Genomic DNA, 57,671 nt, shown 5'->3' on the forward strand with positions numbered 1-57,671 from the left:
TAGTGGATGCTGGTGTAAATAAAGAGGGCAAATGGGACCTTGCGCTTGAGCCGGGTAAACTGCTTGCCGCAGTAAACCAGTCTATTGTACCGCTAGACGCTGAAGTGAAGTCAGGTGACGAAGTTGCCTTCTTCCCACCAGTAACAGGGGGCTAAAATGGATCCTCGCGTTTCAGTGCAAGCTGAAGACTTCTCTGTTGATCAAGAATACCAGCGTCTATCAGAAGGGACAGCCTCTGGTGCTGTGGTCACTTTCATCGGTAAAGTTCGTGATATGAACTTAGGTGATAATGTCATTGGCCTTCATTTAGAACATTATCCTGGCATGACAGAGAAAAGCCTGATCGATATCTGTGACGAAGCCGAATCGCGTTGGCCGTTATTGGGCATCCGTGTAATTCACCGTGTTGGCGATCTCGACACTGGTGACCAAATCGTTTTTGTTGGTGTTTCTAGTGCCCATCGAGGTGCTGCCTTTGATGCTTGTGAGTTTGTTATGGACTATTTAAAGACCAAAGCACCTTTCTGGAAAAAAGAACGCACGACCAGTGAAAATCGCTGGATCGAGTCACGTGATACGGACCATCAAGCAGCGCAACGCTGGGAGAAGTAGAGCTCTCATTTGTTTTACCATTCAAATTACAAAGGCCAGATGTGATTGAGCATCTGGCCTTTTTCTTTTTACGTAGCCAAGTAAGCTCAATCCTACTACTCACCGTCCTTAGAAGCCGGAAACTCCTTCATATCTACTCTCGGTGACCTTGTTCACAATAAAAAATATCAAACAAGATATATGCAATTATTAATTAGACTCAATGTGTTATAAATGTTAATTTTTGTTCATATATCTAGCATAAGATGCTATCAAAGAGTTTTAATTTAGAGTTATCGAAAGTTTAAGCTGCCAAATGGATGCTTGAATCCTCATTTCGCTAGGCAATACTTTTTGTTTGGTATTTATTGCTAAATATGAGCACTACTTACAGAATTATTAGTTTTTTTGCTACATTTTTATGGCAAATTACTTTGAGGGTTGCTAATGTGTGCCGCAGTCTTTGTAAGGTTTTAGACGTTTGTGCTCAAAAAGCGCACTAAAAAGTTCTAAAATGCTGACCGTTCCAGTCCCTTACAAAGAAGTCATGGATGCTAATGAAAAACTTGGAGTTTTACGCATGTATAAGAACAAAATCACCAAAGCCCTTCTTCTAGGTGCTGGTCTGGCAGTGGCTGCCTCTTCTACTACCGCTTTCGCTGCTGATGTTCCAGCAGGTACTAAACTTGCCGATAAACAAGAACTCGTTCGTGGTAACGGTACTGAAGTTGCGACAATTGACCCGCATAAATCTCAAGGTGTTCCTGAATCTCATGTGATTCGTGATCTTCTTGAAGGCTTAGTGAATCAAAATGCAGACGGCGATACTATCCCAGGTGTTGCAGAAAGTTGGGAAACCACAGACAACAAAACGTTTACTTTCCACCTACGCAAAGATGCAAAATGGTCTAACGGTGATCCAGTAACCGCTCAAGATTTCGTATACAGCTGGCAGCGTGCTGTCGATCCAGCAACGGCTTCGCCATACTCTTGGTACATGGAATACACCAAGATGAAAAACGCGAAAGACATCGTTGCAGGTAAAAAAGACAAGAGCGAATTAGGTGTTAAAGCGACAGATGACCATACATTAGTGGTTGAGCTAGATTCGGCTGTACCGTACTTCGTAATGATGATGGGTCACACAACAACTAAGCCTGTACATAAAGCGACTATTGAAAAATATGGCGATCAGTGGACTAAGCCAGAACATTTTGTGGGTAACGGTGCGTATGTTGTCGACAAATGGGTAGTAAACGAGCGTTTAGTTCTTAAGCGCAACGAACTGTACTGGGATAACGACAAGACCGTTCTGAACAAAGTGACTTTCCTGCCAATCGAAAACCAAGTTTCGGAAATGAATCGTTTCCTTGCAGGGGAAATTGACTTTACTAACGAACTACCTTTAGAACACTACAAGCGTCTGAAGAAAGAGCACCCTGAATCAGTGTCAGTGGTGGGTAACCTATGTACATACTACTACCTGTTTAACACTAAGAAAGCTCCATTTGATGATGTTCGTGTTCGTACAGCAGTCTCATATGCGATCGACCGCAACATCGTTGCAAACGCGATTATGGGACAAGGTCAAAAACCAGCTTATTTCTTAACGCCTGAAATCACGGCAGGCTTTGAACCAGAGATGCCTGCTTATGGTAAAATGACGCAAAAAGAGCGTGATGCAGAAGCAGCCCGTCTACTGGCTGAAGCGGGCTACGGCAAAGACAATCCACTTAAGTTCTCCCTTCTTTACAATACATCTGAGAATCACAAGAAAGTAGCGGTAGCGCTAGGCTCTATGTGGAAGAAAGCTTTGGGAGTGAACGTAACACTAGAAAACCAAGAGTGGAAAACTTACCTATCAACAAAAGACTCTGGTAACTTCGAAGTTGCTCGAGCAGGTTGGTGTGGTGACTACAATGAAGCTTCATCGTTCCTTACGCTGATGAAGAGTGGCAATACTACGGGTGGTATCCACTATGACAGCAAAGCATACGATGAGCTAATGGAGAAAGCGATCACATCTAAATCTGAAGCAGAGCGTTCTGCGCTGTATGCTGAAGCAGAGAAGTTGATGGCTAAAGATATGCCAATTGCACCTATCTACCAGTATGTTAAATCACGTCTACTTTCTCCAAAGGTTGGAGGTTTCCCTGCTAATAACCCAGAAGAAAAGATCTACTCAAAAGATCTTTACATCAAAGCAGACTAATAAAGTCGCTTCAAGACTATAAGAAAAAGGCCCACACGTCCTAATCACTGGACGTGCGGTGCCTATTATCAAATTTTTAACTGTCACAGACTGAAAGAGTGAGTTTATGCTTAAATTCATCGCAAAAAGGATATTTGAGGCGATCCCAACTATGTTGGTTTTGATCACCGTATCTTTCTTTCTCATGCGTTTCGCACCGGGTAACCCATTCTCGAGCGAACGTCCATTACCACCAGAAGTTATGGCGAACATTGAAGCCAAATACGGTCTAGATAAGCCTGTATTTGAGCAATACACCACATATTTGACCAATGTTATCCAAGGTGACTTCGGACCATCATTCAAATACTTAGACTATACGGTAAACGAGTTGATCTCGGTTGCACTGCCAGTATCGGCGAAGGTTGGTTTTATCGCCTTTATCTTCACTGTTATTCTAGGAGTCACGATCGGGACCATAGCCGCACTCAAGCAGAACTCTTGGGTTGACTATGTAATCATGTCGACGGCAATGCTAGGTGTTGTTTTACCATCTTTTGTTTTAGCACCTGCGCTAATTTATGTCTTCTCTTTGAATCTTAAATGGCTACCCGCGGGTGGCTGGCTTGATGGTTCATGGCAGTATTTGATTTTACCGGTTATTGCTATGTCATTGCTTTATGTCGCGACGTTTGCTCGTATCACTCGTGGTTCAATGATTGAAACATTAAACAGTAACTTTATCCGTACTGCTCGTGCGAAAGGTCTTAGCTACCGTTACATCATCCTGAAGCACGCATTAAAACCAGCTCTACTTCCTGTTGTGTCCTACATGGGACCAGCATTTGTCGGCATTATTACTGGCTCGGTGGTTGTTGAGACCATCTTTGGTCTACCTGGTATCGGTAAGCTATTCGTCAATGCTGCCTTCAACCGTGACTACTCGCTAGTAATGGGTGTAACCATCTTGATTGGTTTCCTATTTATTCTATTCAACGCCATCGTTGATATTCTACTAGCAATGATTGACCCGAAAATTCGCTACTAACAGGGAAGTATGGTTATGTTAACGAAAAAAGAGAATCTTGAAGCGGTCGAGAAATTTGCAGAGAACCTGGAAGTTGAAGGCCGTAGTTTGTGGCAAGACGCCCGTATCCGCTTTATGCGTAACAAAGCGGCAATGGTGAGCTTGTTCATTCTTACATTGATGACGCTGGCGGTAATCTTTTTGCCAATGATTGCCCCATACGCATTTGATGATACTGACTGGTATGCGATGCACGTCGGTCCGAGTGCTGAACACTGGTTTGGCACGGACAGCTTAGGCCGTGACCTTTACGTGCGTACGCTGATTGGCGGTCGTATCTCTCTAATGGTTGGTGTTCTAGGTGCATTGGTTGCGGTTGTGATTGGTACGCTTTACGGTGCGGCTTCTGGTTTCATCGGCGGTAAAGTTGACCGTATCATGATGCGTATTCTTGAAATCCTATACGCGGTTCCGTTCATGTTCCTAGTTATCGTTCTGGTAACATTCTTCGGCCGTAACATCGTTCTTATCTTCGTCGCTATCGGTGCTATTGCGTGGCTAGATATGGCTCGTATCGTACGTGGTCAAACGCTAAGTCTACGTAGTAAAGAGTTTATTGAAGCGGCACACGTTTGTGGTGTGAGTAATTGGAAAATCATCACTCGCCATATCGTTCCAAACGTACTGGGTATTGTCGCGGTTTACTCGACACTGCTTATCCCAAGCATGATTCTGACAGAATCATTCCTTTCATTCCTTGGTCTTGGTGTTCAAGAACCGATGACAAGTTGGGGCGCACTTCTACAAGAAGGTTCGCAAACAATGGAAGTAGCAATCTGGCAGCTGGCGTTCCCAGCAGCGTTCATGGTTGTGACTCTATTCTGCTTCAACTACGTCGGTGATGGCCTGCGCGATGCGCTGGATCCAAAAGACAGATAATTAAAAATAGAAAGAATAAAGGAAGCAATGATGAGTTTATTAGATGTCAAAGATCTGCGCGTAGAATTTACCACTCAAGATGGTATCGTGACCGCAGTAAACGATTTGAACTTCTCTCTAAACCAAGGTGAAACCCTAGGTATCGTAGGTGAGTCGGGTTCAGGTAAATCACAAACCGTATTCGCTATCATGGGTTTGCTAGCGAAGAACGGTATCATTTCTGGTAGCGCGAAGTTTGAAGGAAACGAGATCCTTAATCTGCCAGAAAAAGCACTGAACAAGGTTCGTGCGGAACAGATCGCTATGATCTTCCAAGACCCGATGACGTCCCTTAACCCATACATGAAAGTCAGTGATCAGCTGATGGAAGTACTGATGCTGCACAAAGGTATGGGCAAAGCAGAAGCGTTCGAAGAATCTGTTCGTATGCTTGAAGCGGTTAAAATCCCAGAAGCTCGTAAGCGTATCACTATGTACCCACACGAGTTCTCAGGCGGTATGCGTCAGCGTGTAATGATCGCAATGGCACTACTGTGTCGTCCAAAACTGCTTATTGCGGATGAGCCAACAACGGCATTGGACGTTACGGTTCAAGCGCAGATCATGGATCTGCTGAACGAACTGAAATCTGAGTTCAACACTGCAATCATCATGATCACGCACGATCTTGGTGTTGTTGCAGGTTCATGTGACAAAGTACTGGTGATGTACGCAGGTCGTACCATGGAGTACGGCACTGTGAACGAAATCTTCTACAACCCAAGCCACCCTTACGCGGAAGGTCTATTGAAGGCAATCCCTCGTTTGGATACAGAAGGCGAGATCCTGCCAACAATTCCAGGTAACCCGCCAAACTTACTGCGTCTGCCACCTGGTTGCCCTTACCAAGAGCGTTGCCACCGCGTGATGGATCGTTGTAAACGCGAAGCACCAATCTTGACACCATTTGGTGATGGTCGTCAGCGTGCATGTTTTTCTGAATGGGAGGCTTGGAGCAAATGAGTACAGATAAAAAACTAATTCTGGATGTGTCTGATCTGAAAGTCCACTTCAGCATTGCATCGAAATCAGCGTGGCCGTGGTCAAAGCCTTCGAGCCTAAAAGCGGTAGACGGCGTAAATGTTCGTCTGTACGAAGGCGAGACTCTTGGTGTAGTAGGTGAGTCTGGTTGTGGTAAGTCTACGTTTGCTCGCGCGATCATTGGTCTTGTTGAAGCTACCGACGGTGAAGTGGTTTGGTTGGGTCAAGACCTGACGAAAATGAAAGACGTTCAACGCCGCGAAACGCGTAAAGAAATCCAAATGATTTTCCAAGATCCTTTGGCTTCTTTGAACCCGCGTATGACAGTGGGCGACATCATCGCTGAGCCGCTAGAGACATTCTACCCAGAACTGACTAAGCAAGAAGTGAAAGACCGCGTTAAAGAGATGATGGCGAAGGTAGGTCTATTACCTAACGTGATCAACCGTTACCCACACGAATTCTCAGGCGGTCAGTGTCAGCGTATCGGTATTGCTCGTGCTCTTATCCTAAAGCCTAAGATGATCATTTGTGACGAGCCAGTATCGGCGCTTGATGTATCGATTCAGGCTCAGGTAGTTAACCTACTGAAAGAGCTACAAAAAGAGCTTGGTCTTTCTTTGGTATTTATCGCGCACGATTTGTCCGTTGTAAAGCACATCTCTGATCGTGTACTGGTTATGTATCTTGGTAATGCGGTTGAGCTCGGTGAATCAGACGCTTTATTTGCCGATCCAAAGCACCCATACACTCGTGCCTTGATGTCAGCGGTTCCAATTCCTGATCCGGAGTTAGAGCGCAACAAAAAGATTCAAATGCTAGAAGGGGACTTACCGTCACCTATTAGCCCACCATCGGGTTGTGTTTTCCGCACTCGTTGCCCACAAGCGACGGATGAGTGCTCGAAGACTAAACCAAATATCCAAGGCTCTGATGTTCACGCAGTTTCCTGTTTGAACGTAGCGATATAATCTAATTCAGCCTGTGACGGGCTTAAGCGCGGCTCCTTTTATAGGGTCGCGCTTTTTTTATGCCTACGATTTTTGTTGGTTTAAGTTCATTCGAAATTCTTGAACAAGATGGACTAAGCGAACGGATTCCAAGTTCAGTGTGAATCGCTAATATAGTAGAAAATAAAAGATGAGGAGAGCAGTCATGGGTAAGTTAGTTGAAGGCGTTTGGCAAGACGTATGGTATGACACCAAATCAAGCAATGGTAAATTCGTTCGTGAAGACGCGGGTTTTCGTCATTGGGTGAAAAACAAACCGGGGGCGGCATTCCAGCCTGAGTCTGGCCGTTACCACTTATACGTTTCGCTTGCTTGTCCGTGGGCGCATCGCACTCTTGTCTTTCGTAAATTAAAAGGTTTGGAAAATCACATTGATGTGACGGTTGTTTGTCCCGATATGCTGAGCGAAGGCTGGCAGATGGGATTGCCAGAGCCACTGTTTGGCCATACTCGAATGCACCAAATCTACACTCAAGCCAAGTCCGATTACACAGGTCGCGTTACCGTTCCGGTTCTATGGGACAAAAAGAGCAATACCATTGTGTCGAATGAGTCTTCAGAAATCATCCGTATGTTTAACTCTGAGTTTAACGAGCTAACGGGCAATCACGATGACTATTATCCAGAGCAACTGCAAAGTGTGATCGATGAGTGGAACGACTACATTTATCCGAACGTGAATAACGGTGTATACCGTTGTGGGTTTGCCACGACTCAAGAGGCGTATGAAGAGGCTTTTGACTCACTATTCGCTGCGTTGGATAAGATTGACGCACATCTTGCGACACATCGTTACTTAGCAGGCAGTACAATCACGGAAGCCGATTGGCGTTTATTCACTACGCTAGTGCGCTTTGATGCGGTTTATGTGGGGCACTTTAAGTGTAATAAACAACGCATTGCGGATTACACAAACATTCAAGGCTACTTGAAAGAGTTATACCAAGTAGAAGGTGTGGCAGAGACCACCGATTTCTACCATATCAAGCGTCACTACTATTTTAGCCACACTGGGATTAATCCAACTCAAGTGGTGCCAAAAGGTCCGGATTTGGATATAGAATCACCGCATGGCCGTGAGTCAATTTAAGTTAATACTTCCCAAGAAAAGCGTCATTCACTATGACGCTTTTTCTATTGGAGGAGGATAAATCCAACAAACGACATCCTACGTAACCCGCTCTGTTTTTCGGTGTAGTGTTGGCTGTCATCATGTTGCTATCCCATGTGCTTTCAGATTGTTTTGGAAGTGCGGGTATCTTGGTTTTAACTGCCGTGTCGAGGATTACAGATGTTACTTACTTTAGGACGACAAAGTAGTCAGTCTCTGGCTATTGATGCTGCTGTAGTCGGCAGCCTTGCATATTAGGTGCTCTAGAACAAAGAACAGAATGATGCAAAACCAATTTATTATGCCGCGAGCTAGGTTCCAATCTATAACCATTTTCGAATAAAACTCATTTCGTTTTCTATACTGCTTTACCAAGTGCTGAGCTTTTTTCGCACTCAAGGCTAGGAATCAAAACAAGGATAGACGAGATGATTACTGTATTTCCAGGAGTGGTAGCGGGGACAGGGTTTAAATGGAAAACCGTGGAACAACCTATCACTAAATATAACGACGCTGTGACCTATTTGCGTCAATCCAGTGCCGCGGCAGCACTATTAAATTTTCTGGCGGGAGGCGAAGAGGTCACGTTGCTTTGTACAACTGATACGACAAGCAGTTTTTTCCCAGCTGAAATTGTGAAACAAGCAGGCTGCAACGTCCGTGGCAGTTTAGTGACTTGGAATCCTTTTGATAGCTTGAATGTAAACGACATCAAGCGCAATAAACCCGTTGGACGCAGTCGTGTGCCAAATAACAATGTATCTAGAGGGACGCAGTCACCAGCGGTTGGACTTATTCATGAGTTTGGCCACGCGCGTCAATACATGTTGAAACGAGATTGGTTCATGACGCACTATCGCGCTGCCTCAAGTGGTAGCGATAGCGATCGACTCATCATAGAAAATGATAACTTGCTTACCGTAGAGTCCGTCGTTGCTCGCCAGCTCAATGAAGGTGTGCGTTGGAAGTATAGGGACATCGGATCGAGTAATACGAATTTGAACGTTCAGTATCAATTGAATCGTCCAATGGACCCGATTCTTGTATAGCAACATGAAATAAAAAACCTCGCCGTGGCGAGGTTTTTTATTCAGAAAGGTGCGGTTAATTAGTTAACTGCTTTTTCTTTTGCTTGGTCAGCTTGATCTGCCTGAATCGCAGTTAGAGCAACTGTGTACACGATATCGTCTACTAGTGCACCGCGAGATAGATCGTTTACAGGCTTACGCATACCTTGCAGCATTGGACCGATAGAAACTAGGTCTGCTGAACGTTGTACCGCTTTGTAAGTCGTGTTACCAGTGTTTAGGTCTGGGAATACGAATACTGTCGCTTTACCTGCTACTGGAGAGTTTGGTGCTTTAGAAGCAGCAACGTTTTCCATGATAGCTGCGTCGTACTGTAGAGGACCGTCGATCACTAGATCAGGACGTTTCTCTTGAGCAAGCTTAGTTGCTTCACGTACTTTATCTACGTCTGCACCTTTACCAGATTCACCAGTAGAGTAAGAGATCATAGCAACGCGAGGGTCGATACCGAATGCCGCCGCAGAGTCAGCAGATTGGATAGCGATTTCAGCAAGCTGTTCCGCTGTTGGATCTGGGTTGATCGCACAGTCACCGTAAACCAGTACTTGGTCAGGTAGCAGCATGAAGAATACAGAAGATACGATAGACGCATCAGGTGCAGTCTTGATGATTTGGAACGGAGGAACGATAGTGTTCGCCGTAGTGTGAACTGCACCAGAAACTAGGCCGTCCACTTCGTCGTTCTCAAGCATCATAGTGCCTAGGAATACTGAATCTTGTAGCTTCTCACGAGCAACAACTTCAGTCATGCCTTTCGCGCCACGTAGCTCAACTAGACGAGCAACGTAGTTTTCACGAACTTCATCAGAGTTGATGATCGTTACGCCAGCACCTAGTGTTACACCTTGCTGTTCAGCAACGCGACGGATTTCGTCTGGGTTACCTAGAAGCACACATTCTGCAATGCCGCGCTCAGCACAGATAGCCGCAGCTTTCACTGTACGTGGCTCGTCACCTTCAGGAAGAACGATACGCTTACCAGCTTTACGAGCGAACTCAGTTAGCTGGTAACGGAATGCTGGTGGGCTTAGACGACGAGACTTCTGAGTACCCTCAGTCATAGACTCGATCCAGTTACCGTCGATGTGACCCGCAACGTGTTCGTTGATGAACTCGATACGCTCTTTATCGTCAGCAGGAACTTCGATGCTGAAGCTCTGTAGGTTTAGAGAAGTCTGCCAAGTGTTACCTTGTGCTTTGAAGATCGGTAGACCGGTTTCGAATGCTGGCTTACATAGACCTGAAATCTCTTCAGGGATATCGTAACCACCAGTCAATAGAATGGCACCGATATCAACGCCGTTCATTGCTGCAAGCGCTGCTGCAACGATAACGTCTGGACGGTCTGCTGAAGTAACAAGTAGAGAACCTGGTTTGAAGTGCTCAATCATGTTTGGCAGAGAACGTGCACAGAAAGTGATGCTCTTAATACGACGAGTCGCAATGTCACCTTCGTTGATGATGTCAGCATTTAGGTGCTGAGCCATATCGATAGCACGAGTAGCGATTAGATCGATGCTCCATGGCACACAACCTAGTACACGAATTGGAGAAGTGTTGAAGATTTCCATCACTTTCATTTCGTTTTGCTTCGCGCTGTCTGCATCGTCAAAGATTTCAGATAGGTCAGGGCGCGTACGGCCAGCTTCGTCAACAGGTGCGTTTAGCTTGTTGATGATAACGCCAGAGATGTTCTTGTTCTTAGTACCACCGAAGTTAGAACATGCTACTTCGATGCGCTCTTTAAGTTGCGCTGGGTTATCGGTACCTGGAGTTGCAACAAGAACGATTTCCGCACCTAGAGTTGCTGCGATTTCCGCGTTCACTTGGTTAGCGAATGGGTGCTTACGAGTTGGTACTAGACCTTCGATAAGCGTCACGTCTGCGTCTTTGTTGATTTGGTTGTAACGTTCAACAACAGTTTCTAGCAGCTCGTCCATGTTGTCGTTACCGATTAGGCTTTCTGCAACAGACATCGCTAGAGGTTGACCGATCTTCATATCGCTGTTGTAACCAACGATTGTTGAAGTTAGATCAGGTTGATCGCCGCCAGAACGTGGCTGTGAAATTGGTTTGTAGAAAGAAACCTTAACGCCTTTGCGCTCCATAGCGCGAAGAACACCCATGCTTACGCTAGTTAGACCAACACCAGCACTTGCAGGGATAAGCATAATAGTACGAGACATTCGTAGAGTACCTTTAGCTATTGGGGGATAAAAGCTCAACTCTTATTCCATGAGGTTCAGAGAATAGGAGTTGAGCCCCTAAGAAATTCGTTTGGAAGAAAAACTGGCTAGCCGATGGCTAGCCAGTTCATTCTATTAAAGACCTGTTAGGCGTGCAGTGTCTTCAGCAATTACTAGCTCTTCGTTAGTAGAGATAACCATTGCTGGGATACGGCTGTTTGCTGTAGTGATAGTACCTTCGCCGCCGAAACGAGCTTTAAGGTTAGCTTCACCATCAACTTCGATACCGAAGATACCTAGACGGTTTAGAACCATTTCACGGATAGGGCCAGAGTTCTCGCCGATACCGCCAGTGAAAGTGATTGCGTCTAGACGACCTTCCATAGAAGCCGTGTAACCCGCTACGTACTTAGCTAGACGGTGACAGAACACGTCCATTGCACGAGTTGCTTCTTCTTTCTCACCGTAGTTGTCTTCAACGAAACGACAGTCAGAAGTCACTTCAGTTAGACCTTGTAGACCAGACTCTTTAGTTAGCATGTTGTTGATTTCTTCAACAGAGTAACCTAGAGCGTCGTGTAGGTGGAATACGATAGCTGGGTCGATGTCACCACAACGAGTACCCATTACTAGACCTTCAAGAGGAGTAAGACCCATAGAAGTATCTACAGATTGACCGTTCTTGATCGCACAAACAGATGCACCGTTACCTAGGTGACAGTTGATGATGTTAACTTCTTCAACTGGCTTGTTTAGTAGACCTGCAACTTCACGAGTGATGAATAGGTGTGAAGTACCGTGCATGCCGTAACGACGGATACCGTGTTCTTTGTATAGTTTGTAAGGAAGAGCGTATAGGAAAGACTCTTCAGGCATAGTTTGGTGGAACGCAGTGTCAAATACAGCAACGTTTTGAAGCTCAGGGAAGTTGTGCTTAGCAGCTTCGATACCGATGATGTGCGCTGGGTTGTGAAGCGGTGCGAAAGTCGCAGCGTCTTGAATACCCTTAAGTACTTCGTCAGTGATCAGTGCAGATTGAGTGAACTGCTCGCCACCGTGAACGATACGGTGACCGATAGCGCCTAGGTTAGCTTTAAGCTCTGGCTTAGAAGCAAGAATAGTTTCAACCATGAACGCTAGCGCTTCTTCGTGTGCTGCACCGTTGCCTAGTTGAGCTTCGTGTTTACCATCAAGTTTCCACTTGATACGTGCTTCAGGAAGGTGAAGACATTCAGCAAGACCTGATAGGTGCTCTGCACCTGTTTCTGCATCAACAACAGCAAATTTAAGAGAAGAACTACCGCAGTTTAAAACTAAAACTAGCTTAGACATGTGTGACTACCTGTTATTCGTCTGATCAAAATCAGTTAAAGGATGAAAAATTAATCACAAGAATAGACGATACCATCGAGGGTGCGTACTAATCTTGGTCAAAAATCGTTCTAATTCCGTATAAAAGAATAGTGATGAACCCATCCATCACTATGATGCGATCCGTGCAGATAGGAATCTCAAGTTGCTTAAATTGTAAATAACGGCAACAATGAGATTGAGGGTCTGCAAAGGATAGCGATAATAGGCAATGATAACAAAAAAATTTTGAAAGAATATTAACTTTCATCAATTTTTTTGCGCCTTCAGTTGAAATGTTCAACTATTTTTTAGTGAGAGAGTGGTATGAGTAATAAAGTCGGATTGTTCCATAGCCTGAAAGATGGCCAAAACTACATGGAGATCTGGCCGGTTCGTAAAGAGCTGACCGCCATTTTTCCCGAACAACGCATTATCAAAGCAACGCGTTTCGGCATTAAAGTGATGCCGGCAGTAGCTGCGATCAGTGTTCTCACTCAAATGGCTTTTAACAATTACAATGCGTTACCACAAGCCATTGTCGTCGCATTGTTTGCTATCAGTATGCCTTTACAAGGGATGTGGTGGTTAGGCAGTCGTTCTAATACCATATTGCCGCCAGCGCTGGCGTCTTGGTATCGTGAACTGCACCAAAAGATCACTGAGACTGGCTTTGCACTTGAGCCAGCAAAAGCAAAACCAAGATATAAAGAGTTGGCGATGATCTTGAACAGAGCTTTCCGTCAGTTAGATAAAACAGCGCTGGAGCGTTGGTTCTAATCTCGACGACAACAACCCTCAAATCAATGTTATGAAAATGGAGTGAGCCTTTGCCACTCCATTTTTGTCTGTTCTACATTTCTCCATCCCACCGTTTTCTGTGCTGTCAAAACTATCTTTATAGCGGCGTCGCGATCACAAATGTTACTTTGTTGTTAAATCTTACTTTTATTTACCGAGAGTTAGCGTTAATAATGAAATCGAGATGCACAAAAAGTGCACAGCAAACACGACATCCCATCTTCTGAATAACCATGCTGGCATCATGATTTTTACGAACGCTCGTGGTACAAGGATGAAGAGACATCAAGGAGTAATGATGAGAACGAAACGTTTACTAGCCACCGCCATTTTAGCTGCTACGGCGACTTTTTCTTCCGCCAGCGTCTTTGCCAACACCGCAACCGTAGCGGTGTCCCAAATCGTTGAGCATCCAGCGCTAGATGCTACCCGACAAGGCTTATTAGACGGTCTAAAAGCCAAAGGTTACGAAGAGGGCAAAAACCTCGAGTTTGATTATAAAACGGCCCAAGGTAACCCTGCGATTGCCGTACAGATCGCTCGCCAATACGTCGGTGAGAATCCAGACGTTTTAGTCGGTATTGCAACGCCCTCTGCTCAAGCTCTGGTTTCAGCGACACGTTCAATTCCTGTGGTATTTACTGCTGTGACAGATCCGGTCGGCGCTAAGTTGGTTAAGTCTATGCACAAGCCGGGTAAAAACGTCACTGGTCTTTCTGATTTATCACCTGTGGCACAACATGTTGCTTTGATTCAAGAAATACTGCCAGCTGCGAAAACCATTGGTGTGGTTTACAATCCAGGAGAAGCAAATGCGGTGACACTGGTGCAACTACTAAAGGAAAGTGCAGCAGCAAATGGATTAGAAGTCGTGGAAGCGACAGCATTGAAGAGTGCGGATGTTCAATCGGCAACGCAAGCCATTGCCGCTAAGTCGGATGTGCTTTATGCGCCGACAGATAACACCGTTGCGAGTGCAATTGAAGGGATGATTGTTGCGGCAAATCAGGCTAAGAAACCTGTGTTTGGTGGTGCAACGTCTTACGTTGAAAAAGGCGCGATTGCCAGTCTAGGGTTTGATTACTATCAGGTTGGCGTGCAAACCGCGGATTATGTTGCCGCGATATTAGAAGGCAAAGAGCCGGGTGAGTTAGATGTCAAAGTCGCGACGGGCTCTGACTTAGTGGTGAATGAAGGTGCGGCGACCAAACTCGGTATCCAGTTACCTAGCGCTGTTGTGAAACGTGCAACTAGCATGCAATAAGAGTCCTTATTAGGTCGGTAAAATGCCGACCTGATTTATGCAGAGGGAGCAGTTATGTCTGCATTTGCTTTTTTTGGTGCGCTTGAGATCGGCCTGATTTATGGTTTGGTCGCGTTGGGCGTTTACCTTACTTTTCGTGTTCTCGATTTTCCCGATTTAAGTGTTGATGGCAGCTTTCCAATGGGAGCAGCTGTTGCGGCAACAGCCATTGTTGCGGGTATCAATCCTTGGATTGCGACTGGAATGGCCATCATTGCTGGTGGTATGACAGGGTGGGTTACCGCCTTCCTTGCCGTTCGCTGTGGCATTCTTCATCTACTCGCTTCTATCCTAACCATGATTGCGGCGTTTTCTATTAATATTCGCATTATGGGTAAGCCCAATATGGCCCTGCTAGGGGAGGAAACTATCCTGACGCCGTTTGAAGCCTTGGGGGATTCTATGTTCATTCGACCTCTGGTGGTTGGTGTACTTGTCCTTATTTCTGCTTGGTTTGTGGTGCGTTTACTGAACAGTGATTTTGGCCTTGGTTTAAGAGCCACTGGCGTTAACGCTCGTATGGTTGCAGCACAAGGTGCCAGTACAGGCTTCTACACCTACTTTGGCTTGGCGCTATCTAACGGTTTTGTTGGGTTTGCTGGTGCTCTATTTGCACAAACAAACAGTTTTGCTGATGTGACATCCGGGGTTGGTACGATTGTAGTTGGCTTGGCCGCAGTGATTCTTGGCCAGACACTCATTCCAGGTCGCAAAATCTGGGTAGCGGTGTGTGCGGTCATTATTGGCTCGGTTTTATACCGACTTGCTGTCGCGTTTGCTCTGAGCTCTGGCATGTTTGGCTTACAGGCTTCCGATCTGAATCTCGTTACCGCGGTGCTTGTAGCTGTAGCTCTAATTGCACCAAAGCTAAAACAAAAAATGCGAGCCAAGCAACGCGTTAATGACGCCAAACAAACGGCATCAAAAAATGGTTCAGGGGAGGCGCTATGATTGAGTTAAGTAATATCCAAGTAACCTTTAACCCCGGAACGATTTTGGAAAACCGAGCGTTAAAAGGCGTATCTCTGGAAGTGCCTGAGCACCAATTCCTAACGGTGATTGGATCTAACGGCGCAGGTAAATCGACTCTGCTTGGTGCGGTGACGGGTGAAACGCCGATGATTGGTGGGCAAGTCATTATCAACGGGCAAGACGTAACACGAAAAAGCGTGGACCAGCGTGCTACGCAGTGCGCGAGAGTTTTCCAGGATCCTTTAGCAGGGACTTGTGGGGACTTATCCATCGAGGAGAATATGGCTCTAGCGTATATGCGCGGTAAGCGTCGTGGTTGGGGGATGGCGATTTCTTCCAAACGACGTAAACTTTTCCAGGAGAGAATCAGTATTCTTGGTTTGGGTTTAGAGGACCGGCTAGGAGACAGCATTGGCCTATTGTCAGGCGGCCAACGTCAAGCCGTGAGTTTGGTGATGGCCACATTGTCAGACAGTAAGCTGTTGTTGCTTGATGAGCACACGGCCGCGCTGGACCCGCGTATGGCAGCTTTTGTTATCGACTTGACCAAACGTATCGTTAACGAATTCGATCTGACTGTGATGATGGTGACACACTCAATGAAAGACGCATTGGCGTGCGGAGATCGCACCGTCATGCTTCATCAAGGTGAAATTGTTTTAGATGTCGCAGGAGAGCAGCGTGCCAACATGCAAGTTCCAGATCTACTGAAGATGTTCTCAAAGGTACGAGGAGAGGAATTAGCGGACGACAGTTTATTGTTGAACTAGTCTAAGCAAACAACAGAACTACGCCTACCAAACGTGATCCTCCTTGAGAAATTACCTACATGGTCGTTTTAAAAGGAGGATTTTTCGGTAAATACTCTTAATTAAAATAGTGGAATATTCCAATACTAAGAGCACTTGCCATGACCCTTCCATTTATCTTCCATAGCCAAACTGATGATGGCCTTACTTTTGATGGCGATTTGCTAACCGTCACCCTGAAAACCGAGAACACTGATTTTGATAGCGTGCACGTTCGTTGTGAACCGGATAATGAAGAATACCTGATTAACATGTCACGCAGCGGAGAAGCTGGTGAGCTTACTCTCTGGAAAGCTCAGTTTGCGTCAAATAAAGACCGAGATGTGACTCACTACGTCTTCAAACTGCTCAAAGGCAAGCAGCAGTTTTGGCTCGATGGCAGAGGTGTACATAAACGTATGCCGCCCAAAGAGTTTCACTTCAAACTCAACACTCAATCTCAGCCGCCAAGTTGGGTACAAGAGCAGGTCTTTTACCAAATCTTTCCGGACCGTTTTGCCACAAGTCGTTCTGAGCAAGTGACCCGAGATGATTATGCTGCCTATGACTCAGACGCACTGGTTAAGTCATGGGGATCCCCTGTTGGTTCCCATAAAAATACGGGTGTGCGCGAGTTCTTTGGTGGCGACTTAAAAGGCGTAGAGAAAAAACTGGATTACTTGGTCGAACTTGGTGTGACAGCACTTTACTTCAACCCAGTTTTCACAGCGCCAAGCAACCATAAATATGACACCACAGACTACTTCAAGATTGATCCAATGTTTGGCTCGAATGAGCAGTTTGCGCAGTTGTGTGAGCGAATTCGTGGCAAACAGATGAAGATTGTTTTGGATGCAGTGTTTAACCACACATCCGTTCATCATCCTTGGTTCGATCTTAAGCAAGAAGGCAATGGGGCGTATGGTAATCCAAATTCAGACTTTCGAGACTACTACTTCTTCGAAGGACAATCCAATAGCTACATTGGTTGGAAAGGCATTGGTAATTTACCTGTCTTGAACTTCGAAAATGAACAAGTTCGCGACCACATCTATCAAGGGGAAGAGTCAGTCATCAAACATTGGCTTAAACCACCTTATTCTGTGGATGGTTGGCGCTTCGATGTTATTCACATGTTAGGTGAGGGTGATGGCGCGAAGAACAACGCTCACTATGTGGAAGCTTTTCGCAAGGCCACTAAACAGGTTAATCCCAATGCCTATGTGTTAGGAGAGCATTTCTTTGAAGCGACGCAATGGCTTCAGGGCGGGCAGGAAGATGGTGCTATGAACTACTACGGCTTTGCTCATCCAGTGAGAGCATTGATTGCCAATCAAGACATCATGTATGACCCAATTGATATCAATGTGATGGAGTTTAAAGAGTGGATGGATGAAGCTAGATCCAAAATCCCTTTCGCCAACCAACTCTCTCAGCTTAATCAATTAGATAGCCATGATACTGCCCGTTTTCTGACGCTTTTAGGCGGCGATGAAGATAAAATGCGCATCGCTGTGGCCTTGCTCATGACTTATGTCGGCACGCCATGCCTTTACTACGGTAGCGAGGTCGGCTTAGAAGGTGGGCTAGACCCAGACAATAGACGTTGTTTTCCATGGAAGAGCGTTGGTGACTCGAAGTGGTTTTCTTTCTACCAGCAACTGATTGGAATTCGCAGTAAATACAAGTCATTACAATCAGGAAGCTTGCTGTGGCTGCACTGCGATGAAACCGTGATGGTGTATGCTCGACAACTAAAAAAAGAAACAATAGTTGTGGCATATAACTTAGGTGATTACGACAAAAATGTTAACTTGCCTTTATGGCAACTAGGCTCAAATGCAAAACATTTGCATCAATTATTAGACACTGGTGAAGTTGTGAGTGCGCAACGTCATTTTTCTGTCAATATCCCAGCAATGAACTACAAAATATGGCAGTTGGAGTGACACGCCTGCTCAGATTTATTAAAATTTATGAATACATAAATGAAAAACTATAAATAGATCTTCGGTAACCTTCGCTTTCGAAGGACAAATAATGATTGAAACAATGGTGTTTAATGGGTAATAAAAGGCGATTTAGCCTCAAGTTTGTCATCTTCTTCCCGCTATTTTTGTTTATCGCTGTCATGATGGTGACAGCGAAGAACTATTACGATGCAATGAACCGCTACATCACATTGGAGTACGCGCAGGTTGATCGAGCTATCGATCGAGCGATAAAAGTGCTGACCGCTTTAGATTATAGCTTTATTAATTATTCCAACCCTGCGCACCCATTGTTCAAAGAACATAACCATATGGAAAAAAATGGGTTGTGCTACGTCTGGCCCATCGATGTGTTGTTGTTAGAGAGCAAGCACTCTGGTGGTTTACCCGCTGTAGAGCTGGATTATATGATCGTGGGGCAAACAGAGCTCTGCGAACCGGGTACTGAACTGTTTAAATTGGCAGAGAAAAAAGCGGGCTTTGCCCCTTCGTTGTCATTTCTTCACGATATTGAATCTCACATCGTTGCGATTCATTATATTGATCAGCGAGGGTACATTATTTCTTCGCCGGATACCTACGCCCAATATTACACCCAACAACTTTGGGAAACCCTAAAGGCTAGACCTTTTTGGCAAAAAACTGCTCAAGAGACGATGAAAGTCTCTTTGTCTGGCCCTGCACCAATGCTGGATCGCCATGACGGGCAGATTGTAAGTTTGACAGTACCTGTTTATGAGCGAGGCATCCATCAGGGCGTATTATCGATTGATTTTGATGTGGATGGATTGCTTGAAACAAACGAGAACTTAACCGGACATCTGCACATCATTTCTAATGTGATGGGGTTACCTGATAATGTAATGCGAGTCCAACCTGTTGAGCATGAACGCCTGAGTGCAAACCATACTATTTTCTATGAATATAATCTTTGGGATGAGTTCAAGAACTTGTTGGCATTTGAGAAATACAGCGTTGCGGTGGCTTTCTTTATCTACGTGTTGAGTACAGTAGCACTATTTTTGGTTAACACACGTACAGAGCGACATTACTTCAAAGAACTGGCTGCAAAAGATCCAATGACGGGCTTATTGAACCGCCGTGGAATTCAAGCGGTTTGGCGAAACAAAATGACCAAGAAGCACGTTGCTTTAGCGGTGTTTGATATCGATGACTTTAAGGCGATTAACGATACGCATGGCCATGATGTTGGTGATGATGCGATTTGTTTAGTCGCTAAATGTATACGAGACAACATTCGATACTCTGATGTCGCATCACGCTTTGGTGGAGAAGAGTTTGTCTTGGCTATCTATGATGAAGACTTCGACAGCATGCTAAGAATTTTAGAGCGTGTAAGAAAAGCCATTGCTAAAAACTCAACTAAAATCGTCGACGGAGGCTTTACGGTTTCGGGTGGGGTTGAATTTAAGTCTGCGGCTCAATTGGAAGGTTTTGATGAGCTGTTTAAGCTTGCTGATGAAAAGCTTTATGAAGCGAAAAGTACAGGTAAGAACAAAATCTGTTATTAAGCGACTTAAGCAATTTGTTGTTGGAAATTAGACATAAAAAAGGGCGAATTCATCGCCCTTTTTTAATGTCGGTAGGTTAAGCGACGCGCGCGTGCAATTCATCTCGATAACGTTGAATGTACTCGACAATAGGGGCGGCTTTGTTAAACGTACGGATTTCTCGGAACAGTTCTTTCGCTTCTGGATACGCTTGTCGCAGATAAGAGAACCATTGTTTTACGCGATTCGGGTAGTACAAGCCTTTGTCGCCTTTCATTTCAAACTGTGAGTAGTAAATCAATAGATCAACCACTTCTGACCAAGGCATAGGCTGGTGGTTGTGTTTAACCATGTTTCCAAGGTTAGGAATGTTGAATGCACCTCGGCATACCATCAAAGAATCAACGCCTGTGGTCGCAATGCAACGTTGGCCATCTTCATAATTCCAGATTTCGCCGTTAGCGATTAATGGGATATCGAAACGCTCACGAATCTTCGTAATGTATTCCCACTTAATTTCAGAAGCTTTGTATCCGCCTTCTTTGGTACGAGCATGAACAGTGAGCTCATTCGCTCCAGCTGTTTGAATTGCGTCTACAATCTCAAAACAGTCTTCTGGATTCTCCCAACCAAGACGAATCTTGGCGGTCACTGGAATATTGGCTGGAACAGCGTCACGGCAGGCTTTAACCACATTGTGGATAAGTTCAGGGTGCTGTAACAAGGCTGCACCACCTTTACTCTTGTTCACCAACTTTGCTGGGCAGCCAAAGTTCAAATCAATACCGCGCGCGCCAAGCTCCGCCGCTTTTATCGCGTTTTCAGCCATCCAGTTTGGTTCTTGCCCGAGTAGTTGGACATGGACAGGTACACCAGATGCAGTTTGAGAGCCTTGCAGAAGTTCTGGGCATAAGCGATGGAAAACATGATCTGGAAGAAGCTGATCGATCACACGAACAAACTCTGTCACACAAAGATCATAGTCGTTTATTTCAGTCAGGATTTGACGCATCAAATGGTCCAAAACCCCTTCCATCGGGCCTAATACAACTCGCATAGCTTGCCTAATACAGTTTGGTGAGAAAAAGGAGGGCGATTGTAGCGATGTGAGTGAAGTTTGTCATTAAAAGAGTCATCCGCTTGGAGTGACATCAACTAGCATTCTATATACCCAAGCATCTCGAGGTTACTTGGGTATAAGCTCTGGGGTATAATGCCGCCAAATTCATGGGAAACCAGATGTCATGCAATACACATTGATTGAGAAAGGTGAAGTCCAGCTAGATGAGTCTTCACTATTTATTGAAGGTGCAGTACTCGCGGCCAACTTGACCACTAAGCCTTTAGCTCCAGAAACATGGTTAGAACCACTGTTGGGTGAGGGTTTTAAAGCGATTCAACCAGCAATTGAAGAGCAGATTCACAAGCAGCACAATTATATACTGCGTAATGAATACTCGATTCTAGGACTAACAAAGAGTAATGCAGAGCAGTTGGCTGATTTTGCTGAAGGCTTTATGTCTGTATGGTCAACCATCGAAGAACAATGGCAAGAAGTTACGCTTAATGATGGCTTAGAGCGTATGTTGCAAGCTTTGCTTACGACGATGATGTTGGCGATTGACGAAGAACAGACTCAACAGCAGATGCGCGATGCGGGTATTGAGACACCGCCTGCACTTGCTGATTTTGTGGACCAGCTTGATCTGATGATCAATGAAGTCGCATTGGGTGCCGATGAGTTGATGGTTGGTAAAAAATCGAAGAGCTTGAACCCGTTTAAAGGCGTGGGTCGTAACGATATGTGTTCATGTGAAAGTGGTAAGAAATTTAAGCAGTGCTGTGGCAAGTAAACGCCAGCTATCTGACTTGACGTTAAAAAGCCGACATTGAGGTCGGCTTTTTGCTAGGTGTCGTTTGGTTATCGAGCCTTATTATTGGATCGGGTTCTTTCTTCTTGGGCTTACAAACTGAGCGATAACGATAAAAGCGAATGCAATCAGGTTGCCGGCAAAAATAACGACTAGCCATTGTGGCATTGATAGACCAAAGAACTGCCATACGATCTTCGCACAGTCGCCGTACGCCTCAAACATCCACGGGACCCATTGATTCAATGGTGCCCAGCTCGGAAACGTGACGAACAAGTCACAAGTGGCGAATGGAGATGGGTTAAACTGATAATCCACGTGCTGCATCGCCAGCATCAAACCTTTGTATGCACTTGCTCCCCATCCCGCCAGAGCAACCCAGCGTATCAACGGGTTGTTTGGGGCGATAAGACCAAGTATCGCCGCTGCGCCAATCCCCATCATAGCGACACGCTCATAGATACACATGACACATGGGGCTAACATCATCACGTGTTGGAAGAATAAGGCGCAGGCTTCAAAAAAGATGATCGCCAAAAGGAGTAGGAGCCAAGATAAGCGTCCTTTCGAAAACTGGTTTAGTGATGCGAAAATAGTCACGGGTTTCAATCCTGTCTGAAATATAAAAAAGCTCTGATTACTCAGAGCTTTTTAACGTGGATAAGTTTCCTAATCAACTCATATTTTTAGTGTCCACCTGACACAACGGGCGCTAGATCACCACTACTAGGCACAATCCAACCAGCATCGTAGAAGAATGCGGTTGCAGGTTCTAGGAAGAACATGATGCCCATCAAACCCACAAGAGCAAGTACGATAGTGTATGGTAATGCCATGACGACCATGCGGCCGTATGATAGACGAATCAATGGTGCCAGTGCAGATGTTAGCAAGAATAGGAAGGCTGCTTGACCGTTTGGAGTCGCAACAGAAGGTAGGTTAGTACCTGTGTTGATTGCTACTGCAAGTAGGTCGAATTGTTCACGGGTGATTTGACCGTCGATCAATGCCGCTTTCACTTCATTGATGTAGACCGTCCCTACGAATACGTTATCCGATACCATCGACAATAGGCCGTTTGCGACATAGAACAACGCAAGTTGCGTACCTTTGTCCTCAACGGCGAGAACCGCGTCGATAACAGGTTTAAACAACTCTTGGTCAATGATAACGGCTACAATCGCGAAGAATACCGCTAGTAACGCGGTGAATGGCAGTGCCTCTTCAAACGCTTTACCCATTGAGTGCTCTTCGATAACACCCGTAAATGAGGTTGCTAGGATAATTACCGAAAGACCAATAAGGCCCACTGCTGCTAAGTGCAGAGCAAGTGCTGCAATTAACCAAACTGCAATTAGACCTTGAATCCAAAGCTTAGCAACATCTTGATTAGTACGCGTTTTGCGTTCTTCACGGTCGAAGTCAACAAGGATTTTACGAACGTTATCAGGCAGCTGTGCACCGTAACCACAAATTTTTAGCTTCTCTACTACCGCACAAGTGATCAAGCCGCAGAAGAAGACAGGAAGAGTTACAGGTGCCATGCGAATTAAGAACTCACCAAAGAACCAACCGGCTTGGTCAGCAATGATTAAGTTTTGTGGCTCACCAACCATGGTTGTTACACCGCCTAGCGCTGTACCTACACCAGCGTGCATAAGTAACGAACGTAGGAATGCACGGTAGTTTTCTAGGTCGTCGCGAGTTAGTTCAGTAATGGTGTCATCTTGAGTATGGTCGTGGTCACCAATAGGATTGCCTGAAGCGACTTTGTGGTAAATCGAGTAGAAGCCTACCGCAACACTGATAACGACAGCGATTACAGTCAGCGCGTCTAAAAATGCCGACAAAAACGCCGCTGCGAAACAGAATGCGAGCGAAAGTAACGTTTTTGAACGAATACCAAGCAGAATCTTCGTGAAGATGAACAGCAAGAGCTGCTTCATGAAGTAGATACCCGCAACCATAAATACTAACAGCAGAAGTACTTCGATATTTGCAACCAGCTCGTGCTTCACCTGGGCAGGGCTGGTCATACCTATAGCAACCGCTTCAATTGCAAGTAGGCCACCTGGTTGAAGTGGGTAACACTTCAGTGCCATCGCTAGTGTGAAAATAAACTCCGCTACTAGTAACCAACCTGCAACAAATGGGTCAATTAAGAAGAAAACAATCGGGTTAATAATTAAGAAGGCTATAATGGCAACTTTGTACCAATCAGGCGCTTTACCAAGGAAGTTCTTGATAAAGGCATTTCCGAGCGACATCGGCATGATAATTCTCTTTATAACAAAATTATGAATAGACACTACAATAGTGCTTAAGTATCTGTTTGTTAGACTTATTACTTAGTCTTTTAAAACAATAACTTAGAAAAACAACAATCCATTGTCTTACTGTAGTCTTGCCAAGTTACTTCCCCTGAACTTAAGCACCGCTCACTTTCGACCGCAACTCTACACTTCGGCATTTTATAGTCAATAACAAAACGTGATGCTTCCGACTAAAACTGCTTTTTAATTGTAATAACGCGATCAAAACGGCGTTACTATATCACGAAAAGCTTTAAAAAAATCACCTTGGATTTTAATTGCCACCCAATTGCGAGAAAAGATAAATTAAGAAAGAATATTAATCGTATAACACAAATTTATTTTGCATATTTTGAACATAAAAATGTGACGTATTAGGCTTTATTTTTCCTATGTTTGTGGTCGGTAAATTTTATTCAAAATATATTTTTTGCACGTTTGGTTCCAAGTGGTTAACATTTTTAATTGAAGATATATGTAGAGTATTAACTCTATATTGAGATTTCGTTTCATTTATTGATCGTTAATTTTCGCAAATCGTTAAGTAGTGGTATGATGAGTGGTATCGACCCTTAGAAATCAATATTGGATAAAAACAGAATGGTCATTAAGGCTAAGAGCCCTGCGGGTTTCGCAGAAAAGTATATTATCGAGAGCATCTGGAACGGCCGTTTTCCTCCTGGCTCAATTTTACCCGCTGAACGTGAACTGTCTGAACTAATCGGGGTTACTCGAACTACACTACGTGAAGTATTGCAACGCCTTGCACGTGATGGCTGGCTGACTATCCAACACGGTAAGCCAACTAAAGTGAACCAATTTATGGAGACGTCAGGTCTGCACATATTGGACACTTTGATGACGCTAGATGTAGACAATGCGACCAACATTGTTGAAGACCTTCTTGCTGCGCGTACTAACATCAGCCCTATCTTTATGCGTTATGCATTTAAAGCAAACAAAGAGAGCTCTGAACGTACTATTCAAAATGTGATTGAATCTTGTGAAGCACTCGTTAACGCATCCTCTTGGGATGAGTTTATTGCGGCATCTCCGTACGCTGAAAAGATCCTTCAAAGCGTGAAAGAAGACAACGAGAAAGACGAAGCAAAACGTCAAGAGATCTTGATTGCTAAGACATTTAACTTCTATGATTACATGTTGTTCCAACGCCTAGCATTCCACTCTGGTAACCAGATTTACGGTCTGATTTTTAACGGTTTGAGAAAGCTTTACGATCGTGTAGGTAGCTACTACTTCTCGAACCCTGCATCACGTGATCTTGCATTGAGATTTTACCGTCAATTACTTGAAACGTGTGAGACCGGTCAGCGTGAACAGTTGCCAATTTTGATTCGTCATTACGGTATGGAAAGTGCTCAAATCTGGAACGAGATGAAGCTGCAACTCCCAACGAACTTCACTGAAGACGACAGCTAAACTTAGACGCAACAATGTCTTTAAAGAATTAAAGAAAACCGCAGTCAATGAACTGCGGTTTTTTATTTTAGCTTTTAGGCTAAAGACAATCGGGGTAAAGGTTGATAAAGAATCTCGATGATGTCTGACAGAATGTGGTCGTAGGTATTAAATACAGTCAAAGACAAATCTGAAGTAATGTCGTACAGTTCTTCCATGGTAAGAGTGTCGACTTCTCCACTAATATATTCGTTGAGCGCTTGTATGGACCTTGCCGATGTTGGAGAGGCGAGGCTCAAAGGGCTGATGACAGAGAGTTGATTAAGCTTTCTTATCATCACGGCCCCATAGTTTCTCATTCGCTCAGGACCACCTCTGTCTTCCATGTCTTGGATGCTGATACGCAGCTGTGTCAGTGTCTCTAAGCTATCCATCACCGTTTGCCAGTTCATGTGGTACTCATCGTTAAGTTCATCCCTTTGAGCGATGGCTAGCCATGCAATGGTCACTTCATCCATCAGGAACAAACTGTGGCGAATTAACCGGCCGTGTTCCATTTGATTGCGTGCGATTGAGTTGTCTTCCCATTGCTCCATCAGTTTATCTATTTTGATTTGCAGCACGCGATACATGGGTTTGTTCTCAAAGCGAGATGTTTCAACCAAGAGATGTAATTTATTGCTTAATTCACTATGGATGTGTTCTATCTCTTTCTCATGGTTTTGGTGGCATTGGATAGAGTAGTGAGTAACTGCTCTGTGGCGACGCAGTAGTTGAACGACATCACGAAGTAATGTGAGTAGCTGGTACTTACGAGCATGTTGCTTTTCTCGCTTCGCAGCCAAATGATAAATCCCAGCCAGAATGGCAATTGAGATCAAAGTTGAAATCAAAACAAACATAACCAACTCCTTGTTAGTGCTTTTGACCTAGCCATTAAGTAGGAGCAGCTTTGATGCCAATAATTAAATTTTTTAAAAACAGATGGTTACGCTTATTTATAATGGGGGGATGTACGAATTTGGTGCGTTAACTCACCAAAAGTGTGAATTTGGTCAAAAAATCCCCGCCGAAATGGGCGGGGACTTCTAAGTTATGCCGTAAAGTAACGAATTACATTACACGCATACCTGGTTGAGCACCTTCGTGTGGCTCAAGGATCCATAGGTCGCTGCCGCCAGGGCCAGCCGCTAGGATCATACCTTCAGACATACCAAACTTCATCTTACGAGGTTTTAGGTTTGCAACCATAACAGTTAGCTTGCCTTCTAGCTCTTCAGGTTTGTATGCCGACTTGATACCCGAGAACACTTGGCGAGTCTCACCACCGATGTCCAGTTGGAACTTCAGTAGCTTATTTGCTTTTGGCACTTCTTCACACGAGATGATGCGCGCGATACGCATATCAACCGCTGCGAAAGCATCGAACTCAATTTCTTCAGCGATAGGGTCTTTGTCTAGCTCAGTTTGGTTTGCTTTTTCTTTCTCAGCTTCCGCTTTCTCTTTTGCTGCCATTTCTGCCGCTGCATCTTCTTTAGAAGACTCAATCATCGCTTCCACTTTTTTAGGATCAATTCGGTTAAATAGCGCTTTGAACTTAGTGATCTCGTGATCAGTTAGCGGAGTAGCAACGCCTTCCCACGTTAGCTCTTCGTTTAGGAAAGCTTCAGTGCGAGCCGCAAGCTCAGGCATCACTGGTTTCAGGTAAGCCATTAGTACGCGGAATAGGTTAATACCTACAGAAGAAACTTCTTGAAGCTCTTTCTCTTTACCTTCTTCTTTTGCAAGAACCCAAGGTGCTTTCTCATCGATGTACTGGTTCGCTTTGTCTGCTAGCGCTGTGATTTCACGGATAGCACGGCTGAATTCGCGAGTTTCGTATAGCTCACCGATACGCTCAGCAGCTGCAACGAATTCGTTGTAAAGCTCTGGTTCTGCAAATTCAGCAGATAGCTTGCCTTCAAAGCGCTTGGTGATGAAGCCTGCGTTACGAGAAGCAAGGTTAACAATCTTGTTTACGACGTCAGCGTTTACACGTTGAGTGAAGTCTTCAAGGTTAAGGTCAAGGTCATCGATACGGCTGTTTAGTTTCGCCGCGTAGTAGTAACGTAGACATTCAGGGTCTAGGTGCTCTAGGTACGTACTTGCTTTGATGAACGTGCCTTTAGACTTAGACATTTTCGCACCGTTAACCGTTACGTAGCCGTGTACGAATACGTTGTTTGGCTTACGGAAACCAGAACCTTCTAGCATCGCAGGCCAGAATAGGCTGTGGAAGTAAACGATGTCTTTACCGATGAAGTGGTACAGCTCAGCTGTGCTGTCTTTCTTCCAGTATTCGTTGAAGTCTAGGTCATCACGCTTGTCACATAGGTTCTTGAATGAGCCCATGTAACCGATAGGTGCATCTAGCCATACGTAGAAGAACTTGTCTTTTTCACCAGGAATTTCGAAACCGAAGTAAGGTGCATCACGAGAGATATCCCACTGTTGCAGACCAGACTCGAACCACTCTTGCATTTTGTTTGCTGTTTCAGCTTGCAGTGAGCCAGAGCGTGTCCACTCTTTTAGCATGCTTTCGAACTGAGGTAGGTCGAAGAAGAAGTGCTCAGAGTCTCTCATTACTGGAGTTGCGCCAGATACTGCTGATTTTGGGTTAATCAGTTCAGTTGGGCTGTACGTCTCACCACAGTTATCACAGTTGTCGCCGTATTGGTCTTCTGACTTACACTTAGGGCAAGTACCTTTAACGAAACGATCTGGTAGGAACATTTCCTTCTCAGGATCGAACAACTGAGAAATAGTACGGCTAGAGATAAAGCCATTCTTCTTCAGCTCAAGGTAGATGTGAGAAGCGAGTTCACGGTTCTCTTCTGAGTGCGTGCTGTGGTAGTTATCAAAGCTAATATCAAAGCCAGCGAAGTCTTTTTGATGCTCTTCACTAACTGCAGCGATCATCTCTTCTGGTGTAATACCCATCTGTTGTGCTTTTAGCATGATTGGTGTGCCGTGAGCATCGTCAGCACAGATGAAGTTTACAGTGTTGCCACGTAGACGTTGGTAGCGAACCCAGATATCAGCTTGAATGTGCTCAAGCATGTGACCTAGGTGAATCGAACCATTAGCGTACGGAAGGGCACAAGTTACCAGCAGTTTTCTTGGATCGTTTGCCATACTTAATAATCGCTTTTTGATAGGTATAAAAAATAGAGAGTAATACTACCCCATGAGCTTCCTAACTCCAAGGCATCAAACCATGGATTGCCTTAGTTTTTTTGGGGTTCTGAATCTCGCCGCTGGGTGCTACGATTAGATGAATATAGGAGGCCTCATGCATCAGTTCACTTCAAAACAAGATTTTTGTCATTGGCTTAACCAGTTCCAGCATCCGCAGTTGGTGGAAAACTGGGCAGATATTAATGGTATGGTTGCGATTCCTGCGCAAGGTGGCATTCAGATCACCTTGCCATTTGCGACCAATGAACTTCAAGTTGCGTTGAGCCGTTGGGTTAAAGAGCAACAAGCATCGGGTGATATTCCAGCGTTTGATGTTCAAATCGAGCTGAATATCAAAGCGCTTGAGACGCAAGTTTCCAATGCCGTCAAAGGAGTTAAAAACATTATCGCAGTTAGCTCAGCAAAGGGGGGCGTGGGTAAATCGACAACGGCCGTTAACCTTGCTTTAGCCATTGCACAGTCGGGTGCGAAAGTTGGTTTGTTAGATGCTGATATCTATGGCCCATCTGTTCCTATGATGCTGGGTCAAGAAGACGCAAAACCAGAAGTTCGCGATGCGAAATGGATGGAGCCAATTTTCGCACATGGCATCTATACTCATTCTATCGGCTACTTAGTGGATAAGTCGGAAGCGGCCATTTGGCGGGGCCCGATGGCCTCTAAAGCGCTTTCACAGTTGCTGACGGAAACTGATTGGCCAGAGCTTGATTACTTGGTGATTGATATGCCACCTGGCACGGGTGATATTCAATTGACGTTGTCACAGCAGATTCCAGTAACAGGTACTGTGCTTGTTACTACACCACAAGATCTTGCATTAGCGGATGCTCGTAAAGGCGCGGCGATGTTCCATAAAGTGAACGTCCCAGTTGTTGGTGTAGTAGAGAATATGAGTTATCACATTTGTGGTCAGTGTGGTGCGGTCGAACACATTTTTGGTACTGGCGGTGCTGAAAAAATGTCGCAAGAGTTTGGCTTAGCCTTACTGGGTCAAATCCCATTGCACATTTCAATGCGGGAAGACATTGATGTGGGCACTCCAACCGTCGCAAGACGCCCGGAGAGTGAGCATGCTGGCTACTACAAGCAATTGGCCGATCGTGTTTGTAGCATCATGTATTGGCAAGGAAAGGCCAAGCCAGATGCAATCAGTTTTACAATGGTAAACTAAGTTCTTAAACAGTGCTGGTTGAAAACTGTTCGTTTTATCGTTTGCCTAGAGGTTGATCCTCTAGGTAGACAGAAACTTATAACGAAACTCTAATTCCAGCTAGTAACTATGGGGTGAACTCCCTATAATCACGCAGTTTATCTTTTTATGTGACTAGAAAATCATCATCGGGTGCAAACTAATGTCTGATAATAATCAATGCGTCATCGTAGGTATTGCTGGCGCTTCTGCTTCTGGAAAAAGTCTGATCGCGAGCACGATTTACAATGAGCTTCGCGAGAAAGTGGGCGATCATCAAATCGGTGTCATCACGGAAGATTGCTACTACAACGACCAAAGCCAACTAAGCATGGAAGAGCGTGTAAAGACTAACTACGACCACCCGAGCGCGTTAGACCACGACCTACTTTGTGAACACTTGGAAAAATTGGTGCGTGGCGAAGCCGTAGAAGTGCCTGAGTACAGCTACACTGAGCACACTCGTACAAGTAACACCACACCAATGACCCCTAAAAAGGTAATCATTTTAGAAGGCATCTTGCTGCTAACAGACCCGCGCCTGCGTAACCTAATGCACGCAACTGTGTTTATGGATACACCTTTGGATATTTGTCTACTTCGTCGTGTTAAGCGTGACGTTGAAGAACGCGGTCGTACAATGGACTCTGTTCTTAAGCAATACCAACAAACTGTTCGTCCGATGTTCATGCAATTTATTGAACCTTCAAAGCAATACGCAGATATCATCGTTCCTCGTGGTGGTAAAAACCGTATCGCAATCGACGTTCTTAAAGCGCACATTGCAAAACTTCTGAAAGCTTAAGCCTTTAGACGGCTATATCGCTTTATTTTTGTGATAAGAAGTGGCACCTTAGGTGCCACTTCTTTTTTTGTTTTTAAATTAGTCAGTTGCAGATAAAAATTGGATGTTTTTCACGCTTTTGCGGAACTGTCTGCGATAAGTAGCGTCAGCTATTATAATTTTAAAAACACACGAGCAAGGAAAAAGCGAATGAAGAAACTGCTCTTAATTATCGCCATACCCGTTGTGGCAATTTTGGCCGTTGTTTTAGCATTAATTATTTTCGTCAATCCGAATCAATTTAAACCCCTTATTGTGGAACAAGCGCAGAAGCAAACGGGTTTAGAGTTGGTGATTGAAGGCGATATCAGTTGGCAGTTTTTCCCATCGATTGGTTTCGAACTGGGACGCACCGAGCTGCGCAATCCTCAAGGCTTTAGCCAACCAAATTTATTCAAAGTCGACACCGTCGGTGTGGATGTCTCAGTTACGCCGCTATTGAGCAAACAATTAGAAATTGGCAATGTCACACTGGATGGCGCTGAGTTCTATTTAGAAACCTTGAAAGATGGCAGCAAAAATATTGATGCTCTTACCAAGGCGCAAACTCAACAAGCTGAGCAAACAACGGATACTACGACGAAGCCGGAGAGCGAAACACAAGGTTCTGGCTCCGATTGGACAATCAACCTTGCTGGAGTCACCATCTCAAATGGTTATGTTGAAATCCAAGACAAGCAAACAGATAGCCACATCAAACTTTCTGATATCTCTTTAAATCTCTCCCAGTTTGCTTTTGATAACTGGACCACCGCAGATTTTGGTGTGAAAGGTGAGATGAATGAGCAGAAGTTTACCGCCCAAGGTAAAGCTGACTTTAAGTTGGCGAAAGGTCTTGCAAGCTATGCTCTGAAAGACATCAACTTTGATGCGACTTACGCGGATGCGACAAACAAGATTGATTCGGCAACTATAGGTCTGGACACTTTTGAGTTCGATAAAGCCAATAACCTAAGCTATGCGCTCAAAGGCGAAGCGGGTGGCATGAAACTCGATATGAAAGGCGGCGGTGAGCTGAACGTTGATAAGGCGATTAGCAAACTGCAATTGAACAAGTTGACGCTCAACTCAACTTTTGAGGGGGATGCGCTGCCGCAATCACCAATGAAAGTGGATATGGCTTCGGATCTTTCGTTCGACCTAACTAAGAGTCATCTGAGCTTTGTGTTGGAGAAGCTAACGGCTAACGCCATTGCACTTGATGGTAAAGCGGATGTCACTCTGGGTGATATTCCTAAGGTACGCTTTGCTGTGCACAGCCCTAATATCGACTTAGATGAATTTTTGGGCTTGAATAATCAAGCTCCTGCGGGTGATAAACCAGCATCAGGTGGTAGCAAAGCACCAGCAGGACCAGAAGTTGAACCAGACCTGTCTGCATTGAAAACGTTAGATGTGAAAGGCGATATCACGATCGATAAATTCAAAGCGGCGAATGCGAAGATGGAAGCAGTAAAAGCAAGCTTCTCTATCAATCGTGGTGTGTTTGATCTGAACTCGTTCACCTCTAAGCTGTATCAAGGTACGATTTCTGCAACAGCTAAGTTGGATGCTCGTAAATCACCTGCGACTTATACGGCTAAGAAGTCGATCAAAGGTATTCATGTTCAACCACTACTTATTGATGTAGCGAACAACGATATGCTTGAAGGAACAGGTAATATTGACGTTAATGTGAAGGGCAGCAGCCTCACTCCAACTGGCATCAAAAAGAACTTAGTTGGTACTATCGCGATTAACTTTACCGATGGTGCAGTTAACGGCATTAACGTTGCACAATTGATTCGCGAAAACTACGCACGTTTCAAAGGACAGAGCTTAGACGGCACAGATGAAGTGAAGAAAACTGATTTCAGTGCTATGACAGCAACATTGAAACTGAATAAAGGTGTCGTTTCAACGGATAACATGAAAGCCCAATCACCGTTATTGCGTGTGCGCGGTAAAGGTAAAGCCAACTATCTGAATGAAACCGTCGATTTTACGATCAGTACCTCAGTGGTTGGTTCTTTAGAAGGGCAAGGTGGTAAGAACATCGATGAACTTAAAGACATTACCATTCCTATCAATGTATCTGGAAAATGGGCAGAGCCTAAATTCAAACTGGTCTTTGATGATGTGTTAAAACAAAAAGCACAGAAAGAAATTGATCGTGGCGTAGAGAAACTAACGGACAAGATCAAAGATGAGAAGACCAAAGAAGCCGTTGATGGCCTATTGAAAGGCTTGTTCAATTAACTGCGGTCTAAAAAGGGTTGGCAATGCGCCAACCCTTTTTATTACTTATTGCACGATGAATAGATTACCAATCCACACCTTTTAAAGCTTTTACGCCAGATTCAAAAGCGTGTTTGACGTTCTTTACTTCCGATACTGTATCGGCCATTTCAATCAGAGTGCGGTGTGCTCCGCGGCCAGTGATCACGACAGACTGCATTTGTGGACGGTTGTTTAGGGCTTTTACGACCTCATCCAAGTCTATGTACCCATAGCTCACCATGTAAGTTAATTCGTCAAACAGAATCACATCGATCGATTCGTCTTTAAGCATACGCTTACATTCTTGCCAAACTAACTGAGCAGCATCTGTATCCGCTGTTTTATTCTGTGTTTCCCATGTAAAGCCCGTGGCCATCACTTGGAATTCTACCCCAAGTTTTTCAAGTAGATTACGCTCGCCGTTGTCCCAAGTACCTTTAATAAATTGAGCAACGGAACAATTCAAACCGTGACCAACTGCACGAGCGATCGTTCCGAAGCCCGAAGTTGACTTCCCTTTACCGTTACCTGTGATAACCAGTAGCAAGCCTTTTTCCTCTTGAGCCGCAGCAATTTTTGCGTCTACCTGTTCTTTTACTTTTTGTTGGCGAGCCTTATGGCGTGCTTCTTTGTTTTCTTCGATAGACATATTACTTCCTCAATTCCTTGTCGTGCCTTGCCCAAGCTGACTTGGGTTCATTGGATTATCTCGCTATGATAGACCAACACATCGTGAAGAAAAACCATCGATAATTCAGGGAATAAAATGAAGAAAATACTCGTTGTTTGTATGGGAAATATTTGTCGCTCTCCAACGGGAGAGGCGGTACTGAGAGCGAAAGCCGAAAAGCTTGGTGTGGATGTCGAAATTGACTCGGCTGGCACAATTGGTTACCACGCAGGTAATTCACCAGATGCACGCTCTATGCAAGCCGGTAAGCAACGAGGCTATTCTTTTAAAGGAATACGTTCACGCCAGGTAAAGGTTGAGGATTTTGGTGAGTTTGATCTTGTACTCGCAGCAGACAAGGCGAATCTTGCGGATCTTCTGGATATTTGCCCAGTCGAGTATCGTCATAAAGTCTCGCTATTTTTGAGCCATTCGGACTCTAAATACGATGAAATTCCTGACCCATATTACGGTGGAGAAAGGGGGTTTGAATTGGTATTAGATTTGATTGAAGAAGCTTCAGAAGCAATTTTGAACAAGCTATAAACGTAAATAACAGATAACAAAAAGGGATGAGTATGACTCATCCCTTTTTCGCTTTCTAAAGAGCTATACCTGAACAATCTAATTTGGGATTAACCCGCTAGAATGTCTGTTGCTACTTTATAGCTTGGATCTTCTTTCACATTGATTTCAACCAAGCTACCAGCTTTATCAAGAAGCTTGCGACAGTCAGGACTTAGGTGACGCAGATGAAGCGTTTTACCAAGTGCTGCATAGCGCTCTGCAAGCGTTTCAATTGCTTCAATAGCAGAGTGGTCAGTGACACGTGAATCCGCGAAGTCGACGATCACGTCTTTAGGATCACCATGCGCGTTAAATAGCTCTAGGAAGTTAGCCGCAGAACCGAAGAAGATAGGGCCATGGATTTTGTATTCTTTAGAGCCTTCTTCATTCAAACGAGTGTCTGCGTAGATGTGTTTTGCGTGCTGCCATGCAAACATCAGCGCTGATGCAATAACACCGACAGCAACGGCGACCGCAAGGTCAGTCAGCACCGTAACGACAGTTACTAGAACGATAACGAAGAAGTCTTGTTTAGGAACACGGCGTGCAAGCTTGAAGGTCGCCCATTCAAATGTGCCAATTACAACCATGAACATCACACCGACTAGCGCAGCTAGAGGGATCATTTCGATAAGCGATGATGCAAATAGGATAAAGATCAGAAGTGCACTTGCTGCAACGATGCCAGAAAGTCGACCACGACCACCTGAATTTACGTTGATCATTGATTGACCAATCATTGCACAGCCACCCATCGCACCAAATACTGAACACGTCATGTTTGCCATGCCTTGACCGATACATTCACGGTTCGATTGACCGCGAGTATTCGTCATTTCATCTAGAACCGTCAGCGTCAATAGAGACTCAATCAGGCCGATAGCTGCAAGGATGATTGCGTACGGCAGAATGATTTGTAGTGTTTCAAGTGTCAATGGTACCGCTGGAATGGAGAATGTAGGGAGAGAGCCCGCCAAAGTCGCTGCTTCGTCACCAGACATAGTACGTAGGAAGTCTACTACTGTGCGAGTTTCCAGATCCAAACCAACAACAAGCGCTGTCACTGTCACGATCGCAACAAGCGAAGATGGCACAGCTGTGGTGATCTTAGGTAGGAAGTGGATGATGCCCATCGTCAAAGCAACCAAACCTAGCATAAGGAACATTTGGTCCTGTGGTAACCAAGTTAGCATACCGTTGATATCAGGCGCTTTAAACTGACCTAACTGTGCTAGGAAGATAACAATAGCCAGACCGTTTACAAAACCAATCATTACTGGATGTGGAACGATACGGATGAATTTACCTAGTTTGAATAAACCAGCGGCAATCTGAAGAATACCCGCCAGCATAATCGCGGCAAATAGATATTGCACGCCGTGGGTTGCAACTAGCGATACCATTACCACTGCCATTGCACCGGTCGCACCTGAAATCATGCCAGGACGGCCACCAAAGATAGAGGTGATAAGGCCTACAATGAATGCAGCATATAGACCGACCATTGGATCTACACCTGCAACGAAGGCGAATGCTACTGCTTCAGGAACCAGCGCAAGCGCAACGGTTAAGCCTGAAAGCACATCATTTTTTACGGAGTGCTTAGAAAATTGAGGAAATTCGAACATGGTTTGTATTGAGTTCTCTTGGCGATGAATTTCTCTCGACACATATTCATATTTGCACAAGTACTGATAGGTGAAGTGTTAGCCACTTCGATCAGCACAAACCGTAGTAAAAAAAGAGCAGCATCAGAATGGTGTCGAAAACTTGAGTCGGAGAATGCTACCGAAAAGTGTGATTAAGTTCAAGAATGATAGGGATAATGACCGACAAATGTGATCAGTTGTTGATATTAATATGAACAATTTCAGTTAACACGATAAGTAACAAAAAAGGCTGCCAAATGGCAGCCTTTTATTTAGCTTTAAGCTATGACAGTTTCAAACTTAGTTAAAGTTCGGTTTTGTCATTGCCGCTGTTGCACTGTTTGTTGCTACTTGGCTACCAGCGCCTTTCGACGTGTAACGTTCAGCTTTAAGCGGTGCTGCGGTAACAGAAATTTCGCGAATTTCTTGAGGACCAGGTGCTTTCGTCATTGGTGCGCTAGCTTGTGGTTTAGCTACAACTTTGATGACTTCTGCTTTTGGCTCTGCTGTTACTGCTGGTGTTTCGATTGCAACGGCAACTTCTTCTGCTGCTTCTTCAATCGCTTCTACCACAGGTGCTGCTTCTACAACGGTTTCTGTTGCATCAACCACTGGAGTTTCAACAGCCTCAACGACTTCAACAACTGGAGCTTGTTCAGCCACGACTGGTGCTTCAACAACAACCGTTTCTACAACTGGTGTTTCAGTTTTTGCTTCAACAGTCTCTTGAACTTTCGGTTCAACAGCTGGTGTTTCAGTAACAATAGGTTGTTCACGACGAATGATAACTTTCCCCATCGCCATTTCTGGACAAGCAAAACCACCTTGCATTGCTGGTACCGCTGATGTTGCAATAACGGTTTCTTCCTGAACTCGCTCTTCCTTCTTAGGCGCTGGTTTTGGAATGTAACGTGGCATTACTTTACCCATTGCCATCTCTGGAGAGGCTACACCACCTTTACGTAGGCGGAATGGGTTAGGGCGGCGATCACGACCACGACGACGACGTTGACCACTTGCACGTAGGTGACGTGGAGAACGACGGTTACGACGTTGCTTCGACTCTGCCTTGTTGTCTTGTTGTGCTTCTGCTGCTGCCTCTACTGGCTTTTCAACTGGCGCTTCAACAGGTTCAACGGCTTTTACAGTTTCAACTGCTTGCTCGGCGGCTTGTTGGTCCTTCACTCGAACAGATTTGTTCAGTTTGCGACGTTGACGACGCTCTTTCACTTTTTCTGCTTTCGCGTTTGGCTTCGCTTTGTTTTCTTCAGGCTTCGCCTCTGAACCAGTACGAGCTTCGGCAGCTAGTTGTAGACCTTTTTCCGCAACTTTAGCGTTTGCCTTTTGCTCTTGAGCTTTTTCAGCTTGTTGAGGTTTTGGCTTGCGCTTTTGGTTACGGTTTTGCGGTTTATTAGACTGCTGCTGTGTTTCGTTCTGCTCTGTTGACTGCTCTTCACGTGGTTTACGACGACGTTTGTTGTCGCGGTTGCCATCACGGTTATCTCTGTCACCACGATTCTCACGGTTTTCGCCACGCTGATTGTTGCGACGGCGGTCGTTGCGATCACGTTTGTTGCGTTTATTGTCGCGGTTTGGTTTCTTCTCTTCTTGTTTCGGCTCTTCTTTAACTTCTTCAGAACCACCAAATAGGAAGCTACCTAGTGCTTTGAATAGACGGCTGAACAACCCAGGTTTCTCTTCCTGTACCACTTCTTTCTTCTTAGCAGCTGGTGCTGGTTTAGAAGCCGGAGCTGGTGCAGTTTGAGTTGGTGAAGCGAAGCCTTTTAGTACTGGTTCTTCAATACGTTTTGGTTTGATTTCAACTTCAACAGGTTCTTTGCCTTCTGCTTCTTTCATTGCTTCCAATTTCTTAGGAAGTAGGTAAGAAAGCAGGTCAAACTCTTCACCTTCGCGTACACGAATCACTTCGAAGTGTGGCGTTTCCATATCAGAGTTAGGAACAACGGTGATCTTAACTTCTTGGATACGCTCGATGTGGTTTACTGAGCGACGCTTTTCGTTCAAAAGGTAAGAGGCAATCGGAACAGGTACAACGGCAAGAACTTGCGCGGTGTTGTCTTTCAGTGCTTCTTCTTCGATTAAACGAAGGACGGATAGAGCTAGGGATTCATTATCACGAACGACACCTGTACCGCTACAGCGAGGACAGATATGGTGGCTCGCTTCTGCAAGAGAAGGGCTCAAACGTTGACGAGACATTTCTAGAAGGCCAAAGCGAGAAATACGACCAATCTGAACGCGAGCACGGTCTAGGCGAACAGCTTCACGTAGACGGTTTTCAACTTCACGTTGGTGGCGAACTGGTGTCATATCGATAAAGTCGATAACAACCAAACCACCAAGGTCACGTAGACGCAATTGACGAGCAATTTCGTCTGCTGCTTCTAAGTTAGTATTCAATGCTGTTTCTTCGATATCACCACCCTTTGTTGCGCGAGCAGAGTTGATGTCGATAGAAGTTAGCGCTTCTGTTGGGTCGATTACGATAGAACCACCGGATGGTAGACGCACTTCACGTTGGAAAGCCGATTCAATTTGGCTTTCGATTTGGTAGTGGCTAAATAGCGGTACTTCGCCTTCGTATTTTTTAACGCGGCTGATGAAATCTGGGCGTACCAGCTGAATGTGCTCTTTAGCACGTTCGTAGATGGTATTGCTGTCGATTAGAATCTCACCGATATCACGACGTAGGTAGTCACGGATTGCACGAACGATTACGTTACTTTCTTGGTGGATTAGGAATGGAGCAGGGTTAGAATCTGCTGCGCCCTTAATCGCACCCCAGTGGTTAAGTAGTACGTTCAAGTCCCACTCAAGTTCTTCTGCACTCTTACCTACGCCTGCAGTACGTACGATTAGACCCATACCTTGTGGTAGTTCTAACGTGCTTAAAGCGGCTTTCAGTTGAGTGCGCTCGTCACCTTCGATACGGCGAGAAATACCGCCAGCACGAGGGTTATTAGGCATGAGAACAAGGTAGCTACCCGCAAGAGAAATGAACGTAGTTAGGGCTGCACCCTTACTACCACGTTCTTCTTTTTCCACTTGCACGATTACTTCTTGACCTTCAGTCAGCACTTCTTTAATGCTTGGGCGACCTTGGTAAGTGTAACCTTCAGGGAAATATTCGCGGGCAATTTCTTTGAGAGGGAGGAAACCGTGACGCTCAGCACCGTAATCAACAAATGCGGCTTCTAAGCTTGGTTCGATACGTGTGATACGTCCTTTGTAGATATTCGCTTTTTTAGATTCATGACCTGGACTCTCGATATCAAGATCGAAAAGTCGCTGGCCATCAACCAGAGCGACACGCAACTCTTCTTTTTGAGTTGCGTTAATTAACATTCTTTTCATTGAAAATTTCTCGTTGTCTTTTCTTTTATATTTCTTTGCAACTTGTCACTGGTTTTTCGCTCTTTCACGGTGCCTGATCCCATGGCTTATATTTTGCAGCCTCCCGGCTGGAAGGGGATGCTCTCGGGCACTTCAGTCATCACAAATTCTTTTGGGTTTCGTTGGAAACGGAAACTTGTGACCCGCTATTCGGGCGGTTGATACTCAACGTGAATATGCGAGGAGTAGAGTGACAAGTGTGTTGAACTCAATGTGTCTTACGCCAATGCTGCACCTGACATTCAACAACCTACTCACATTGCTTGGGGTAAATGATTGGTAATGAACAAAATGTAACCAAACCTTCCTTAGCAGCTGTGAACTATAGCAGCGCAGGTTGATATCAGCAATCTGCTTTAGCGCAAACGATGGAAAAATTGGCGCTAAATTCAATTTTTGTAATTTATAACTGGCTGTTTCATAAGCACTTGAGTCTCGCAAACTGAGAAAGACGAGAAACAAATAGAGAAGTTGATAAAGACTTTTAATAATCTAAACAAAAGCTTGGCGTGTTTTGGGGCTATTTATGACTACAAGTGTTTCTTTTGCAGCAAGAATAATGTGAAGTCACACAGATTTGGGTTTACAATAGCGGCCATGAGCGAAATAAGAACACAAGTCCAGTTCGTCGATATCGACGAAGATATGGCGGGTCAACGCATTGATAATTTCTTGCGTAACCAATTAAAAGACATCCCAAAGAGCATGATTTATCGAATTGTGCGCAAGGGCGAAGTACGCGTAAATAAAAAGCGCATTAAAGCAGAGTACAAACTAAAAGCAGGCGATCTTGTTCGTATTCCTCCAGTTACGGTAGAAAAGAAAGAAGACGACGTTGCACCAAGTACGAAGCTAAATAAAGTGGCAGAGTTAGAAGATAAGATCATTTTTGAAGACGATCATCTTTTGATTCTCAACAAGCCATCCGGTACGGCAGTGCACGGTGGAAGTGGTTTGAAGTTTGGTGCGATTGAGGCACTCAGAGCACTGCGTCCACAAGCTCGCTTCCTTGAACTTGTTCATCGCATTGACCGTGATACATCCGGAATCTTACTTGTTGCGAAGAAGCGTTCAGCACTGCGTCACCTGCAAGCACAGTTCCGTGAGAAAACAGTGAAGAAGTTTTACTTCGCGCTTGTGATGGGCGAGTGGAAAAACAGCTGCAAAGTTGTTAATGCGCCACTTCTTAAAAACGAAGTGAACAGTATTGTTCGAGTGAATCCAAACGGTAAGCCGTCTGAGACGCGTTTTAAAGTGTTGGAGAAATTCGAGCAAGCAACGTTGATTCAAGCCAGCCCAATTACGGGGCGTACTCACCAGATTCGTGTGCATACTCAATACACGGGCCACCCAATTGCATGGGATGACCGCTATGGGGATCGTCGTTTTGATGCGTACACTGGTCAGGTTGGTTTGAACCGTTTGTTCCTACACGCAGCTAACATCAAGTTCCAGCACCCATCGAATGATGAGTGGATGGAAATCAACGCGCCGATGGAAGCGAAATTAGAGAAAGTCTTAGCGGGTTTGCGTAAAAAGTAGAGGTAAGAGTATCTACTCCTTCTGGACTGCAAAAAACTATGTAAAAGCCGATGTTAATACATCGGCTTTTTTGATCGTTGAGTTGGATTACAAGGGCGTTCGGAATGCAGCGCTCTAATATTCGGAAGCGCTCCGTTGGAGGGCATGTGAAAGAAGCTAAGTTCTAACTGGAGTTGACAGAATTGGTATGTAGAAAGACAAAATAGAGCTGATTCCTGATTCCCTACAAAATATCTAGCCCTTGTTTTTGCAGCATGTCGATCAAATCAATAAGCGGCAGCCCGACTAACGTATTCGGATCTTTGCCGACTAACTTCTTAAACAGACAAATCCCCATGCCTTCACTCTTAAAACTGCCTGCGCAGTAAAATGGCTCTTCTCTATCGACGTAACGTTCGATTTGTTCTTGGGTTAACGCTCTAAAATGCACTTCAAACGTATCGAAGCCGACCTCAGTATGGTTCGTATTAGTGTTGTGTACGGCAAGGCCAGTATAGAAAGTGATAGTTTTACCGCTTTGAGCTAATAATTGCTTAATGGCGTTTTCTCGGTTCAACGGCTTGCCAACTATATTACCGTCAATAACACAGACTTGGTCACTGCCTATCACTAAGCTGTTATCGGTTGTGTCACAAGAGGTGGCTTTACTAATTGCGAGCCTTTGCACCAGTTCTAAAGGTGTCTCGTTCGGCAAAGGTGTCTCGTCGCTGTTCGGTGACAAGCAAGTAAAAGGCACTGCTAGTTTTTCAAGCAGTTGTTTACGAAAAGGGGAGGTTGAGGCTAAAACCAGTTGGTAATTTTTCATTTTGAATTACAATTCGCACAAGCATTTCCAATAGGATAATCGATCAAAATCGATTCTGGCTAATGCTCTGTATGTTAAGCGTAAAAAAGTACAACTTTTTTGCCTTTTTCTTTGACTAATTTTGATTTGGAAGATAATATTCGCGCCCTATGCAAAAGGTAAAAATACCGCGAACGGTTGATCCGGCGAAGTCCGCACAGAAACGATTAGATTACGATGGCATCATCCAAGCTAGTCTTTTCAAGCGCTTAGCGGAAACAACTGAAGGCGTAAAACGCGACGCAGAAGTCTCATTGTCATTTGATCTTGATGAACAGCGACTTGTTGTTATCTCTGGTAAAGCTAACATCGAAGTCGATTTAGAGTGTCAGCGTTGTAATGAGGTATTCACACATCAGTGTGAAGTTGAATTCCTTTACACTCCTTACTACGGTGAGAAGACGGAAGAGGAAGCACCAGAAATTTATGATTTGGTAGATCTAAATGAGTACGGTGAATTAGACCTTATACAACTAGTTGAAGACGAGTTCATCTTAACATTGCCTCAAATCGCAATGCACGACGAAGCGGATTGTAGCGTTGATTCAAATAACATGGTTTTTGGTGAGATTCCTGAAGAAATTGAGGAACAAAAACCGAATCCATTCGACGTTTTGAAAAATCTGAAAAAGTAACTGGTGTGGTAGCCGCTTCTTCTTTAGGTTTTTAACCCAATAGTATAGGAGTAGGGTCAATGGCCGTACAGAAAAACCGTAAAACTCGTTCTAAGCGCGGTATGCGTCGTTCACACGATGCGCTAACTACAGCTGCACTATCTGTAGACGCGACTTCTGGTGAAACTCACCTACGCCACAACGTAACTGCTGAAGGTTACTACCGTGGTCAAAAGGTTATCAACAAGTAAGGTTGAACCTTTGCAAAGTATTACCGTTGCACTTGATGCAATGGGCGGGGATTTCGGTCCACGCGTAACAGTGCCTGCCGCCGTGCAGGCACTGTCTCATTTCCCAGAGCTAAAAGTGATTCTTATAGGTGATCAACCTCTGATCACGTCTCAATTATCCCAACTAGGCACCTCGACCAGTTCTCGTTTGAGCATTCTTCATAGCGAGAAAGTGATTTCAAATTCAGAAAAGCCTTCATTAGCATTACGTAACAGCCAAAACAGCTCTATGCGTATGGCTATCGATCTCGTTTCTGAAAACGGAGCAGATGCATGTGTGAGTGGTGGGAACACCGGTGCCCTTATGGCGCTCTCACGATTTATTCTTAAACTGCTTCCTGGTATTGAGCGTCCTGCTTTAGTTTCCGCATTACCAACCATCAGTGGCAAACGTACTTGGATGTTAGATCTTGGTGCAAATGTGTCGTGCGATGCTGACAGTTTATTTCAGTTTGCTGTAATGGGCAGTGCATTAGCCGAAGAGCATCTTGGCCACCCACCTCGAGTGGCGGTACTGAATATTGGTGCTGAAGAAATTAAAGGAAACGATTTAGTCAAACGCTGTGCAGAAATGCTTTCTCAAACCGACGCAATTAATTTTGTGGGTTATATTGAAGGTAATCAAATTTTGCATGACGTGGCCGATGTCATTGTTTGTGATGGCTTTGTCGGTAACGTATGCTTAAAAGCCAGCGAGGGAACAGCGCAACTCTTTATCGAAAAACTAAAAACCAGCATGATGGCATCAACGATAAAGGGATGGATTGCTAGAAAACTGTTTTCTCGGCTATTTAATGAACTAAAAACACTGAACCCCGACCAGTATAACGGCGCAAGTTTGCTAGGATTGCGCGGCATCGTCATAAAAAGCCATGGAAGTGCGGATGTATCTGCGATTGTCAATGCACTTGGCGAGGCAGTACACGAGGTCAAACGACAAGTACCAAGCCGTATTAGCGATCGTTTGGAAGCGGTTTTACTCGAGAGGCATTATTAGTCTTCATGTATAGCAAAATTTTAGGTACTGGCAGCTACCTGCCATCTCAGGTGCGTACTAACGCAGACCTAGAGAAAATGGTAGATACAAGTGACGAGTGGATCGTAGCTCGTACTGGTATTAAAGAGCGTCGAATTGCAGCAGAAGATGAAACAGTTGCAGATATGGCATTCTACGCAGCTGCAAACGCTATCGATATGGCCGGCATCGACAAAAACGATATCGACCTGATTATCGTTGCTACTACTAGCAGTAGCCATACTTTCCCTTCATCTGCGTGTCAGGTGCAAGGAAAGCTTGGCATTAAAGGTTGTCCTGCATTCGACTTAGCCGCTGCTTGTTCAGGCTTTGTATACGCATTGTCTGTTGCTGATCAACACATCAAATCTGGCATGTGCAAAAATGTGCTTGTGATTGGTGCAGACGCATTGTCGAAAACATGTGATCCAACGGATCGCTCAACTATCATCTTATTTGGTGATGCTGCGGGTGCCGTTGTCCTTGGTGCAAGCGAAGAGCCTGGCATTATTTCTACGCACGTATATTCAGACGGCCAGTTTGGCGATCTATTGAGCCTGCCTGTTCCTGAACGTGGTAAAGATGCGAACAAGTGGCTGCATATGGCTGGAAACGAAGTGTTCAAAGTAGCCGTTACTCAGCTTTCAAGGCTAGTAAAAGATACGCTTGAAGCGAACGACATGCATAAGTCTGAACTAGACTGGCTGGTTCCGCATCAAGCGAACTACCGCATCATTTCAGCGACAGCGAAGAAGCTTTCGATGTCACTAGACCAAGTCGTGATTACACTTGATAAACACGGCAACACATCAGCAGCAACCGTGCCAACAGCACTGGATGAAGCGGTACGTGATGGTCGTATTAAACGTGGTCAAACTCTGCTTCTTGAAGCGTTTGGCGGCGGATTCACTTGGGGCTCAGCTCTGGTGAAGTTCTAACTTTCACAAGAATTCAAAATTTAAGATGCGCTGCGGTGCATCTTATTTCTTTTTACTTTGCTTAAAGGAAAACAACATGAGCAAGTTTGCTATCGTATTTCCAGGTCAAGGTTCACAAGCTGTAGGTATGCTTGCTGACCTAGGCGAACAATATGACGTAGTGAAACAAACATTTGCAGAAGCATCTGACGCACTAGGTTACGACCTATGGGCGCTTGTTCAAAATGGACCTGCAGAAGATCTAAACCAAACTTTCCGTACTCAGCCTGCATTACTAGCTTCATCTGTGGCTATCTGGCGTGTATGGCAAGATCTTGGTCTAGAGCAACCAGCAAACCTAGCGGGTCACAGCCTAGGTGAGTACTCAGCGCTTGTGTGTGCTGGTGTGATTGACTTTAAAGAAGCAATCAAACTGGTTGAGCTACGTGGTCAACTGATGCAAGAAGCGGTACCTGCGGGTACTGGTGCAATGTACGCGATCATCGGTTTAGATGATGAAGCCATTGCAAAAGCTTGTGAAGAAGCAGCACAAGGTGACGTCGTTTCTCCAGTAAACTTCAACTCGCCTGGTCAAGTTGTTATTGCAGGTAGCAAAGACGCAGTAGCGCGCGCAGGCGCACTATGTAAAGAAGCAGGTGCTAAACGTGCACTTCCTCTTCCAGTTTCTGTGCCTTCACACTGTGCACTAATGAAACCAGCAGCAGAGAAACTAGCCGTTGCGCTAGAGTCTATTGAATTCAATGCGCCACAGCTTCCAGTAATCAACAACGTTGATGTGGCAGCAGAAACGGATCCTGCAAAAATCAAAGATGCACTTGTTCGCCAGTTACACAGCCCAGTTCGCTGGACTGAGAGCGTGCAGCTAATGAGTGAGCAAGGCGTAGAAAATCTTCTTGAGCTTGGTCCTGGTAAAGTACTGACAGGTCTAACAAAACGTATCGTGAAAACACTAAGCGCAGCAGCTGTTAACGACGTCGCGTCGCTAGAAGCCGCTAAGTAATTTACTCACGATAAGAAAAGGAAAACACAACATGATGAATCTAGAAGGTAAAATTGCCCTAGTGACAGGCGCGAGCCGTGGCATCGGTCGTGCAATTGCTGAACTTCTTGTTGAACGCGGTGCGACAGTTATCGGTACTGCAACGTCTGAAGGCGGCGCAGCAGCGATCAGCGAATACCTAGGTGAAAATGGCAAAGGCCTTGCACTTAACGTAACTGACGTTGAGTCAATCGAAGCGACACTAAAAAACATCAACGATGAGTTTGGTGCGATCGATATCCTAGTTAACAACGCTGGTATCACGCGTGATAACCTACTTATGCGCATGAAAGATGATGAGTGGAATGACATCATCAATACGAACCTAACGCCTATCTATCGCATGTCTAAAGCGGTTTTACGCGGCATGATGAAAAAACGTGCGGGTCGTATCATCAATGTAGGTTCAGTTGTTGGTACTATGGGTAACGCTGGTCAAACTAACTATGCTGCAGCAAAAGCGGGCGTGATTGGCTTTACTAAGTCGATGGCTCGTGAAGTTGCTTCTCGTGGCGTGACAGTAAATACAGTAGCACCTGGTTTTATTGAAACTGACATGACTAAGGCGCTAAATGATGACCAACGTGCAGCAACGTTGTCAAACGTGCCTGCAGGTCGTCTAGGTGACCCACGTGAAATTGCATCAGCAGTTGTGTTCCTTGCTTCACCTGAAGCGGCTTACATTACTGGTGAAACTTTGCATGTAAATGGTGGCATGTACATGGTTTAATGCACAGTTCGCGCAAAATAAGCTGTTTTACTTTGTGAAAAATAGCCTATAGTTGCTGTTAACTGTCATTAAGTTGTCATGCTCATGCGCAAGATTTGTGCATGATTTAAGTCAAAAATGTATTGAAATTCGGTTAAATTCGCTAATTTTGTGGTTTGACCAGCAAGGACCCCCTTGCAACTTTCAATAGTTCGAATAAACTACGGAATCATCGCATTAGGCGAAATCTGTAAAGGAAAAGAAAAATGAGCAACATCGAAGAACGCGTAAAGAAAATCATTGTTGAACAGCTAGGTGTAGACGAAGCAGAAGTTAAAAACGAAGCTTCATTTGTTGATGATCTAGGTGCTGATTCTCTAGACACTGTAGAGCTAGTTATGGCTCTAGAAGAGGAATTCGACACTGAGATTCCTGACGAAGAAGCTGAGAAAATCACTACTGTTCAAGCTGCAATCGACTACGTAAACAGCGCTCAGTAATTATCTCTCCCAGGCGGTCTCCTAGACCGCCTGTGTTCTTTCTAACTTCTTCTATCCTCTCATAGAAACATTCAATTCCCGGAGAATTATATCGTGTCCAAGCGTCGTGTAGTTGTCACTGGCATGGGTATGTTGTCACCGGTAGGCAACACAGTCGAATCATCTTGGAAAGCCCTGCTAGAAGGTCAAAGTGGTATTGTTAACATCGAACATTTCGATGCAACAAACTTCTCAACTCGTTTTGCAGGTCTTGTAAAAGATTTCGATTGCACAGAGTACATGTCTAAAAAAGATGCGCGTAAAATGGATCTATTCATCCAATACGGCATTGCTGCTGGTATCCAAGCGCTAGATGACTCTGGCTTACAAATTACCGAAGAAAACGCGGCTCGAGTTGGTGTTGCAATCGGCTCAGGCATTGGCGGCCTAGACCTTATCGAAACAGGTCATACAGCACTTGTTGATAAAGGCCCTCGCAAAGTTAGCCCATTTTTTGTTCCTTCGACCATCGTAAACATGGTTGCAGGTAACCTATCTATCATGCGTGGTCTTCGTGGTCCAAACATCGCGATCTCTACAGCATGTACTACTGGTCTTCACAACATTGGCCACGCGGCACGTATGATCGCATACGGTGACGCTGAAGCTATGGTTGCTGGTGGTGCTGAAAAAGCATCTACTCCACTAGGTATGGCTGGTTTTGGTGCAGCAAAAGCGCTTTCTACTCGCAATGACGAACCACAAAAAGCGTCTCGTCCTTGGGATAAAGGCCGTGATGGTTTCGTTCTTGGTGACGGTGCCGGTATTATGGTTCTTGAAGAGTATGAACACGCGAAAGCACGCGGCGCTAAGATTTACGCAGAGCTTGTTGGCTTTGGCATGTCTGGCGACGCTTACCACATGACTTCTCCAAGTGAAGATGGTTCAGGTGGTGCTCTAGCGATGGAAGCAGCAATGCGTGACGCAAACATCACAGGTACTCAAGTTGGTTACGTGAATGCTCACGGTACATCAACGCCTGCGGGTGACGTTGCTGAAATCAAGGGTGTGAAACGTGCTCTTGGTGAAGAAGGCTCTAAGCAAGTACTTGTCTCTTCGACTAAATCGATGACTGGTCACCTACTAGGTGCTGCAGGTTCGGTTGAAGCTATTATTACGGTTCTATCGCTGGTTGACCAAATTGTTCCACCAACGATCAACCTTGATGATCCAGAAGAAGGCTTAGATATCGACCTTGTGCCGCACACAGCGCGTAAAGTTGATATGGAATACGCTATCTGTAATTCGTTCGGCTTCGGCGGAACAAACGGTTCGCTTGTATTCAAAAAATTTGCTGAGTAAAAATCTCTAACACTGTTTAGAGACACGAAACTTGTATTCTAACGGCTCGATGCTTAGCATTGAGCCGTTTTGTTTTATTTGGCGCTCACAAAGCAAGGGTATTTGAATGTTCTGGGTAAATGGACTTCCACAAACGCACGTTTCAGTTAGCGATCGTTCTTTTCAGTATGGCGATGGCTGCTTCACCACTATTTTGACTAAAAAAGGTGAACTGGTTTATTGGCCAGAACATATCGAGCGGTTGGAGGCGTGCCTAAAAACATTACAAATACCTTCTCCAAATTGGTGCACTGTCCATGAATGGGCTACCCAAGCTATTTTGAAAGATGAATTGGCAGGTATCAAAATTCACATCAGCCGTGGTGAAGGTGGGCGAGGGTACAGTCCAAGTGGCATTGAGGGACCTACGGTCAGTGTCTCTAACTTTGCGTTTCCTTCTCATTATCCTTTTTGGCAAGAAAATGGTGTCCACTTAGGGGTCTGTGAAACCCGCCTTGGTATTCAACCGCTTCTGGCCGGACATAAGCATAATAACCGAATAGAACAAGTTCTCGCCAAAGCAGAAATCGAGGGCTCTGAATTTACCGATGCTGTGACGTTAAATGTGCAAAATCATGTCATTGAAACTACAATGGCAAACCTTTTTTGGGTTAAAGATAATAGTGTGTTTACACCGGATTTGAGTTTATCTGGTGTTGCTGGCGTCCAGCGCCGTAAAGTTCTGGAATATTTAGATGTTATTGGTATTAAAGTGGCAGTGAGTACTTATTCGCTTGCCGAGCTGCTTGAAGCCGATGAGATCTGGATGTGTAACTCTCTATTAGGTGTTGCTCCTGTTAGGAGTATTACGTCGCAAAACAATAAGACTCTATTTCCAATTGGAAAATTGACACAACGACTTCAAGGGAATCTAAATACGTGATTAAAAAACTGTTTGCTTTTGTTGTACTGATTGCCGTTATTGGTGCAGCTGGTGTTTTTTACGTTGTTTCACAGACTAAGCAATATGTTAACTCGCCAATTCTTATAGAGCAGCCTCAGCTGTTTACCGTAGAAAATGGCACCAGCTTTCACCGAGTGATGCGTGATCTTGTAAAAGACAACATTATCGAAGCTTCTGATTACATTCGTTTAATGCCTCACCTTTACCCAGAGCTTCTTCAAGTGCGAGCAGGCACTTACCAACTTGAGCCTAATGTGTCGTTGTACGAAACTCTCGAACAACTTAATACTGGCAAAGAGCATCAATTTGCGATTACGTTTGTTGAGGGTAGCCGTTTTTCTGAGTGGGTCGAACAACTGAGTGCTGCGCCATATGTTAAGCATGATATGACAGATTTATCTGAAAAACAGATGGCGGAAAAATTGGGTATTAAACGAGATAAGCTAGAAGGTTTGTTTTTAGCAGAGACGTATCACTACACTGCGGGCGCAAGTGAAAGTCAAATTCTGAAGCGTGCTCATGATAAGTTGAATGCCATTTTGGATGCTCACTGGGAGCAACGCCAAGAAAAACTGCCAATCAAAGATAAATATGAAGCATTGATCTTAGCGTCTATCATCGAGAAAGAGACGGCGATTGATTCTGAGCGTGAACGTGTAGCTTCTGTGTTTGTAAACCGTTTGAATAAACGTATGCGCCTACAAACTGACCCGACGGTTATCTATGGTATGGGCGATGCGTATGATGGCAACATCCGGAAGAAAGATTTACGAACACCAACGCCATACAACACTTACACGATTAATGGCTTGCCGCCAACACCAATTGCCATGGCTGGTGAAGCATCGATTGAAGCGGCTTTAAACCCAGAAAACAGCAACTATCTATATTTCGTAGCAAGTGGAAAGGGCGGACATGTATTTTCGAAATCCCTTGCTGAGCACAATCGTGCTGTACGTGCCTATTTAAGAGAACTAAGAAAGAACAAATGATGAAAGCAAACTTTATTGTCGTTGAGGGCCTAGAAGGCGCGGGTAAAAGCACTGCCATTAAAACAGTTTTAGATACGCTAAAGATGGCGGGTATCGAAAACATTGTTAATACTCGTGAACCTGGTGGCACACCGCTAGCAGAAAAAATGCGTGCGCTTGTAAAAGAAGAGCATGAGGGTGAAGACCTAAAAGACATGACCGAACTGCTTTTGCTTTACGCAGCGCGTGTTCAGCTAGTCGAAAACGTCATCAAGCCAGCTCTAGCAAACGAACAGTGGGTGGTGGGCGATCGTCATGATTTGTCTTCTCAGGCTTACCAAGGTGGTGGTCGTCAAATCGATGCATCTCTGATGAAGAACCTACGTGATACCACGTTAGGTGAGTTCAAGCCTGCATTCACACTGTACATGGATATCGAACCACGTGTCGGTCTTGAGCGTGCTCGTGGTCGTGGCGAACTTGATCGTATTGAAAAGATGGACATCAGCTTCTTTGAGCGTACTCGTGAGCGTTATTTAGAGCTGGCGAATGCAGACGACTCTATTGTTATTATCAACGCACAACAGACGATTGAAGAAGTGTCACGAGACATCAAAGCCGCTCTTAATGAGTGGTTAGAGCAACAATAAGTGATATCTGGATTGAGGTGATTCATGTTGAATGATTTTCCATGGTTACAGCCAGTTTGGGATAACCTAAAAACGAGCCTAGATTCCGAACGGGTTCCCGGCGCTTTGATGCTGCAAAGTGAGAAAGGTTTGGCCGTGGATAAGCTCGTGGAAGTTTTCAGCCATGCTTTGTTGTGCCAAAACTACGCCAGCGAAGCTTGTGGTTTTTGCCATAGCTGTCAGTTGGTGAAGTCTCAAAGCCATCCCGATTTACACTGGATAAGGCCAGAGAAAGAAGGCAAAGCGATTACGGTTGATCAGATTCGAGCCTGTAATCGTCTTGCTCATGAGTCTTCTCAATTGAATGGTTATCGTGTGTTTATTATCGAGCCTGCGGATGCAATGAATGAGTCTGCATCTAATGCGTTGTTAAAAACACTCGAAGAACCAGGACACAAATGCTTGTTCTTACTTGTCACGCACAATCAAGAGCGATTACTGCCAACGATTCAAAGTCGTTGTCAGCAGTGGGTGGTGGCATCTCCTTCGACTGAACAGGCAATGAACTGGATTAAAGAGCAAGGCGAGTCAAATGTGCCTGCTTATGCGCTAAAGTTGAATATGGGGTCTCCAATAAAAACCCTAGAAGCTGTGAAAAGTGGCGAGTTAGATGAATATCAAACGTTTGAACGCTGTTTTATCGACACGCTATCTTCGCCGGTATCGGATGTTTTTCAGTGCGCGACTATGATTGCGAAGAACCCTGATAAAGCGTTGGGCTGGGCATGGTATTTATTAACAGATGCGCAGAAGGCTCAGTTTGGCGTTGTCGAGGCGGATCAACTGCCTGGCTCGACGAAGTTCCCAACAAATAATTATGATGGGTTGTACCTATCAACGAAAAAGCTCCTTGAGCTTAAAGCACAGGTCCAGAATTTTCCGGGTTTGAACCTTGAACTACTATCAATGAACTGGTTAATTGAATCACGAGAGGCATTATGTTCGTAGATTCGCATTGTCATTTAGACAAGTTGAATTACGACGATCTTCATATCAATGTTGAAGACGTTATTAACAAAGCAAAACAAGCTAACGTAACCGAACTTCTATCGGTCGGTGTGACGTTGGACTCTTTCCCTAAGATGTTAGAGTTGATCACGCCTTACGATAATGTATACGCGTCTTGTGGTGTGCACCCACTTGATGTGGAAAGTGCATTTTCACTAGAGACGCTGCATCGTCATGCTTCTCACGAGAAAGTCGTGGCAATTGGTGAAACGGGGTTAGATTATCATTACAAACCAGAGACAGCGGGACTGCAAAAAGAGCGTTTTGAGCAGCAAGTTGAATTAGCGGTAGCACTGAGTAAACCACTCATCATTCATACTCGTAACGCTCGTGAAGATACATTAGAAATTCTACGTAAAGGTGGAGCGGATAAATGTGGTGGTGTGATTCATTGTTTTACGGAAGATCTGCCATTTGCAGAAGCTGCGTTGGATTTGGGGTTCTACATCTCAATTTCGGGTATTGTGACTTTCCGTCAAGCGACAGAACTGAAGGAAGTAGTGAAAGCATTACCGCTAGAAAAGCTACTTATTGAGACGGACTCACCGTATTTAGCTCCCGTGCCACATCGTGGAAAAGAGAACCAACCCGCTTACGTAGTCGAAGTTGCAGCCTATATTGCACAGCTAAAAGGATGCTCGCTAGCAGAGGTAGGGCAAAAAACCACCGAAAACTTCCGAAATCTTTTTTTGCGATGAAAAATCAATAAGCGTAGTAAAAAAGGGGCAATAGCCCCTTTTTTGTTTAGAAATACGCCAAAAAGATCATTTAGTTTAATGTTTACTAAATTTGTTGATTTAACCGCATTCAAATCCCTCAAATGTAATTTTGTTACTAAAAATAACATCAGTCTTTATTTTATTTACGCCTTAAAATTAATTCTGTTGATAATAAAGTCTTTATAAAACAGTGATATAAGTTTAATGCAAACCTTTTCATTAGCGCTTTTTCGGTGTGATCTGAGACTTGTTTTGAAACTAAATTTCGTAACTGTGTGGAAAGTTTGAGGGCCATCAATATATATTTAGAGCCGGAAAATATAATGCAACGTGTGGTTACATTTTCATTGGGTGCTAACATTGAGGCTACGGGGGTGTGCCGTTAGTGCCCAAATAATACTTATAATTTATCAGGAGCATAAACATGTTTAAGAACCTTTTTGCAAACCTGCAAAAAGTTGGTAAAGCTCTGATGCTACCAGTATCAGTTTTGCCAGTCGCAGGTATTCTACTAGGTGTTGGTGCTGCCCACCTTAGCTTCATTCCAGAGATCGTTTCGAATCTTATGGAACAAGCTGGTGGTTCAGTATTCGGCCAAATGGCACTTCTATTTGCTGTTGGTGTAGCACTTGGCTTCACAAACAACGACGGTGTAGCAGGTCTTGCTGCTATTGTTGGTTACGGCATCATGACAGCAACGCTTGGCGTTATGGCTGGCATCATGGGCGTTGAAAAAATCGATACAGGCGTACTAGGTGGTATCCTTGTCGGTGGTGTTGCTGCTTGGGCATTCAACCGTTTCTTCAAAATTCAACTTCCAGAGTACCTTGGTTTCTTCGCTGGTAAGCGTGCAGTGCCAATCATCACTGGTTTTGCTGCGATTTTCCTTGCGGTAGTACTTTCTTTCGTATGGCCACCAATCGGCGGTGCAATCTCTGCATTCTCTGACTGGGCTGCACATCAGAACCCACAACTAGCATTCGGTATTTACGGTGTTGTTGAACGTTCTCTAATTCCATTCGGTCTACACCACGTATGGAACGTACCATTCTTCTTCGAAGCTGGTACTTGTGTGAACGCTGCGGGCGAAACTCAAAACGGCGTACTAACTTGTTACCTAGTTGCTGATGAAGCATCTCGTGCTGCTGGTAATGGCTTCGGTCAGCTAGCGGGTGGTTACATGTTCAAGATGTTTGGTCTACCAGCTGCAGCAATCGCAATTGCTCACTGTGCTAAACCAGAAAACCGCGCGAAAGTAATGGGTATCATGGCATCTGCTGCGTTGACTTCATTCCTAACAGGTATTACTGAGCCAATCGAATTCTCATTCCTATTCGTTGCTCCACTACTATACGGTATCCACGCTCTACTAGCTGGTTCTGCATACGTTGTTGCTAATACTCTAGGCTTCGTACACGGTACATCATTCTCACACGGTCTGATCGACTTCCTAGTTCTATCTGGCCACGCTCAGAAGATGGGTCTGATGGTTGCTGTTGGTCTAGTTTACGCAGTCATCTACTACGTAGTATTCCGCACAGTAATCACTGCTCTTGACCTAAAAACTCCTGGTCGTGAAGATGAAACAGAAACTGCTGCGGTTGCGACTGGTTCAGACATGGCTGGTGAGCTTGTTGCTGCATTCGGCGGTAAAGCTAACATCACAGGTCTAGACGCATGTATCACTCGTCTACGTGTAGCAGTTGCTGATACAGCAGCAGTTGACCAAGACAAGCTAAAACAACTTGGCGCTGCTGGTGTTGTAGTTGTTGCAGGTGGTGTACAGGCTATCTTCGGTACTAAGTCTGACAACCTGAAAACAGAAATGGATGAGTGGATTCGTAACCACGGCTAATCTCAGTCATTCATAAAAAAGGAGGCTTCGGCCTCCTTTTTCGATCTGTAAATTTTGGTCTACCTTTTTCTTTTCTATTGTCACTGTTTTCTCTCTTAGTCACTTCCTTAGTTACAGTGCGTGATCTTCTTCTCAGCCTTACGTTTGTAGCTTTATTCATACGTCATCCTTACTCGTTACTGACAAAATAAAATGGTGTTATGTTTGAATTATGCACGCTGTTTTTTAGAGGGGGGAGATGTTGATGAAAAAACTAATTTTGTTGGCAGCAGCTGCATTGCCAAGCGCCGTAATGGCTGCGGATGGACCAAAGAATTTTTCTGTGGGTATGGCTGTTGATCAGCAGTTGAGTGTCGTGATTGAAATTGAAGATAAGTATCGCGGTATCATTGGTAATGATGGGATGGCGTTTGACTACATTGCGAAGCGCGGGACGTTCGATCAAAGCATGCCACTGACCTGGTACGTCGGTATTGGTGGTTGGTATGAGTGGGATGACGAATTTGGTGTCCGTGTTCCATTGGGTTTGAACTGGGACTTATCTAAAGGCTGGGACCTCTACGCTCAAATTCACCCAGAACTTGAGCTTTATAAAGGACCTGACCTACAAATCGGTGGGGCACTTGGTATCAAGTATAATTTCTAACAGACACAAAAATGCCGGCTTTGTCGCCGGCACTTTATTTTTTAACTTCTAATTATGATTATTGTTTGTTCATTGCACGTTTGATGCAAATTGCGGCTCCGCCCCAAGTAATACCCAGACCGATAATCATCATGATGATTGCACTTGTCGTCATTACGCTTTCTCCTTGCTCATTACGTTAATTAATACACCAAACACGAACAGCGCAGCAATCATTGCCCAACCTAGCGTTAGGTCGTAGCCACCGTAGCCTTCTGTTAGAAGCGCGTACAGTTTTGTTGCCAAGATAATCGCTAGCATGATAGGCGTCACGAAACGTAGACAGATTTCAAACCATTGACCGATAGAGAAGTCAGAACGTTCATTAACGTAATTGCGAACTTCTGGTACTTGTTTCAATAACCAAGCCATCAGAACGATTTCTACAAGGCCGCCAACCATAATACCAACGTTGTTTGCGAAGTGGTCGACAAGGTCGAGTAGAAGCAGTCCGCCGTTGGTCGCGAATGCCATCGAAACAACAAATCCCGTACCAATCACGATGTTTGCGGCTTTTTTACGACTCCATTTTAGCTTGTCGATAACCGCTGAAGTGACTGCCTCCATGATCGAAATGTGCGAGCTTAAACCAGCAACAACCAAAGCAAAGAAGAACAGCGGGCCAAGAATGTATGGTGCTGGTAATAAGTTAATTGCCGCAGGTAATGTCACAAATGCCAATCCAACACCTGCTGATACAACTTCAGTGAGTGGTTTGCCTTGCTCTTGCGCCATATACCCCAACACCGAGAAAATCATGATACCCGATAGAATTGAGAAGCCACAGTTGATCAATACCGTCATAAAGGCGTTATTGGTGATGTCCGATTTCTCTGGTAGGTAGCTTGAGTACGCCAGCATGATCGCAAAGCCAATGCTCAACGTGAAGAAGATTTGACCATAAGCCGCAGCCCATACCTTCACATCCCAAATTTTGCTGAAATCAGGCTCGAACATGTAGTTCACACCATCTAGCGCACCAGGTAGGAAAATCATGCGGCCAATCAAGAAGATCACCATTACAAACAAAATAGGCATCATGATCTTAGAAGCGCGTTCAATACCCGATTTAACACCGCTCACAATGGCTGTGTAGGTAATCGCCCAAGCAATCAACATAGATGCTGCGATCTTCCATTGAATACTGCCTAAATCCGTTGGTGAATTATCACCAATCTTTAGGTATTCACTAAAGAAGAATGCATTCGTATCTGAGCCCCAACTTTGAGTAAACGACATACCAAAATAAGAAATCGCCCAACCAATAACGGCAACGTAATAGACTGCGATAACTGCAGCAACACCCACCTGAAACCAACCTAACCACTCAAACTTAGAGTGGATCTTCGCGAGTGTTTTTGGCGCAGAACCACGGTACTTTTGACCCATACTGAACTCTAGGATCATGAATGGAATACCTGCTGTGATCATGGCGAAAAGGTAAGGAATAAAAAAGGCACCGCCACCATTCTCATAAGCCATATAAGGGAAACGCCAGATGTTACCCAAACCGATGGCTGAACCGACTGCGGCTAAAATGAATCCCGCACGGGATCCCCATTGTTCTCGCTTCATATTTGACTCCTGTACAACTCCCTAAGGAATGAAGCTCTTTCAGGCATTATGAAAAAACCAGCAGAAGAAAGGGCAACTGTTATCCATCAGTTTTTGTCCTTAATTCCGAATTGTTACAAAATTCTGGTGTTTTACTTTGTAATGCATGCAAAGAAATAGAATTAAATGCTTAGTATTTTGATGTGTGTTTGTAAAAGCTGAAATATTCTTCTGCTTTCTGTGGTTAGACTAACTTTTTACATTATTTAGCGCAATAGATTCTAAATGTTAATGGCAGGATTTTATGTGGTTTAAATATTGTTAAATGGTGTTTTTGTAGGGCATCCGATCGGTAATTAGTGGTTGTTTTTGAAATAAATATCTAATTTATCAATGTGATCTTGGTCTAATAAACTGTTTTTGTTTTATAGGGCGTCTGTCTGTATTGATGACACCCTATAGAAGATATTACGTTAAAACGACGTGTTAGAAGCGGAAGGTAAAACCAATATTTGACTGGAATTGGTTCATCCAATCGGTTTCAAACTTGATAATACAAGATGAACCGTCAGTCGGTAGGACGCAGGCTCCTGATGTGTCGTTATCGACAACAGTGCCCAACCAACGGATCTGAGCTGTCATCGCAAAGGTTTTCGAGAATTCGTATTCAAGACCGGCGAAAGCACTGCCAGAAAACCCGTATTTGTCATTAACCCAGTCTACGTCGGCGTATGACGCGCCTATGCCCAATCCCACGTAGGTTTGCCATCCTTGAGAAAGAGGGTAGTAAATACTGCTTTGAAATTGGAGATAGTGAATATCTGCGGAGTTATTGATGTCTTGTAGTTCTGACGATTGGTTTGAATAGAAAAAACCGATACGACCCATCTCGAAAGGCGTTTCTACGGATATCGCATAATTGATGGAAGGGTCTAAATCGTAGGTGCGGCCGTTTTCATCCTCTACTTTTCCGCCCCCTGTAAAGCCGACGTAGGGAGTAACGATAACGTTTGCTTGAGCAGCCATAGAACTGCTCAATAAGATACTCCCAACTAGCCAGCCAATTTTATAGTTCATTTGCTATCTCCTTATTATGACTAAGCTA

Annotated in this window: 51 protein-coding genes and 1 pseudogene (1 of these 52 cut by a window edge); 38 read left to right on the forward strand and 14 right to left on the reverse strand. The window is 44.6% G+C overall.

Annotation, left to right across the window (positions count from 1 at the left end):
- The 10 genes and pseudogenes from moaD to C1S74_RS16190 all read left to right on the forward strand — a co-directional run.
- Positions 1-155 carry the 3' portion of a molybdopterin synthase sulfur carrier subunit gene (gene moaD, locus C1S74_RS16150; protein ID WP_045396039.1) on the forward strand. 103 nt of this gene lie to the left of the window's left edge, so only the last 155 of its 258 coding nucleotides appear in the window; its start codon lies beyond the left edge, outside the window; the stop codon is at positions 153-155.
- 1 nt (position 156) lies between these two features.
- Positions 157-612: a molybdopterin synthase catalytic subunit MoaE gene (gene moaE, locus C1S74_RS16155; protein WP_038881598.1), complete on the forward strand. Its 456-nt coding sequence runs from the start codon at positions 157-159 to the stop codon at positions 610-612.
- 559 nt (positions 613-1,171) lie between these two features.
- The gene (locus C1S74_RS16160; RefSeq protein ID WP_045396125.1) at positions 1,172-2,803 is read left to right on the forward strand and encodes an ABC transporter substrate-binding protein; all 1,632 of its coding nucleotides are present in this window, start codon (positions 1,172-1,174) and stop codon (positions 2,801-2,803) included.
- 106 nt (positions 2,804-2,909) lie between these two features.
- Entirely contained in the window at positions 2,910-3,830 is a 921-nt protein-coding gene (gene oppB / locus C1S74_RS16165) for an oligopeptide ABC transporter permease OppB (protein WP_045396041.1), read from the forward strand.
- Positions 3,831-3,845: 15 nt separating this feature from the next.
- Positions 3,846-4,748 (forward strand): oligopeptide ABC transporter permease OppC, encoded by a 903-nt coding sequence (gene oppC / locus C1S74_RS16170; protein ID WP_045396044.1) that lies wholly within the window; start codon positions 3,846-3,848, stop codon positions 4,746-4,748.
- Positions 4,749-4,778: 30 nt separating this feature from the next.
- Positions 4,779-5,750 carry an ABC transporter ATP-binding protein gene (oppD, locus tag C1S74_RS16175; protein WP_038869383.1) on the forward strand — a complete coding sequence of 324 codons (972 nt, stop codon included), beginning with the start codon at positions 4,779-4,781 and terminating at the stop codon, positions 5,748-5,750.
- Positions 5,747-6,739, forward strand: a complete 993-nt coding sequence (gene oppF / locus C1S74_RS16180; RefSeq protein WP_038869392.1) for a murein tripeptide/oligopeptide ABC transporter ATP binding protein OppF — start codon at positions 5,747-5,749, stop codon at positions 6,737-6,739. The genes oppD and oppF overlap by 4 nt, the downstream gene beginning before the upstream one ends.
- A gap of 184 nt (positions 6,740-6,923) precedes the next feature.
- On the forward strand, positions 6,924-7,868 hold the full coding sequence (locus C1S74_RS16185) for a glutathione S-transferase family protein (protein ID WP_045396047.1): 945 nt from the start codon (positions 6,924-6,926) through the stop codon (positions 7,866-7,868).
- Positions 7,869-7,957: 89 nt separating this feature from the next.
- A pseudogene (locus C1S74_RS26430) lies at positions 7,958-8,132 on the forward strand (DUF4010 domain-containing protein); the annotation flags it as partial.
- Positions 8,133-8,317: 185 nt separating this feature from the next.
- A complete protein-coding gene (locus C1S74_RS16190) occupies positions 8,318-8,938 on the forward strand; it encodes a hypothetical protein (protein WP_045396050.1) in 621 nt (206 codons plus the stop codon).
- A 59-nt stretch (positions 8,939-8,997) separates the two neighbouring features.
- Here the strand turns inward: C1S74_RS16190 and pta are convergent, their stop codons facing one another.
- Positions 8,998-11,163, reverse strand: a complete 2,166-nt coding sequence (pta, locus tag C1S74_RS16195; RefSeq protein ID WP_038869401.1) for a phosphate acetyltransferase — start codon at positions 11,161-11,163, stop codon at positions 8,998-9,000.
- Between the two features lie 135 nt (positions 11,164-11,298).
- The gene (locus C1S74_RS16200; protein WP_045396051.1) at positions 11,299-12,495 is read right to left on the reverse strand and encodes an acetate kinase; all 1,197 of its coding nucleotides are present in this window, start codon (positions 12,493-12,495) and stop codon (positions 11,299-11,301) included.
- A 345-nt stretch (positions 12,496-12,840) separates the two neighbouring features.
- On the opposite strand from C1S74_RS16200, the gene yfbV reads away from it, so the two are divergent.
- From yfbV to C1S74_RS16230, 6 genes are all read left to right on the forward strand, one after another.
- The gene (gene yfbV, locus C1S74_RS16205; RefSeq protein WP_045396054.1) at positions 12,841-13,293 is read left to right on the forward strand and encodes a terminus macrodomain insulation protein YfbV; all 453 of its coding nucleotides are present in this window, start codon (positions 12,841-12,843) and stop codon (positions 13,291-13,293) included.
- A gap of 319 nt (positions 13,294-13,612) precedes the next feature.
- Positions 13,613-14,578 (forward strand): ABC transporter substrate-binding protein, encoded by a 966-nt coding sequence (locus C1S74_RS16210; protein ID WP_045396057.1) that lies wholly within the window; start codon positions 13,613-13,615, stop codon positions 14,576-14,578.
- A gap of 54 nt (positions 14,579-14,632) precedes the next feature.
- Positions 14,633-15,568, forward strand: a complete 936-nt coding sequence (locus C1S74_RS16215) for an ABC transporter permease (RefSeq protein ID WP_045396059.1) — start codon at positions 14,633-14,635, stop codon at positions 15,566-15,568.
- Positions 15,565-16,359 carry an ABC transporter ATP-binding protein gene (locus C1S74_RS16220; protein WP_045396062.1) on the forward strand — a complete coding sequence of 265 codons (795 nt, stop codon included), beginning with the start codon at positions 15,565-15,567 and terminating at the stop codon, positions 16,357-16,359. The genes C1S74_RS16215 and C1S74_RS16220 overlap by 4 nt, the downstream gene beginning before the upstream one ends.
- 140 nt (positions 16,360-16,499) lie before the next feature.
- A complete protein-coding gene (gene malZ, locus C1S74_RS16225; RefSeq protein WP_045396064.1) occupies positions 16,500-18,326 on the forward strand; it encodes a maltodextrin glucosidase in 1,827 nt (608 codons plus the stop codon).
- A 113-nt stretch (positions 18,327-18,439) separates the two neighbouring features.
- Positions 18,440-19,900, forward strand: a complete 1,461-nt coding sequence (locus C1S74_RS16230; RefSeq protein ID WP_045396066.1) for a GGDEF domain-containing protein — start codon at positions 18,440-18,442, stop codon at positions 19,898-19,900.
- A gap of 76 nt (positions 19,901-19,976) precedes the next feature.
- On the opposite strand, the gene dusC is transcribed toward C1S74_RS16230, so the two are convergent.
- Positions 19,977-20,936, reverse strand: coding sequence for a tRNA dihydrouridine(16) synthase DusC (gene dusC, locus C1S74_RS16235; protein ID WP_045396069.1), 960 nt, complete (start codon positions 20,934-20,936; stop codon positions 19,977-19,979).
- 187 nt (positions 20,937-21,123) lie between these two features.
- On the opposite strand from dusC, the gene C1S74_RS16240 reads away from it, so the two are divergent.
- Positions 21,124-21,732 carry an SEC-C metal-binding domain-containing protein gene (locus C1S74_RS16240; RefSeq protein ID WP_045396072.1) on the forward strand — a complete coding sequence of 203 codons (609 nt, stop codon included), beginning with the start codon at positions 21,124-21,126 and terminating at the stop codon, positions 21,730-21,732.
- 81 nt (positions 21,733-21,813) lie between these two features.
- Here the strand turns inward: C1S74_RS16240 and dsbB are convergent, their stop codons facing one another.
- Both dsbB and nhaB read right to left on the reverse strand, forming a co-directional pair.
- Positions 21,814-22,350 carry a disulfide bond formation protein DsbB gene (dsbB, locus tag C1S74_RS16245; protein ID WP_045396074.1) on the reverse strand — a complete coding sequence of 179 codons (537 nt, stop codon included), beginning with the start codon at positions 22,348-22,350 and terminating at the stop codon, positions 21,814-21,816.
- A gap of 86 nt (positions 22,351-22,436) precedes the next feature.
- Positions 22,437-24,023, reverse strand: coding sequence for a Na(+)/H(+) antiporter NhaB (gene nhaB / locus C1S74_RS16250; protein WP_045396077.1), 1,587 nt, complete (start codon positions 24,021-24,023; stop codon positions 22,437-22,439).
- Between the two features lie 639 nt (positions 24,024-24,662).
- On the opposite strand from nhaB, the gene fadR reads away from it, so the two are divergent.
- Positions 24,663-25,502 (forward strand): fatty acid metabolism transcriptional regulator FadR, encoded by an 840-nt coding sequence (fadR, locus tag C1S74_RS16255; protein WP_045396080.1) that lies wholly within the window; start codon positions 24,663-24,665, stop codon positions 25,500-25,502.
- A 74-nt stretch (positions 25,503-25,576) separates the two neighbouring features.
- Here the strand turns inward: fadR and C1S74_RS16260 are convergent, their stop codons facing one another.
- Together C1S74_RS16260 and metG are read right to left on the reverse strand one after the other, a co-directional pair.
- Positions 25,577-26,383 (reverse strand): hypothetical protein, encoded by an 807-nt coding sequence (locus C1S74_RS16260; RefSeq protein WP_045396083.1) that lies wholly within the window; start codon positions 26,381-26,383, stop codon positions 25,577-25,579.
- 211 nt (positions 26,384-26,594) lie between these two features.
- Positions 26,595-28,655, reverse strand: coding sequence for a methionine--tRNA ligase (metG, locus tag C1S74_RS16265; RefSeq protein WP_045396086.1), 2,061 nt, complete (start codon positions 28,653-28,655; stop codon positions 26,595-26,597).
- 157 nt (positions 28,656-28,812) lie between these two features.
- Here metG and apbC point away from each other — a divergent pair, with 157 nt between their 5' ends.
- The 3 genes from apbC (at position 28,813) to C1S74_RS16280 (ending at position 32,989) form a co-directional block, all read left to right on the forward strand.
- Positions 28,813-29,889 carry an iron-sulfur cluster carrier protein ApbC gene (gene apbC, locus C1S74_RS16270; RefSeq protein ID WP_045396089.1) on the forward strand — a complete coding sequence of 359 codons (1,077 nt, stop codon included), beginning with the start codon at positions 28,813-28,815 and terminating at the stop codon, positions 29,887-29,889.
- Positions 29,890-30,070: 181 nt separating this feature from the next.
- Positions 30,071-30,712, forward strand: a complete 642-nt coding sequence (gene udk, locus C1S74_RS16275; RefSeq protein WP_038869428.1) for a uridine kinase — start codon at positions 30,071-30,073, stop codon at positions 30,710-30,712.
- Between the two features lie 189 nt (positions 30,713-30,901).
- Positions 30,902-32,989 carry an AsmA family protein gene (locus C1S74_RS16280; protein ID WP_045396092.1) on the forward strand — a complete coding sequence of 696 codons (2,088 nt, stop codon included), beginning with the start codon at positions 30,902-30,904 and terminating at the stop codon, positions 32,987-32,989.
- A gap of 64 nt (positions 32,990-33,053) precedes the next feature.
- Here the strand turns inward: C1S74_RS16280 and cobO are convergent, their stop codons facing one another.
- Entirely contained in the window at positions 33,054-33,659 is a 606-nt protein-coding gene (cobO, locus tag C1S74_RS16285) for a cob(I)yrinic acid a,c-diamide adenosyltransferase (protein ID WP_045396093.1), read from the reverse strand.
- A gap of 117 nt (positions 33,660-33,776) precedes the next feature.
- On the opposite strand from cobO, the gene C1S74_RS16290 reads away from it, so the two are divergent.
- Positions 33,777-34,226: a low molecular weight protein-tyrosine-phosphatase gene (locus tag C1S74_RS16290; RefSeq protein WP_045396095.1), complete on the forward strand. Its 450-nt coding sequence runs from the start codon at positions 33,777-33,779 to the stop codon at positions 34,224-34,226.
- A gap of 89 nt (positions 34,227-34,315) precedes the next feature.
- On the opposite strand, the gene C1S74_RS16295 is transcribed toward C1S74_RS16290, so the two are convergent.
- Both C1S74_RS16295 and rne read right to left on the reverse strand, forming a co-directional pair.
- Positions 34,316-35,875, reverse strand: coding sequence for a SulP family inorganic anion transporter (locus C1S74_RS16295; protein ID WP_045396096.1), 1,560 nt, complete (start codon positions 35,873-35,875; stop codon positions 34,316-34,318).
- 321 nt (positions 35,876-36,196) lie between these two features.
- Positions 36,197-39,271: a ribonuclease E gene (gene rne, locus C1S74_RS16305; RefSeq protein WP_042604472.1), complete on the reverse strand. Its 3,075-nt coding sequence runs from the start codon at positions 39,269-39,271 to the stop codon at positions 36,197-36,199.
- A gap of 636 nt (positions 39,272-39,907) precedes the next feature.
- Here rne and rluC point away from each other — a divergent pair.
- Positions 39,908-40,852, forward strand: coding sequence for a 23S rRNA pseudouridine(955/2504/2580) synthase RluC (gene rluC, locus C1S74_RS16310; protein ID WP_009707033.1), 945 nt, complete (start codon positions 39,908-39,910; stop codon positions 40,850-40,852).
- Positions 40,853-41,075: 223 nt separating this feature from the next.
- Here the strand turns inward: rluC and C1S74_RS16315 are convergent, their stop codons facing one another.
- Positions 41,076-41,657 (reverse strand): Maf family protein, encoded by a 582-nt coding sequence (locus C1S74_RS16315; protein ID WP_038869442.1) that lies wholly within the window; start codon positions 41,655-41,657, stop codon positions 41,076-41,078.
- Between the two features lie 149 nt (positions 41,658-41,806).
- On the opposite strand from C1S74_RS16315, the gene yceD reads away from it, so the two are divergent.
- From yceD to C1S74_RS16390, 15 genes are all read left to right on the forward strand, one after another.
- On the forward strand, positions 41,807-42,331 hold the full coding sequence (gene yceD / locus C1S74_RS16320; RefSeq protein WP_045396100.1) for a 23S rRNA accumulation protein YceD: 525 nt from the start codon (positions 41,807-41,809) through the stop codon (positions 42,329-42,331).
- 59 nt (positions 42,332-42,390) lie between these two features.
- On the forward strand, positions 42,391-42,561 hold the full coding sequence (gene rpmF / locus C1S74_RS16325) for a 50S ribosomal protein L32 (RefSeq protein ID WP_005396978.1): 171 nt from the start codon (positions 42,391-42,393) through the stop codon (positions 42,559-42,561).
- Positions 42,562-42,571: 10 nt separating this feature from the next.
- Positions 42,572-43,597 carry a phosphate acyltransferase PlsX gene (plsX, locus tag C1S74_RS16330; protein ID WP_038869447.1) on the forward strand — a complete coding sequence of 342 codons (1,026 nt, stop codon included), beginning with the start codon at positions 42,572-42,574 and terminating at the stop codon, positions 43,595-43,597.
- Between the two features lie 5 nt (positions 43,598-43,602).
- Positions 43,603-44,553: a beta-ketoacyl-ACP synthase III gene (locus C1S74_RS16335; RefSeq protein WP_045396103.1), complete on the forward strand. Its 951-nt coding sequence runs from the start codon at positions 43,603-43,605 to the stop codon at positions 44,551-44,553.
- 76 nt (positions 44,554-44,629) lie between these two features.
- Positions 44,630-45,553, forward strand: coding sequence for an ACP S-malonyltransferase (gene fabD, locus C1S74_RS16340; protein WP_045396106.1), 924 nt, complete (start codon positions 44,630-44,632; stop codon positions 45,551-45,553).
- A gap of 34 nt (positions 45,554-45,587) precedes the next feature.
- Positions 45,588-46,322: a 3-oxoacyl-ACP reductase FabG gene (gene fabG / locus C1S74_RS16345; RefSeq protein WP_026000247.1), complete on the forward strand. Its 735-nt coding sequence runs from the start codon at positions 45,588-45,590 to the stop codon at positions 46,320-46,322.
- A gap of 245 nt (positions 46,323-46,567) precedes the next feature.
- The gene (gene acpP, locus C1S74_RS16350; protein WP_004406112.1) at positions 46,568-46,801 is read left to right on the forward strand and encodes an acyl carrier protein; all 234 of its coding nucleotides are present in this window, start codon (positions 46,568-46,570) and stop codon (positions 46,799-46,801) included.
- 93 nt (positions 46,802-46,894) lie between these two features.
- Complete coding sequence (gene fabF / locus C1S74_RS16355; protein ID WP_038869452.1) at positions 46,895-48,142, forward strand: beta-ketoacyl-ACP synthase II; 1,248 nt, start codon at positions 46,895-46,897, stop codon at positions 48,140-48,142.
- Between the two features lie 106 nt (positions 48,143-48,248).
- The gene (pabC, locus tag C1S74_RS16360) at positions 48,249-49,064 is read left to right on the forward strand and encodes an aminodeoxychorismate lyase (protein ID WP_045396109.1); all 816 of its coding nucleotides are present in this window, start codon (positions 48,249-48,251) and stop codon (positions 49,062-49,064) included.
- On the forward strand, positions 49,061-50,077 hold the full coding sequence (gene mltG, locus C1S74_RS16365) for an endolytic transglycosylase MltG (protein WP_045396112.1): 1,017 nt from the start codon (positions 49,061-49,063) through the stop codon (positions 50,075-50,077). The genes pabC and mltG overlap by 4 nt, the downstream gene beginning before the upstream one ends.
- Positions 50,074-50,706 (forward strand): dTMP kinase, encoded by a 633-nt coding sequence (gene tmk, locus C1S74_RS16370; protein WP_045396114.1) that lies wholly within the window; start codon positions 50,074-50,076, stop codon positions 50,704-50,706. The genes mltG and tmk overlap by 4 nt, the downstream gene beginning before the upstream one ends.
- 24 nt (positions 50,707-50,730) lie before the next feature.
- On the forward strand, positions 50,731-51,693 hold the full coding sequence (locus tag C1S74_RS16375) for a DNA polymerase III subunit delta' (protein ID WP_045396116.1): 963 nt from the start codon (positions 50,731-50,733) through the stop codon (positions 51,691-51,693).
- Positions 51,684-52,451, forward strand: a complete 768-nt coding sequence (locus tag C1S74_RS16380; protein WP_045396117.1) for a TatD family hydrolase — start codon at positions 51,684-51,686, stop codon at positions 52,449-52,451. Before C1S74_RS16375 ends, C1S74_RS16380 begins: the two co-directional genes overlap by 10 nt.
- A gap of 445 nt (positions 52,452-52,896) precedes the next feature.
- Positions 52,897-54,327, forward strand: a complete 1,431-nt coding sequence (ptsG, locus tag C1S74_RS16385; RefSeq protein ID WP_038869464.1) for a PTS glucose transporter subunit IIBC — start codon at positions 52,897-52,899, stop codon at positions 54,325-54,327.
- A 244-nt stretch (positions 54,328-54,571) separates the two neighbouring features.
- Positions 54,572-54,973: a hypothetical protein gene (locus C1S74_RS16390; protein ID WP_038869518.1), complete on the forward strand. Its 402-nt coding sequence runs from the start codon at positions 54,572-54,574 to the stop codon at positions 54,971-54,973.
- A gap of 58 nt (positions 54,974-55,031) precedes the next feature.
- On the opposite strand, the gene C1S74_RS16395 is transcribed toward C1S74_RS16390, so the two are convergent.
- The 3 genes from C1S74_RS16395 to C1S74_RS16405 form a co-directional block, all read right to left on the reverse strand.
- The gene (locus tag C1S74_RS16395; RefSeq protein WP_095760653.1) at positions 55,032-55,127 is read right to left on the reverse strand and encodes a MetS family NSS transporter small subunit; all 96 of its coding nucleotides are present in this window, start codon (positions 55,125-55,127) and stop codon (positions 55,032-55,034) included.
- Positions 55,127-56,587 (reverse strand): sodium-dependent transporter, encoded by a 1,461-nt coding sequence (locus C1S74_RS16400; RefSeq protein ID WP_045396119.1) that lies wholly within the window; start codon positions 56,585-56,587, stop codon positions 55,127-55,129. The genes C1S74_RS16395 and C1S74_RS16400 overlap by 1 nt, the downstream gene beginning before the upstream one ends.
- A 465-nt stretch (positions 56,588-57,052) precedes the next feature.
- A complete protein-coding gene (locus C1S74_RS16405) occupies positions 57,053-57,643 on the reverse strand; it encodes an outer membrane beta-barrel protein (RefSeq protein WP_045396120.1) in 591 nt (196 codons plus the stop codon).
- Positions 57,644-57,671: the final 28 nt, after the last annotated feature.

It is taken from the genome of Vibrio hyugaensis (genome assembly GCF_002906655.1).
Lineage (GTDB): Bacteria > Pseudomonadota > Gammaproteobacteria > Enterobacterales > Vibrionaceae > Vibrio > Vibrio hyugaensis.

Coding starts and splice junctions, on each gene's coding strand:
- C1S74_RS16380 (WP_045396117.1), top strand. CDS start 51,684: ATGTTCGTAGATTCGCATTGTCATTTAGACAAGTTGAATTACGACGAT.
- fadR (WP_045396080.1), top strand. CDS start 24,663: ATGGTCATTAAGGCTAAGAGCCCTGCGGGTTTCGCAGAAAAGTATATT.
- C1S74_RS16290 (WP_045396095.1), top strand. CDS start 33,777: ATGAAGAAAATACTCGTTGTTTGTATGGGAAATATTTGTCGCTCTCCA.
- udk (WP_038869428.1), top strand. CDS start 30,071: ATGTCTGATAATAATCAATGCGTCATCGTAGGTATTGCTGGCGCTTCT.
- rpmF (WP_005396978.1), top strand. CDS start 42,391: ATGGCCGTACAGAAAAACCGTAAAACTCGTTCTAAGCGCGGTATGCGT.
- fabD (WP_045396106.1), top strand. CDS start 44,630: ATGAGCAAGTTTGCTATCGTATTTCCAGGTCAAGGTTCACAAGCTGTA.
- C1S74_RS16395 (WP_095760653.1), bottom strand. CDS start 55,127: ATGACGACAAGTGCAATCATCATGATGATTATCGGTCTGGGTATTACT.
- nhaB (WP_045396077.1), bottom strand. CDS start 24,023: ATGCCGATGTCGCTCGGAAATGCCTTTATCAAGAACTTCCTTGGTAAA.
- oppB (WP_045396041.1), top strand. CDS start 2,910: ATGCTTAAATTCATCGCAAAAAGGATATTTGAGGCGATCCCAACTATG.
- oppC (WP_045396044.1), top strand. CDS start 3,846: ATGTTAACGAAAAAAGAGAATCTTGAAGCGGTCGAGAAATTTGCAGAG.
- tmk (WP_045396114.1), top strand. CDS start 50,074: ATGATGAAAGCAAACTTTATTGTCGTTGAGGGCCTAGAAGGCGCGGGT.
- malZ (WP_045396064.1), top strand. CDS start 16,500: ATGACCCTTCCATTTATCTTCCATAGCCAAACTGATGATGGCCTTACT.
- ptsG (WP_038869464.1), top strand. CDS start 52,897: ATGTTTAAGAACCTTTTTGCAAACCTGCAAAAAGTTGGTAAAGCTCTG.
- oppD (WP_038869383.1), top strand. CDS start 4,779: ATGAGTTTATTAGATGTCAAAGATCTGCGCGTAGAATTTACCACTCAA.
- C1S74_RS16295 (WP_045396096.1), bottom strand. CDS start 35,875: ATGTTCGAATTTCCTCAATTTTCTAAGCACTCCGTAAAAAATGATGTG.
- fabG (WP_026000247.1), top strand. CDS start 45,588: ATGAATCTAGAAGGTAAAATTGCCCTAGTGACAGGCGCGAGCCGTGGC.
- C1S74_RS16405 (WP_045396120.1), bottom strand. CDS start 57,643: ATGAACTATAAAATTGGCTGGCTAGTTGGGAGTATCTTATTGAGCAGT.
- acpP (WP_004406112.1), top strand. CDS start 46,568: ATGAGCAACATCGAAGAACGCGTAAAGAAAATCATTGTTGAACAGCTA.
- C1S74_RS16215 (WP_045396059.1), top strand. CDS start 14,633: ATGTCTGCATTTGCTTTTTTTGGTGCGCTTGAGATCGGCCTGATTTAT.
- C1S74_RS16230 (WP_045396066.1), top strand. CDS start 18,440: ATGGGTAATAAAAGGCGATTTAGCCTCAAGTTTGTCATCTTCTTCCCG.
- C1S74_RS16210 (WP_045396057.1), top strand. CDS start 13,613: ATGAGAACGAAACGTTTACTAGCCACCGCCATTTTAGCTGCTACGGCG.
- C1S74_RS16220 (WP_045396062.1), top strand. CDS start 15,565: ATGATTGAGTTAAGTAATATCCAAGTAACCTTTAACCCCGGAACGATT.
- apbC (WP_045396089.1), top strand. CDS start 28,813: ATGCATCAGTTCACTTCAAAACAAGATTTTTGTCATTGGCTTAACCAG.
- C1S74_RS16160 (WP_045396125.1), top strand. CDS start 1,172: ATGTATAAGAACAAAATCACCAAAGCCCTTCTTCTAGGTGCTGGTCTG.
- C1S74_RS16190 (WP_045396050.1), top strand. CDS start 8,318: ATGATTACTGTATTTCCAGGAGTGGTAGCGGGGACAGGGTTTAAATGG.
- oppF (WP_038869392.1), top strand. CDS start 5,747: ATGAGTACAGATAAAAAACTAATTCTGGATGTGTCTGATCTGAAAGTC.
- C1S74_RS16390 (WP_038869518.1), top strand. CDS start 54,572: ATGAAAAAACTAATTTTGTTGGCAGCAGCTGCATTGCCAAGCGCCGTA.
- C1S74_RS16375 (WP_045396116.1), top strand. CDS start 50,731: ATGTTGAATGATTTTCCATGGTTACAGCCAGTTTGGGATAACCTAAAA.
- rne (WP_042604472.1), bottom strand. CDS start 39,271: ATGAAAAGAATGTTAATTAACGCAACTCAAAAAGAAGAGTTGCGTGTC.
- C1S74_RS16315 (WP_038869442.1), bottom strand. CDS start 41,657: ATGAAAAATTACCAACTGGTTTTAGCCTCAACCTCCCCTTTTCGTAAA.
- C1S74_RS16260 (WP_045396083.1), bottom strand. CDS start 26,383: ATGTTTGTTTTGATTTCAACTTTGATCTCAATTGCCATTCTGGCTGGG.
- C1S74_RS16335 (WP_045396103.1), top strand. CDS start 43,603: ATGTATAGCAAAATTTTAGGTACTGGCAGCTACCTGCCATCTCAGGTG.
- metG (WP_045396086.1), bottom strand. CDS start 28,655: ATGGCAAACGATCCAAGAAAACTGCTGGTAACTTGTGCCCTTCCGTAC.
- C1S74_RS16280 (WP_045396092.1), top strand. CDS start 30,902: ATGAAGAAACTGCTCTTAATTATCGCCATACCCGTTGTGGCAATTTTG.
- pta (WP_038869401.1), bottom strand. CDS start 11,163: ATGTCTCGTACTATTATGCTTATCCCTGCAAGTGCTGGTGTTGGTCTA.
- C1S74_RS16200 (WP_045396051.1), bottom strand. CDS start 12,495: ATGTCTAAGCTAGTTTTAGTTTTAAACTGCGGTAGTTCTTCTCTTAAA.
- C1S74_RS16185 (WP_045396047.1), top strand. CDS start 6,924: ATGGGTAAGTTAGTTGAAGGCGTTTGGCAAGACGTATGGTATGACACC.
- C1S74_RS16240 (WP_045396072.1), top strand. CDS start 21,124: ATGCAATACACATTGATTGAGAAAGGTGAAGTCCAGCTAGATGAGTCT.
- yceD (WP_045396100.1), top strand. CDS start 41,807: ATGCAAAAGGTAAAAATACCGCGAACGGTTGATCCGGCGAAGTCCGCA.
- C1S74_RS16400 (WP_045396119.1), bottom strand. CDS start 56,587: ATGAAGCGAGAACAATGGGGATCCCGTGCGGGATTCATTTTAGCCGCA.
- rluC (WP_009707033.1), top strand. CDS start 39,908: ATGAGCGAAATAAGAACACAAGTCCAGTTCGTCGATATCGACGAAGAT.
- pabC (WP_045396109.1), top strand. CDS start 48,249: ATGTTCTGGGTAAATGGACTTCCACAAACGCACGTTTCAGTTAGCGAT.
- yfbV (WP_045396054.1), top strand. CDS start 12,841: ATGAGTAATAAAGTCGGATTGTTCCATAGCCTGAAAGATGGCCAAAAC.
- moaE (WP_038881598.1), top strand. CDS start 157: ATGGATCCTCGCGTTTCAGTGCAAGCTGAAGACTTCTCTGTTGATCAA.
- dusC (WP_045396069.1), bottom strand. CDS start 20,936: ATGCGAGTTGTATTAGGCCCGATGGAAGGGGTTTTGGACCATTTGATG.
- cobO (WP_045396093.1), bottom strand. CDS start 33,659: ATGTCTATCGAAGAAAACAAAGAAGCACGCCATAAGGCTCGCCAACAA.